At 45.0% G+C, this 57,671-nt stretch carries 53 protein-coding genes and 1 tRNA gene (1 of these 54 running past the window's edge); 40 read left to right on the forward strand and 14 right to left on the reverse strand.

Going from position 1 to position 57,671, the window contains the following annotated elements:
- Positions 1–534: 534 nt before the first annotated feature.
- Genes AB6D06_RS00005 through AB6D06_RS00015 form a run of 3 tightly spaced genes read left to right on the forward strand, consistent with a single transcriptional unit; the run spans position 535 to position 3,257 of the window.
- A complete protein-coding gene (locus AB6D06_RS00005; protein WP_004734203.1) occupies positions 535–756 on the forward strand; it encodes a FeoA family protein in 222 nt (73 codons plus the stop codon).
- Positions 757–3,030 (forward strand): Fe(2+) transporter permease subunit FeoB, encoded by a 2,274-nt coding sequence (feoB, locus tag AB6D06_RS00010; protein WP_372109803.1) that lies wholly within the window; start codon positions 757–759, stop codon positions 3,028–3,030.
- The gene (locus tag AB6D06_RS00015) at positions 3,027–3,257 is read left to right on the forward strand and encodes a FeoC-like transcriptional regulator (protein ID WP_017061938.1); all 231 of its coding nucleotides are present in this window, start codon (positions 3,027–3,029) and stop codon (positions 3,255–3,257) included. Before feoB ends, AB6D06_RS00015 begins: the two co-directional genes overlap by 4 nt.
- A 132-nt stretch (positions 3,258–3,389) precedes the next feature.
- On the opposite strand, the gene AB6D06_RS00020 is transcribed toward AB6D06_RS00015, so the two are convergent.
- Together AB6D06_RS00020 and argS are read right to left on the reverse strand one after the other, a co-directional pair.
- The gene (locus AB6D06_RS00020; RefSeq protein WP_017061937.1) at positions 3,390–3,818 is read right to left on the reverse strand and encodes an HIT domain-containing protein; all 429 of its coding nucleotides are present in this window, start codon (positions 3,816–3,818) and stop codon (positions 3,390–3,392) included.
- Positions 3,819–4,202: 384 nt separating this feature from the next.
- Entirely contained in the window at positions 4,203–5,936 is a 1,734-nt protein-coding gene (gene argS / locus AB6D06_RS00025; protein ID WP_017070297.1) for an arginine--tRNA ligase, read from the reverse strand.
- Positions 5,937–6,283: 347 nt separating this feature from the next.
- Here argS and AB6D06_RS00030 point away from each other — a divergent pair, with 347 nt between their 5' ends.
- Positions 6,284–6,880 (forward strand): VOC family protein, encoded by a 597-nt coding sequence (locus AB6D06_RS00030; protein ID WP_017070298.1) that lies wholly within the window; start codon positions 6,284–6,286, stop codon positions 6,878–6,880.
- Between the two features lie 315 nt (positions 6,881–7,195).
- Here the strand turns inward: AB6D06_RS00030 and purU are convergent, their stop codons facing one another.
- Positions 7,196–8,029, reverse strand: a complete 834-nt coding sequence (gene purU / locus AB6D06_RS00035) for a formyltetrahydrofolate deformylase (protein WP_029235131.1) — start codon at positions 8,027–8,029, stop codon at positions 7,196–7,198.
- 283 nt (positions 8,030–8,312) lie between these two features.
- Between purU and AB6D06_RS00040 the strand changes: the two genes are divergently transcribed.
- The 8 genes from AB6D06_RS00040 (at position 8,313) to rnd (ending at position 16,405) form a co-directional block, all read left to right on the forward strand.
- Entirely contained in the window at positions 8,313–8,513 is a 201-nt protein-coding gene (locus tag AB6D06_RS00040; RefSeq protein WP_372058226.1) for a hypothetical protein, read from the forward strand.
- Positions 8,514–8,673: 160 nt separating this feature from the next.
- Positions 8,674–10,602, forward strand: coding sequence for an ATP-dependent DNA helicase (locus AB6D06_RS00045; protein ID WP_372099964.1), 1,929 nt, complete (start codon positions 8,674–8,676; stop codon positions 10,600–10,602).
- 59 nt (positions 10,603–10,661) lie between these two features.
- Positions 10,662–11,363 (forward strand): tRNA (adenosine(37)-N6)-threonylcarbamoyltransferase complex dimerization subunit type 1 TsaB, encoded by a 702-nt coding sequence (gene tsaB, locus AB6D06_RS00050; protein ID WP_372099962.1) that lies wholly within the window; start codon positions 10,662–10,664, stop codon positions 11,361–11,363.
- A 72-nt stretch (positions 11,364–11,435) separates the two neighbouring features.
- Entirely contained in the window at positions 11,436–11,741 is a 306-nt protein-coding gene (locus tag AB6D06_RS00055; RefSeq protein WP_017062378.1) for a hypothetical protein, read from the forward strand.
- A 35-nt stretch (positions 11,742–11,776) separates the two neighbouring features.
- Positions 11,777–12,337: a Slp family lipoprotein gene (locus tag AB6D06_RS00060; RefSeq protein ID WP_017067373.1), complete on the forward strand. Its 561-nt coding sequence runs from the start codon at positions 11,777–11,779 to the stop codon at positions 12,335–12,337.
- Positions 12,338–12,385: 48 nt separating this feature from the next.
- On the forward strand, positions 12,386–13,342 hold the full coding sequence (locus AB6D06_RS00065) for an alpha/beta fold hydrolase (protein WP_372099972.1): 957 nt from the start codon (positions 12,386–12,388) through the stop codon (positions 13,340–13,342).
- A 106-nt stretch (positions 13,343–13,448) separates the two neighbouring features.
- Positions 13,449–15,143, forward strand: coding sequence for a long-chain-fatty-acid--CoA ligase FadD (fadD, locus tag AB6D06_RS00070; protein ID WP_017062375.1), 1,695 nt, complete (start codon positions 13,449–13,451; stop codon positions 15,141–15,143).
- Between the two features lie 143 nt (positions 15,144–15,286).
- Positions 15,287–16,405, forward strand: coding sequence for a ribonuclease D (gene rnd / locus AB6D06_RS00075; RefSeq protein WP_017062374.1), 1,119 nt, complete (start codon positions 15,287–15,289; stop codon positions 16,403–16,405).
- Positions 16,406–16,534: 129 nt separating this feature from the next.
- Here rnd and minE read toward each other — a convergent pair whose 3' ends face one another.
- Genes minE through minC form a run of 3 tightly spaced genes read right to left on the reverse strand, consistent with a single transcriptional unit; the run spans position 16,535 to position 18,301 of the window.
- The gene (gene minE, locus AB6D06_RS00080) at positions 16,535–16,798 is read right to left on the reverse strand and encodes a cell division topological specificity factor MinE (RefSeq protein WP_010436847.1); all 264 of its coding nucleotides are present in this window, start codon (positions 16,796–16,798) and stop codon (positions 16,535–16,537) included.
- A 6-nt stretch (positions 16,799–16,804) separates the two neighbouring features.
- Positions 16,805–17,617, reverse strand: a complete 813-nt coding sequence (minD, locus tag AB6D06_RS00085) for a septum site-determining protein MinD (RefSeq protein ID WP_009848498.1) — start codon at positions 17,615–17,617, stop codon at positions 16,805–16,807.
- A gap of 21 nt (positions 17,618–17,638) precedes the next feature.
- Positions 17,639–18,301, reverse strand: a complete 663-nt coding sequence (minC, locus tag AB6D06_RS00090; RefSeq protein WP_017063419.1) for a septum site-determining protein MinC — start codon at positions 18,299–18,301, stop codon at positions 17,639–17,641.
- 219 nt (positions 18,302–18,520) lie between these two features.
- Here minC and AB6D06_RS00095 point away from each other — a divergent pair, with 219 nt between their 5' ends.
- From AB6D06_RS00095 to AB6D06_RS00115, 5 genes are all read left to right on the forward strand, one after another.
- Entirely contained in the window at positions 18,521–18,811 is a 291-nt protein-coding gene (locus AB6D06_RS00095) for a YcgL domain-containing protein (RefSeq protein WP_017062372.1), read from the forward strand.
- A 30-nt stretch (positions 18,812–18,841) separates the two neighbouring features.
- A complete protein-coding gene (locus tag AB6D06_RS00100; protein ID WP_017062371.1) occupies positions 18,842–19,840 on the forward strand; it encodes a lytic transglycosylase domain-containing protein in 999 nt (332 codons plus the stop codon).
- Positions 19,841–19,975: 135 nt separating this feature from the next.
- Complete coding sequence (locus tag AB6D06_RS00105) at positions 19,976–20,896, forward strand: LysR family transcriptional regulator (protein WP_372099970.1); 921 nt, start codon at positions 19,976–19,978, stop codon at positions 20,894–20,896.
- A gap of 205 nt (positions 20,897–21,101) precedes the next feature.
- Complete coding sequence (locus tag AB6D06_RS00110; protein ID WP_017070302.1) at positions 21,102–22,301, forward strand: NupC/NupG family nucleoside CNT transporter; 1,200 nt, start codon at positions 21,102–21,104, stop codon at positions 22,299–22,301.
- Positions 22,302–22,465: 164 nt separating this feature from the next.
- Entirely contained in the window at positions 22,466–24,280 is a 1,815-nt protein-coding gene (locus AB6D06_RS00115; protein ID WP_372099960.1) for a cation:proton antiporter, read from the forward strand.
- Between the two features lie 125 nt (positions 24,281–24,405).
- Here the strand turns inward: AB6D06_RS00115 and folD are convergent, their stop codons facing one another.
- Positions 24,406–25,263: a bifunctional methylenetetrahydrofolate dehydrogenase/methenyltetrahydrofolate cyclohydrolase FolD gene (gene folD, locus AB6D06_RS00120; protein ID WP_017062367.1), complete on the reverse strand. Its 858-nt coding sequence runs from the start codon at positions 25,261–25,263 to the stop codon at positions 24,406–24,408.
- Positions 25,264–25,474: 211 nt separating this feature from the next.
- Between folD and AB6D06_RS00125 the strand changes: the two genes are divergently transcribed.
- Together AB6D06_RS00125 and aroC are read left to right on the forward strand one after the other, a co-directional pair.
- Positions 25,475–25,551: transfer RNA gene (locus tag AB6D06_RS00125), tRNA-Arg, on the forward strand.
- Positions 25,552–25,820: 269 nt separating this feature from the next.
- Positions 25,821–26,906 (forward strand): chorismate synthase, encoded by a 1,086-nt coding sequence (gene aroC / locus AB6D06_RS00130; RefSeq protein ID WP_017062360.1) that lies wholly within the window; start codon positions 25,821–25,823, stop codon positions 26,904–26,906.
- A gap of 150 nt (positions 26,907–27,056) precedes the next feature.
- On the opposite strand, the gene AB6D06_RS00135 is transcribed toward aroC, so the two are convergent.
- A complete protein-coding gene (locus tag AB6D06_RS00135; RefSeq protein ID WP_017062358.1) occupies positions 27,057–27,680 on the reverse strand; it encodes a trimeric intracellular cation channel family protein in 624 nt (207 codons plus the stop codon).
- A 299-nt stretch (positions 27,681–27,979) separates the two neighbouring features.
- Here AB6D06_RS00135 and AB6D06_RS00140 point away from each other — a divergent pair, with 299 nt between their 5' ends.
- From AB6D06_RS00140 to AB6D06_RS00150, 3 genes are all read left to right on the forward strand, one after another.
- Positions 27,980–28,510: an elongation factor P hydroxylase gene (locus AB6D06_RS00140; RefSeq protein ID WP_372099968.1), complete on the forward strand. Its 531-nt coding sequence runs from the start codon at positions 27,980–27,982 to the stop codon at positions 28,508–28,510.
- 9 nt (positions 28,511–28,519) lie between these two features.
- Complete coding sequence (locus tag AB6D06_RS00145; protein ID WP_372099958.1) at positions 28,520–28,783, forward strand: YfcL family protein; 264 nt, start codon at positions 28,520–28,522, stop codon at positions 28,781–28,783.
- Positions 28,784–28,959: 176 nt separating this feature from the next.
- A complete protein-coding gene (locus AB6D06_RS00150) occupies positions 28,960–29,481 on the forward strand; it encodes an NADPH-dependent FMN reductase (protein WP_372109804.1) in 522 nt (173 codons plus the stop codon).
- A gap of 145 nt (positions 29,482–29,626) precedes the next feature.
- On the opposite strand, the gene mnmC is transcribed toward AB6D06_RS00150, so the two are convergent.
- Positions 29,627–31,777 (reverse strand): bifunctional tRNA (5-methylaminomethyl-2-thiouridine)(34)-methyltransferase MnmD/FAD-dependent 5-carboxymethylaminomethyl-2-thiouridine(34) oxidoreductase MnmC, encoded by a 2,151-nt coding sequence (gene mnmC, locus AB6D06_RS00155; protein WP_080582254.1) that lies wholly within the window; start codon positions 31,775–31,777, stop codon positions 29,627–29,629.
- Between the two features lie 56 nt (positions 31,778–31,833).
- Between mnmC and fabB the strand changes: the two genes are divergently transcribed.
- From fabB to purF, 10 genes are all read left to right on the forward strand, one after another.
- The gene (fabB, locus tag AB6D06_RS00160) at positions 31,834–33,045 is read left to right on the forward strand and encodes a beta-ketoacyl-ACP synthase I (RefSeq protein WP_017062353.1); all 1,212 of its coding nucleotides are present in this window, start codon (positions 31,834–31,836) and stop codon (positions 33,043–33,045) included.
- A 485-nt stretch (positions 33,046–33,530) separates the two neighbouring features.
- Positions 33,531–34,664, forward strand: a complete 1,134-nt coding sequence (locus AB6D06_RS00165; RefSeq protein WP_017066628.1) for a 4-phosphoerythronate dehydrogenase — start codon at positions 33,531–33,533, stop codon at positions 34,662–34,664.
- A gap of 12 nt (positions 34,665–34,676) precedes the next feature.
- Positions 34,677–35,690, forward strand: coding sequence for an aspartate-semialdehyde dehydrogenase (locus tag AB6D06_RS00170; protein WP_372109805.1), 1,014 nt, complete (start codon positions 34,677–34,679; stop codon positions 35,688–35,690).
- A gap of 207 nt (positions 35,691–35,897) precedes the next feature.
- Positions 35,898–40,688: a FimV/HubP family polar landmark protein gene (locus AB6D06_RS00175; RefSeq protein ID WP_372109806.1), complete on the forward strand. Its 4,791-nt coding sequence runs from the start codon at positions 35,898–35,900 to the stop codon at positions 40,686–40,688.
- A gap of 194 nt (positions 40,689–40,882) precedes the next feature.
- Positions 40,883–41,677, forward strand: a complete 795-nt coding sequence (gene truA, locus AB6D06_RS00180) for a tRNA pseudouridine(38-40) synthase TruA (protein WP_004734161.1) — start codon at positions 40,883–40,885, stop codon at positions 41,675–41,677.
- A gap of 176 nt (positions 41,678–41,853) precedes the next feature.
- The gene (accD, locus tag AB6D06_RS00185) at positions 41,854–42,780 is read left to right on the forward strand and encodes an acetyl-CoA carboxylase, carboxyltransferase subunit beta (RefSeq protein ID WP_017062348.1); all 927 of its coding nucleotides are present in this window, start codon (positions 41,854–41,856) and stop codon (positions 42,778–42,780) included.
- Positions 42,781–42,822: 42 nt separating this feature from the next.
- Positions 42,823–44,085 (forward strand): bifunctional tetrahydrofolate synthase/dihydrofolate synthase, encoded by a 1,263-nt coding sequence (gene folC / locus AB6D06_RS00190; RefSeq protein ID WP_017062347.1) that lies wholly within the window; start codon positions 42,823–42,825, stop codon positions 44,083–44,085.
- Positions 44,086–44,661 (forward strand): SPOR domain-containing protein, encoded by a 576-nt coding sequence (locus AB6D06_RS00195; RefSeq protein WP_372109807.1) that lies wholly within the window; start codon positions 44,086–44,088, stop codon positions 44,659–44,661.
- Between the two features lie 61 nt (positions 44,662–44,722).
- The gene (locus AB6D06_RS00200) at positions 44,723–45,214 is read left to right on the forward strand and encodes a CvpA family protein (RefSeq protein ID WP_009848678.1); all 492 of its coding nucleotides are present in this window, start codon (positions 44,723–44,725) and stop codon (positions 45,212–45,214) included.
- Positions 45,215–45,248: 34 nt separating this feature from the next.
- Positions 45,249–46,763: an amidophosphoribosyltransferase gene (purF, locus tag AB6D06_RS00205; RefSeq protein ID WP_017066676.1), complete on the forward strand. Its 1,515-nt coding sequence runs from the start codon at positions 45,249–45,251 to the stop codon at positions 46,761–46,763.
- A 122-nt stretch (positions 46,764–46,885) separates the two neighbouring features.
- Here the strand turns inward: purF and AB6D06_RS00210 are convergent, their stop codons facing one another.
- Complete coding sequence (locus AB6D06_RS00210; RefSeq protein ID WP_017067604.1) at positions 46,886–47,761, reverse strand: LysR family transcriptional regulator; 876 nt, start codon at positions 47,759–47,761, stop codon at positions 46,886–46,888.
- Positions 47,762–47,989: 228 nt separating this feature from the next.
- On the opposite strand from AB6D06_RS00210, the gene AB6D06_RS00215 reads away from it, so the two are divergent.
- The 7 genes from AB6D06_RS00215 to recR all read left to right on the forward strand — a co-directional run bounded on the left by AB6D06_RS00215 (position 47,990) and on the right by recR (position 53,939).
- Complete coding sequence (locus AB6D06_RS00215; protein WP_372099950.1) at positions 47,990–49,093, forward strand: response regulator; 1,104 nt, start codon at positions 47,990–47,992, stop codon at positions 49,091–49,093.
- Between the two features lie 148 nt (positions 49,094–49,241).
- Complete coding sequence (locus AB6D06_RS00220) at positions 49,242–49,379, forward strand: hypothetical protein (RefSeq protein WP_017067606.1); 138 nt, start codon at positions 49,242–49,244, stop codon at positions 49,377–49,379.
- Between the two features lie 74 nt (positions 49,380–49,453).
- Positions 49,454–49,825, forward strand: a complete 372-nt coding sequence (locus AB6D06_RS00225; protein WP_029225617.1) for a YbaN family protein — start codon at positions 49,454–49,456, stop codon at positions 49,823–49,825.
- 161 nt (positions 49,826–49,986) lie between these two features.
- Positions 49,987–50,532 (forward strand): adenine phosphoribosyltransferase, encoded by a 546-nt coding sequence (gene apt, locus AB6D06_RS00230; protein ID WP_017062340.1) that lies wholly within the window; start codon positions 49,987–49,989, stop codon positions 50,530–50,532.
- Positions 50,533–50,550: 18 nt separating this feature from the next.
- Positions 50,551–52,779 carry a DNA polymerase III subunit gamma/tau gene (gene dnaX / locus AB6D06_RS00235; RefSeq protein ID WP_372109808.1) on the forward strand — a complete coding sequence of 743 codons (2,229 nt, stop codon included), beginning with the start codon at positions 50,551–50,553 and terminating at the stop codon, positions 52,777–52,779.
- Positions 52,780–52,931: 152 nt separating this feature from the next.
- Entirely contained in the window at positions 52,932–53,261 is a 330-nt protein-coding gene (locus AB6D06_RS00240; protein WP_017062338.1) for a YbaB/EbfC family nucleoid-associated protein, read from the forward strand.
- Between the two features lie 78 nt (positions 53,262–53,339).
- Entirely contained in the window at positions 53,340–53,939 is a 600-nt protein-coding gene (gene recR, locus AB6D06_RS00245; RefSeq protein WP_019823189.1) for a recombination mediator RecR, read from the forward strand.
- Between the two features lie 66 nt (positions 53,940–54,005).
- On the opposite strand, the gene aqpZ is transcribed toward recR, so the two are convergent.
- Both aqpZ and AB6D06_RS00255 read right to left on the reverse strand, forming a co-directional pair.
- Complete coding sequence (aqpZ, locus tag AB6D06_RS00250) at positions 54,006–54,695, reverse strand: aquaporin Z (protein ID WP_372109809.1); 690 nt, start codon at positions 54,693–54,695, stop codon at positions 54,006–54,008.
- A gap of 100 nt (positions 54,696–54,795) precedes the next feature.
- A complete protein-coding gene (locus AB6D06_RS00255; RefSeq protein WP_017059389.1) occupies positions 54,796–55,044 on the reverse strand; it encodes a YkgJ family cysteine cluster protein in 249 nt (82 codons plus the stop codon).
- 159 nt (positions 55,045–55,203) lie between these two features.
- On the opposite strand from AB6D06_RS00255, the gene AB6D06_RS00260 reads away from it, so the two are divergent.
- A complete protein-coding gene (locus AB6D06_RS00260) occupies positions 55,204–55,641 on the forward strand; it encodes a YcgN family cysteine cluster protein (protein ID WP_017067609.1) in 438 nt (145 codons plus the stop codon).
- A 154-nt stretch (positions 55,642–55,795) separates the two neighbouring features.
- On the opposite strand, the gene AB6D06_RS00265 is transcribed toward AB6D06_RS00260, so the two are convergent.
- The gene (locus AB6D06_RS00265; protein WP_017067179.1) at positions 55,796–57,373 is read right to left on the reverse strand and encodes an alkaline phosphatase; all 1,578 of its coding nucleotides are present in this window, start codon (positions 57,371–57,373) and stop codon (positions 55,796–55,798) included.
- A 193-nt stretch (positions 57,374–57,566) separates the two neighbouring features.
- Positions 57,567–57,671 carry the 3' end of a BCCT family transporter gene (locus AB6D06_RS00270; protein ID WP_017063436.1) on the reverse strand. It continues 1,782 nt past the right edge of the window, so 105 of the gene's 1,887 nt are visible here — the last part of the coding sequence; its start codon lies beyond the right edge, outside the window; it ends in the stop codon at positions 57,567–57,569.

Here is a 57,671-nt window from a genome sequence, read left to right on the forward strand (position 1 = left end):
GAGATACGAGATACGAGATACGAGATACGAGATACGAGATACGAGATACGAGATAAATGGGGAGTTTAAAAAGGTTGTTGGGATAAAACAAAGGGAAGAAAAAAAATATCGTGGCATAGCCGGGGGGACTATACCACGGGTGCCAACGACACCTTCGCTTGCTGCCGGAGTGATATAGCAAAGCCATATCACCTCTGGAATAAAATTAAAGAGAAGTAGTTTCTCTTAGATGGAGTAACTATACGTCCAGCTACTTATTTTACTTATAAAATTAACGACAGATACCTATGATAAAACCGACATTTTCTCAAGTGGTTGATAATTAATGATTTGTTTTTGTTTGGGAGGGTTTGTACTAGTGAGGTAGTTCTCGCTAGTTGTTGAAAGTAACGTTTTTGACGTAAACGTTTTTAACGAAACTTACGAGTATGTATTTTCGAAAACATTGATTTCACACAATAGAATTGTGGGCATGTATGTGTATCATGGCGTTAATAACAATCTTTCTCATTATCAGTCACGAATTGGGTACTTATGAAACTCTCACAACTAGAGCAAGGAAAGGCGGCTTCTATTGTTGCACTAACAGGTTTAACACCAGACGTAAGGAAGAAACTTATGGTCATGGGTATGTTGCCAAAAACCGAGGTGACGCTTATCCGCCGTGCACCTATGGGTGATCCGCTTCAAGTTGAAGTGAGAGGTGTTTCTATCGCCATTCGTGAAAGCATTGCAGAACAAATCGAGGTTATCTAAATGGATTATCAAGTTCTTACCGTTGGTAACCCGAATAGTGGTAAAACAACACTGTTCAACGCACTGACTGGTGCTAAGCAGCACGTTGGTAACTGGGTTGGTGTCACTGTTGAAAAGAAGACGGGTTTATACTCGCACGCTGGTGATCAGTTTCAACTAACGGATTTACCGGGTATCTACGCACTAGACAGTGGTAATGATGCGAACAGCATCGATGAGTCTATCGCGTCTCGCGCTGTTTTAACTCACCCAGCAGATGTGATCATCAATGTTGTCGACGCTAACTGTCTAGAACGAAGCTTATATATGACATTACAGCTGCGTGAGTTGGGTCGCCCAATGATCGTTGTGTTGAACAAAATGGATGTATTAAAGCGCGAACGTCAGGTGATTAACCTTAAAGCACTAGAGAAAGAGCTAGGTTGCCCAGTTCTAAGCTTGTCTGCAAACGATAAAGGTCAAGTGGTTCGCTTTAAAGAGCGTCTGCATAAACTGCTTGTTCAAGGTGTGAGCCTTGACCCTATCTCTATTGATTACGATGCCGCGTTAGAAGCTCTTATCCCTTCTGTTGAGTCACAATTTGATGATGCTGACGTATCTCACCGAGCGCTAGCGATTCGTGCTTTAGAAAATGATTACTTGGTATTGAATGGTTTAGCCCCACAAACTCGCACTCAAATTGATAGCGTGCGTCTTGGTGCCGATTTCGATATTGACCTTGCTGTTGCTGACGCTAAATACACTTTCTTACATGACCTTTGTAAACGTGTTCGTCGCAGCGAAGGCAAACTAAGCCGTAACTTTACAGAGAAAGCAGACCAATTCATTTTGAACAAATGGGTCGGTATTCCTTTCTTCTTCGTTATCATGTACCTAATGTTCATGTTCTCTATCAATATCGGTAGTGCGTTTATCGACTTCTTCGATATTGGTGTTGGAGCAATATTAGTTGATGGTGGACACCACTTATTAGATGGCCATTTACCAGTTTGGTTAGTCACTGTACTTGCTGATGGTATTGGCGGCGGTATCCAAACGGTTGCGACCTTTATTCCTGTTATCGCAGCGCTTTACCTATTCTTAGCGGTACTAGAAAGCTCAGGCTACATGGCTCGTGCTGCATTTGTACTTGATAAAGTGATGCAGAAGATTGGTTTACCGGGTAAAGCATTTGTCCCACTTGTACTGGGCTTTGGTTGTAACGTGCCTTCAATCATGGCAACTCGTACTCTTGACCAAGAGCGCGAACGTAAACTAGCAGCATCAATGGCGCCGTTTATGTCATGTGGTGCTCGTTTACCGGTATACGCACTGTTCGCGGCGGCGTTCTTCCCAGGTGCAGGACAAAACGTAGTATTCGCTCTGTACATCATGGGTATCGTTGCTTCTGTATTTACGGGTTTGTTCCTGAAAAACACGATCTACCCAGGTAGCAGTGGTAGCTTAGTGATGGAAATGCCAGATTACGAATTGCCGACAGTGCAAAACGTAATGTTGAAAACTTGGCAGAAGCTGAAGCGTTTCGTACTTGGTGCAGGTAAAACAATCGTGATGGTTGTGGCTATTCTTAGCTTCCTAAACTCTCTAGGTATGGACGGCAGCTTTGGTAACGAAGATAGCGAAAACTCAGTACTGTCTAGAGCAGCTCAAGTTGTAACACCTGTATTCCAACCAATTGGTATTACTGAAGAGAACTGGCCTGCAACGGTTGGTATCATCACAGGTATTTTCGCTAAAGAAGCCGTTGTTGGTACATTAAATAGCCTATATACAACGCCTTCTGATGAAGAAGCAGCTGAGTTTGACTTAGCAGCAAGCCTGCAAGAAGCGGTAATGACGATCCCTGAAAACCTAGCCGGATTGAGCTACTCAGATCCATTAGGTATTGAAGTTGGCGACTTGTCTGACTCTAATTCTGTAGCAGCTGACCAAGAAGTCGATACCTCTATCTTTGGTAACTTGAAAGACAAGTTTGTATCTGGTCATGCGGCATTCGCTTACTTGATTCTTATCCTGCTTTACACGCCTTGTGTGGCCGCGATGGGTGCTTATGTTCGTGAATTTGGTCAGACGTTTGCACGCTTCATCGCGGTTTGGACGATGGCTCTTGGTTACTTTGGTGCGACTTTCTACTACCAAGCGGCAAACTTTGCTGCGCATCCTGTGACAAGTGCAGTATGGATGGTGGCGATTGCTGGTGGTTTTGTGGTGACGTATCGCGTCTTCAAGAAAGTGGGCAGTAAGCAGAAAGCACTAGAGGTGCAAGTAGTATGATTTTAACTGAACTTCATCAATACATTGATAGCCACGGCGTTGCGGCTCGTAAAGAGCTCGCTGCAAAGTTTGGCATGAGTGAAGATGGCGTCGATGCGATGCTGAGTGTTTGGGTCAAGAAAGGGAAAGTTTCTCGCTTGGTCGATACGAATAAGCATGGTCATACAACGCGTATTCGCTACACCATCAGCAAACAAGATGGTTTGTCGCTTAACGTGATGATGTAGTTCGGTCTTCAGACTCTCGTTGAAAAAGGCGAGATTAGAAAATGACAAAGCCGCTTATCTAAGATGAGCGGCTTTTTGTTATGTGTCTTTTCTGAAGTGTTTTGCTTTAAAGCTCAATGAGATGAACTCGAATTATGCTTTCTTGAAGATAGAGCTCAGTGACAGAACGTTTTGGATACGAGTCAGGATAGCGGCTTGATCTTCTTCACTGCGCTGTTCGCCTTTTGTATTACCCCATACTGGGCCGGGCCAAGCAATGTCGTCTTTGAAGCGTGCAATATGGTGGATGTGCAGTTGTGGCACCATATTACCCAGCGCACCAAGGTTCAATTTGTCTGGTTGGAACGTTGCTTCTAATGCTTGGCTTACCGCCTGAGATTCATGTAGGAACTGCTGTTGCTCTTTCATTGGTAAGTGGTGCAACTCTTTTAGGTTGGCACGTTTTGGTACCAAGATAACCCAAGGCACTGCGTTATCTTTGTGTAGCAGGGCTAAGCTCAGTGGAAATTCGCCGATAAGTGTGGTGTCTTTCGCAAGTTGCGGGTGAAGTTCGAAGCTCATGATCTTTCCAATTAATTGTTTTACATGAGTATAAGGTCGGAGTTTGAATGTGGCTAGGGCTTACGTTCTCAATAAGCAGATTCCCTATCACGTTCGTCCCTCACTGTAGGGAATGATGGTGAGAAGAGGGATAACGATTTGGTGTGGTTTGATGGCGCATCATTGATGTTGTCTTGGATTCACTACACCTATTCTCGTCATCTCCTAGAGCGACGAATGAGCGTAATAGGAGATCTCTTGCTGTGTAGGTTAGCTAATCGCTTAAATAATCGAGTAAACAAACCTCCAGACAAAAAAAAGGTTGACGCTTTCACGTCAACCTTTCTAATTTTCTCGAATCTCGAATCTCGAATCTCGAATCTCGAATCTCGAATCTCGAATCGCTTACATGCGCTCTAGAGTGTCGATACCTAGAAGCGATAGACCTTGCTTGATCGTCTTCGCTGTTAGTGCAGCAAGCTTCAGACGGCTCTGCTTAACAGCTTTGTCTTCAGCAACTAGGATAGGGCAAGCTTCGTAGAAGCTAGAGAATTGACCAGCTAGTTCGAATAGGTAGCTACACATGATGTGTGGTTGACCTTCACGAGCAACAGACTGTACTGCTTCTTCAAACTGTAGAAGTTTCGCGATAAGCGCTTTCTCTTTCTCTTCAGTGATTTTGATTTCACCTTCAAGCGAGTCCATAGAAATGCCAGCTTTAGCAAATACAGAAGCAACACGAGTGTATGCGTACTGCATGTATGGTGCTGTGTTGCCTTCGAATGCAAGCATGTTGTCCCAATCGAACACGTAGTCAGTAGTGCGGTGCTTAGAAAGGTCTGCGTACTTAACCGCTGCCATAGCAACAGTGTTCGCGATCGCTTTCTTCTCGTCTTCTGCTAGTTCTGGGTTCTTAGATTCGATTAGCTGCGCTGCACGAACTTCGGCTTCATCAAGAAGATCAGCAAGACGAACAGTACCGCCTGCACGAGTCTTGAATGGTTTACCGTCTTTACCTAGCATCATGCCGAATGCGTGGTGCTCAAGAGAAACAGATTCTGGGATGTAACCTGCTTTACGAACGATAGTCCAAGCTTGCATTAGGTGCTGGTGTTGACGTGAGTCGATGAAGTAAAGAACGCGGTCTGCGCCTAGTTCTTCAAAACGGTATTTTGCACAAGCAATGTCGGTTGTTGTGTAAAGGAAGCCGCCGTCGCGTTTCTGGATGATAACGCCCATTGGGTCACCATCTTTGTTTTTGTATTCGTCTAGGAATACAACTTGTGCGCCGTCATCTTCTTTAGCAAGACCTTGCTCTTTCAGATCCGCAACAATAGTTGGAAGCATGTGGTTGTACATGCTTTCGCCCATTACGTCATCACGTGTTAGAGACACGTTTAGACGATCGTAGTTGCGTTGGTTTTGAATCATTGTTACGTCAACAAGCTTCTTCCACATCTCTGCGCAGAACTCGTCGCCGCTTTGCAGTTTAACAACGTAGCCACGTGCTTTAACTGCGAACTCTTCGTCTTCATCGTAGAGCTTTTTAGATTCACGGTAGAAGCCTTCAAGGTCAGCAAGTTCCATTGAAACTTCACCAGACTCAGCCTGAACGCGCTCAAGGTTTGCGATAAGCATACCGAATTGAGTACCCCAGTCACCGATGTGGTTAGCGCGGATAACGTTGTGGCCTAGAAATTCTAGAGTACGAACTACTGCATCACCGATGATAGTTGAACGTAGGTGACCAACGTGCATTTCTTTAGCAACGTTTGGCGCAGAGTAATCCGCAACAATAGTTTGCGTTTCAGCAACGGCAACACCAAGGCGAGAGTCAGCCAATGCTGCGTCTGCTTGTTTGGCTAGGAAAGCTTCATCTAGGAAGATGTTTAGGAAACCCGGACCTGCGATTTCAACTTTAGACGCGATACCGTCTAGGTTTAGAACGTCCAATACTTTTTGAGCAAACTCTCGAGGATTAGTGCCTAGTCGCTTAGCAACGCCCATAACGCCGTTTGCTTGGTAGTCACCAAATTGTGGTTTTGCAGATTGGCGAACAGCCGCAGGAGAGCCTGCAGGTGCGCCAGCGGCTTCTAGAGCCTGAGATACTTTGTCATTAATAAGTGCTTGGATATTCACACGCGTTTCCTTCAATTCAAGGATGATAAGAGTGGCCGTTAATTCTTGGTCATTAAATTGGTTAATTATGCTTCTAGTTAACGATTTAATGCCAAAATCAGCAGCAGACTCTGTTTAAGTTCACAGAAATGGCGGTAATCATACCAATTTTGTGCGGTTTCTTATAGGTCGAATTGATAGAAAATTAACATTTCCTGAGTGGTTTTTGACAATCGACTTTTAGCAAGACGCGTTTGCATGTTTAAGGAGCGAAAAGAACATAGTTATTGAGTGTTTTTTGTAAAAGCAACGCTTGTTGCAAAAGGCAAAACTGATAACATGCAGCCATTATTTGGAGAACACAGACAATGATGATGAGCCTGAAGCAAGCTGAACTAGAACCACAACAAATGATCGCCCGCCTTGATACTTTTATGGCAAAAATCGAGAGCCTAGGAAATACATTAGGTTTGGATTTAAGCTTTGCTCAAGCGGATCATATTGCGCTGCGAATCAATGACACTGAGCTAGCGAAATCTGCCCATCAAGCGTGGTCTGAGTACGGCTCTATGATTTCTGAGGCGATGATTAATGGTCGTCCAATTGTGGTGTTGGCTTTCGATGAACCCTTGCAAAGCCTTGGCTGGAAAATTGAATGTTTGGAGCTGCCATATCCAGCAGAAGGTAAGATTTACCCAAGCCAAGATTGGGAACATGTAGAGTTTGTGATTCCTTCTCATGCCCAAACAGCTGATGAGTATCTAGCGGATCTTAAAGAAACTTACCCGCAGTTCGCTGCTAACTTTGAAACGCTGGGTGAGCAAGGCGTTAAGATCAAACTCTCTAGCCCGAAAGGCGAGGGTGAACGCTTGAATAATCCAACAGTGGCTTTTAAACATCAAGGGATTTGCATCAAGCTGCATCCACACTCTTTGAAGAAGATTGTGGAATCAGAACAGGCTTAATTTGAATAGAGAGTTGCTAGGAAAGAGATTCCTGATCTCGCCTTGGCTCGTCGGAATGACGGGGTGTTCGATGAAATTTTCCAGAGTCTATCTTTGGATAGTGACAGACTGAGCGTTCGAGAGCGTATGTTAGAGCCTATAGCTCGAAGGTTCATCACCGAGTTCGTCATTCCCGATAGCGACGAAGGAGCGTAGTCGGGAATCTCTCAAAGCGAGTCTGATCATCAGATACAAAAAACGCGCGATGGGCTTTCCCTATTGCGCGTTTTTTATTGGGTTCTAACTGGAAGTCTTACCGGAAATCGAATATCCGATTTACAGAATTACAGTCTTGTTGCCGTAAACAAACACATGATCATTGATCACCTTGTTTAACGCCTTACTTAATACATTCTTCTCTACGTCACGACCGGCTTGTGCCATGTCTTTCGCGCTGAAGTTGTGATCCACAGGGATAACATCTTGCTTGATGATTGGACCTTCATCCAAATCATTCGTCACAAAGTGTGCCGTTGCGCCAATGATCTTCACGCCGCGCTCATACGCTTGTTGGTATGGCTTCGCGCCAATAAATGCTGGCAAGAAGCTGTGGTGGATATTGATGATCTTGTGGTGGTATTTTTCAACAAAACCTGGTGTCAGCACTCGCATGTACTTAGCCAAAACAAGGTAATCCGCCTCGTACTGGTCAATCACTTCTAGCATCTTCTTCTCATGTTCTTCACGGTTTAGCCCTTCGTGAGAAACATGGTGGTAAGGGATGTCAAAACGCTCGGTTAGGCTTTGTAGAATGTCGTAGTTACCGACAACGGCCGCAATTTCAACGTCTAAGCTGCCATCGAAGTTCTTCATTAGAATGTCGCCAAGGCAGTGTGCTTCCTTGGTCACGAGTATCACAACACGCTTGCGAGACGAATCAACAAGCTTACGTTTCGTATTTGGTGGCAGGGCTTGATCTAAATCGGCAAGTAAGGTTTCGTCATTGAAATACCCTTCAAGCTCGGTGCGCATAAAGAAGTGGCCACTTGTGTTATCTACGAACTCATTGTTGTGAATAATATTGAGTTGGTGCTTATAACAAATATTGGTGATCTTAGAGATGAGGCCGGGGGCATCAGTACAATGTGTTAGTAAAGTTTTTCTTTCCATTTGCATCTTACTTCCATGAAATGTTGCACTTATTATATGAAATCGGGATTCTTCAAATTTAATGCAGGCCGTCGAACGGTGAACTGAGCCGCAATATCACCGTTATAATTAATCTATTATCAATTTGGTTTCAACAAAATCTACCGTTCATTTAGGGGATTAATAAATTGAGAGGCTTAACAAATTCAGGTAGAGGTTAGATTTCTGACGGTTTTAACCGATATTCTCGGTCAAGTTCCACTAGAGCGAGCCAACATTTTCAGCCATGCATAGGTGATCATTTATGGATAAAGAGTTACTAGCGAAAAAGTTATATTGTAAGCGTGTAAATTCATTAGTTGGTGATGTTCAGGTGGACGGCAACGTTCTTGATGAAATGTGGGAAAGCAAAGCTTCTCCGACTGATGCTGCTAAAGCTATGCAACCAAGTGATTCCGGTTTTTCTGGGGCGTCTTGGTTATCTCGTTACTTGAATCGCAAGTAGTTAAACAACCCCTTCATTTGTTTTGGGCTAGGTTGGTTAACAAGACTTAGCCTGCTATGTTCTATTCGATAGACACCTCCGGTGTGCAGTCATTTCTGATTCGCACCGGCTCACTAAACCTGCCATAATTCGCCTTCTATTTTTCTAAACCACGTACTCTATGATATCTAAAACGTTTTCTGCTGATGGTGCTCTGGGTAAAGCGATCCCTGGGTTTCAACCACGACAAGCTCAGTTGGACATGGCTGAGGCGGTCTCACAGGCCATTGAGCAACAAAGCCAATTGGTTGTTGAGGCAGGGACGGGTACCGGTAAGACGTTTGCTTACCTAGTACCGGCACTGCTGAGTGGTAAGAAAACTATTATCAGTACGGGGTCGAAAAACCTTCAAGAGCAGTTGTTTCATCGTGATTTACCATTAATGGTCGATGCGCTTGGTTTTTATGGTCAGGTTGCGTTGCTCAAAGGACGTTCAAACTATTTGTGTTTGGACAGACTCAGCCGCCAAATGATCGAGAGTCATGGTGCTCATACCGATCCAACGCTGCTGGCTCAGTTAGTCAAAGTTCGTAGTTGGTCGTCATCCACTCAAACGGGTGATTTAGGCGATTGTGATGATATCGCTGAAGACAGCCCGGTTATTCCAACCATTACCTCGACCAATGATAATTGCTTGGGTAAAGAGTGCCCAAGCTATACCGATTGCTTTGTGCTTAAAGCGCGTAAAAAAGCGATGGATTCCGATGTGGTGGTCGTAAACCACCACCTTTTCCTAGCTGATTTGGCGATCAAAGAAACCGGATTTGGCGAATTGATACCTGAAGCTGACGTGTTTATTTTCGATGAAGCACATCAACTTCCTGACATCGCCAGCCAGTACTTCGGACAATCGGTTTCCAGTCGACAGATCCAAGAGTTAGCCAAAGACATTGAAATTGCTTACCGAACTGAAGCCAAAGACATGCGTCAGCTACAGAAAGTAGGGGATAGGCTCGTTCAATCGTCAGCCGATCTGCGTATTGTGCTTGGTGATACCGGCTTTCGTGGTAACTGGCGCGAAGCTTTGAAATCCGAGTCGATTGCACGCGAGTTAGTTCGTTTGCAAGATGCTCTGCAACTTGCTGTTGATGTATTGAAGTTAGCACTTGGGCGAAGCCAGCTGTTAGATACCGCTTTCGAACGCGCAAATATGATTAAGTCGCGTATCGAACGTGTGTGCGATGTGTCGATCACTGGCTATTCGTATTGGTATGACACTACACCGCGCCACTTTGCTCTGCATATCACACCGCTTTCTGTCGCCGATAAATTCCACGAACAGATTGAGCTGAAGCCGGGCGCATGGGTGTTTACCTCAGCAACCTTGGCGGTGTCGGATGATTTCGAACACTTTACTTCTCGATTAGGGTTAAAACCGTCGGCACAGTTTTCACTGCCGAGCCCGTTTGATTATCCGAATCAAGCGCGCTTGTGTGTGCCTCGTTATCTTCCAGAACCGAATAGCCCCGGTCTCGCGGATAAGCTAGTAAGAATGCTGACTCCTGTGATTGAGCAAAACCAAGGCCGCTGTTTCTTCTTGTGTACTTCACACAGCATGATGAAAGAGTTGGGGGAGCGATTCCGTGAAACCCTCTCGGTTCCCGTTCTATTGCAAGGTGAGACAAGTAAGCAAAAAACCTTAGCCGAATTCATGGAATTAGGTAACGCATTGCTGGTGGCTACAGGTGCTTTCTGGGAGGGGATAGATGTTAGGGGCGACGCATTAAGCTGTGTTATCATCGATAAATTGCCCTTTACAGCCCCTGATGACCCTTTACTTAAGGCTCGAATCGAGGACTGTAAGCTAAAAGGGGGTGATCCTTTTGCACAAGTACAGTTGCCAGACGCTGTGATTACCTTGAAACAAGGTGTCGGCCGATTGATACGTGACAAGCGCGATAATGGTGCTTTGATTATTTGCGATAACCGATTGGTGACTCGCGATTACGGTGGCATATTTTTGGCGAGTTTACCGCCTATCCCTCGTACACGTGACTTAGGGGTCATTAAGGAATTCTTAGCTAAAGACCATTCAACCGCTGCTGAGTAATTGGCATTGTTGAGTTTAGCCATTATTTTTAGATTAGATAACGAATATTTGAGACACAAATGAGCGCGAAAATTCTTGCAGTAGATACCTCAACTGAAAACTGTTCAGTTGCATTAGTAATTGGTGACCAGGTGTTCGCACGTAGCGAAGAGGCTCCTCGAGACCATACGAAGAAAATTCTACCTATGGTGGATGAAGTACTGAAAGAAGCGAATGTCGCTTTAACCGATATCGATGCTATCGCGTTTGGCCAAGGCCCAGGCAGTTTCACGGGTGTGCGTATTGGTATTGGTATTGCTCAGGGCTTGGCTTTTGGTGCGGATTTACCAATGATTGGTGTCTCTACACTGGCAGCGATGGCGCAAGGCAGCTACCGTAAATTTGGTGAAACTCATGTAGCAACAGCGATTGATGCGCGTATGAGCGAAGTGTACTGGGCTCGTTACAGCCGCGAACAAGATGGTCGTTGGACTGCGGTTGATGCCGAATGTGTAACGCCACCAAGTGAACTGGCTGCGCAGTTAGAAGCAGATTCTGAAATATGGGCGAAAGTCGGTACCGGCTGGGAAGCTTATGCCGAGCATATGGATACACTTGCGATCAACACCAAAGCGTGTGAAGTGCTATTCCCAGAAGCTCAAGATATGGCGTTCCTTGCTCAATTTGCTTACGCAGAAGGTAAAGCGGTTGCAGCAGAAGAATCTGAGCCAGTTTATCTTCGTGACAAAGTGACTTGGAAGAAACTGCCAGGTCGCGAATAATTTTTACAAGGTTCTGATGCAAATTAGGTCTAAATGCGTATTATTTAGATTTGAGAGGGCAGATATTTAGTCATGGTATCAATTAACAACTTACCTCCTTCTTCGATAGGCAGCACGTCTAAGCCGAATCGAATTAAAAAGAAGGAGCAGGCAAAAAAATCTGATGCTAGCACTGCGGTTGGGCAACCGACTAAGGTCGCTAATGCTGTTTCTCACTCTATTCGTCAAGTTAAAGAGTCTGAACTACACAAGGCTCAAATCCAGTATGATCTTCCAGAAGGCCGAGGACGTAAGGCTATGGAAGAGTATATGGATGTAATGAATCAGGCGAAGAAAGAAGAACTTGCAAAGCTTATCGGTGTCGATATCTACATCTAGAGCTTCTTATTAATGCCTGTTTAAGGACCAGAACCATGTCAAATTATCTCTCTAAATTACGCTTAATAGCCCTTTCTCTTGGTGTCTTGGTACTTGCCGGGTGTTCATCACTTCCTAGCGAACTTGAAGCAAAATCAGAGCCTGTAATTAGTGATTACCAACAGTGGGTCGACCAACTACCGGAGGCGAAAAGTGTTCGATTGGGTGGCGTTATCTCTAAAGTAACCAACTTGAAAGATAAGACTCGAATCGAAGTTGCTAATATGCCGATTTCGAGTAGCGGTAAGCCAGACCTAGACGCAGAGCCAAGCGGACGTTTTGTTGGTTATATTGAAGGGTATGTTGAGCCTCTAAGTTTTGCAGAAGGCCGTCTGATTACACTGGTTGGTCAGTCAAGCGGAAGTGAAGATGGAAAAATAGGGGAATACCCTTACATCTTCCCTGTGATGAAAGTGGACAACCAACGACTGTGGAACATCACTGAGCGTGTTGTTGTTAACGATTTTGCACCAACCTACTACTCGTGCAGAAGTTTACATTGTCGCAGTTTTCAAACGATGCCAAGACAAGGTCGAGTGATACAGGACGTAGAGTAATTAACTTTTTAGACGTTGATTGCGCAAACAGATGGAACTAAGTGTTTGATGATTGAAAAGTCATACTCTCTTGCGAGCGGGACGCTTGCAACACAACAGATTGGTAACCCCGAAACGACCGCTACGACGGTCGTTTTTATTCATGGGTGGTTAGATAATTCTGCAAGTTTCACTCAGGTTATGCCGCAAATAGCCAAGCTTTCTCCAGGTACTCATCTGGTTGCTATCGATCTCTTCGGACACGGTTTCTCGTCGCATAAACCGGGGAGTTATTACCCATTTCACGACTATATTGATGATTTGCATCAGTTGGTGACTAAATTATCGCCAAACAGACTGGTACTGGTAGGACATTCACTTGGTGCATTGATCGCAAGTTGCTATAGTGCCGCCTTTCCTGAAAAGGTGTCAGGATTAATTCAAATTGAAGGTCATGGACCTCTTTCAGAAGCTCCCCACGAAACAGTCTCTCGTTTGAGAGATGGGGTACTCAGTCGTCTTCGACAGCGAAGAAAGCCTTCACGTCCTCTGGCAAGTCTTGAGGATGCTATTAAGCTGAGAGCTCACGCCAATCAAATCAAATCAGAACTCATTGCTCCTATTGTTGAACGAGGAATCGTTGAGCTAAGTAATGTTGATCGGACTGTTGTTACTAAAGTTGCTTTTGAGGAAGCGACAGTAGATCAAGCTGCTTTTGATCAAGCAACTGTAGATCAAGGTATTGCCGAGTTCGATAACTGTTGGCAATGGCGATGCGACCCTAACCTAAAATGTGACTCGTTATATCGAATGTCACAAGCGCATGCTGAAGCGATCATGGCGGCTATTGAATGCCCTCAATTAATAGTTTTAGGAAATGATGGATTCCGACATTTGCAGCATAATCGCTACAAATCCGCCCATAGTTCTCTGAATATAGAGACTGTTCCTGGCGGACATCATTGCCATTTAGAGAGCCCAGAGCTAGTTTCAGAGCTAATTCTTGGTGTAGTTAACAAAATTTAAACAAGTGTTTGAGCCTTTTAGTGCTCATGCACTAAAGCTGTGCTGTAATACCGCAATGATAAAAAGCGGCGAAGCAGTCGTCAGCTGATAAACGAGGAGTAACATCGTGGATAAACCTTGGCTTTCACGTTATCCAAGTGACGTACCAGAAACGATCAATCCAGATCAGTACCCATCTCTTGTAGAAATGTTTGAACAGTCGGTACAGAAGTACGCGGACCAACCTGCATTCGAGAACATGGGCTCGATTATGACATTCCGTAAGCTTGAAGAGCGCAGCCGTGCTTTTGCCGCTTACCTACAGAATGACTTGAAACTGAAGAAGGGCGATCGCGTCGCGCTAATGATGCCAAACCTACTGCAATACCCAATTGCACTATTTGGTGTATTGCGTGCAGGTATGATTGCAGTGAACGTCAACCCACTGTACACACCTCGTGAGCTTGAACATCAACTGAACGATTCTGGTGCAAAGGCGATTGTTATCGTATCTAACTTTGCGAGCACGCTAGAGAAAGTCGTTGATAACACGCCGGTTAAACACGTTGTTCTAACTAGCCTAGGGCAAATGCTGCCACGCGCGAAAGGGACAATTGTCGACTTTGTAGTGAAATACGTAAAAGGCATGGTGCCTAAGTATGATCTGCCGGGTGCTATCTCATTCAGAAAAGCGCTGCACAAAGGTCGTCGTCTTCAATATGTGAAACCGTTCATGGCGGGTGATGACATCGCGTTCCTACAGTACACTGGTGGTACAACAGGTGTAGCGAAGGGCGCAATCCTAACGCACCGCAATATGATTGCGAACGTACTTCAAGCGAAAGGGGCTTACGGTCCTGTTCTGCAAGAAGGCCGCGAGTTGGTTGTAACGGCATTACCGCTTTACCACGTATTTGCACTGACGGTGAACTGCTTACTGTTTGTTGAGATGGGTGGTCGTAACCTTCTAATTACTAACCCTCGTGACATTCCTGGCTTTATTAAAGAGCTGCAAAAGGTTCCGTTTACCGCAATTACCGGCGTAAACACCTTGTTTAATGCGCTAGTTAATAACGAAGATTTCCACGAGTTGGATTTCAGTAACCTACGCCTATCTGTTGGCGGCGGCATGGCGGTTCAACGCGCTGTTGCTGAGCAATGGAAGAAAGCGACAGGCATTCACCTATTGGAAGGCTATGGCTTAACTGAGTGTTCACCACTGGTAACGGGTAACCCATACGACCTGAAAGACTACACAGGTGCTATCGGCCTACCAGTACCATCGACAGAAGTTCGTATTGTTGATGATGAAGGTAAGGTTATTGCTAATGACCAAGTAGGCGAGCTACAAGTTCGTGGCCCTCAAGTGATGCAAGGTTACTGGCAGCGCCCTGAAGCGACCAAAGAAGTGATCGATCAAGACGGTTGGTTATCGACAGGTGACATCGTTAAGTTTGATGACGAAGGCTTGTTGTACATCGTTGACCGTAAGAAGGACATGATTCTTGTATCAGGCTTCAACGTCTACCCGAACGAGATTGAAGACGTTGTGGCTCTGCATGGTAAAGTGCTTGAAGTAGCAGCTATCGGTCAGCCTCATGAAGTGTCTGGTGAATTGGTTAAGATCTACGTTGTGAAGCGTGACCCTAGCCTGACCAAAGAAGACATTATCGCGCACTGTCGTGAGCACTTAACGGGTTACAAAATCCCTAAATTAGTCGAGTTCAGAGATGATCTTCCAAAGACTAACGTAGGTAAGATCTTACGCCGCGTACTGCGTGAAGAAAACGATGCAGAACTTGCGAAACGCGCTAGCGAATAATTAGCCCGTTTGCGCGAAAGTACTGCACCAAAACCATTGAGGCGCTTAATCTAAGCGAGCGCTGAAAAATGGTGTTAGAATGCCGACAGTTAATGTCGGCATTTTTGTATCCGGCGATCAAATAGAAACCTGTGAGAGTTTTTGTGGATTATCAAATCATTACCCAATTGAAAGACCTTGAGCGAGTTTGCCAACAAGCACGTGAAGCCGATGTCGTTATGCTTGATACGGAGTTCGTTCGTACTAGAACCTATTACCCTCAATTAGGCTTGATTCAGTTATTTGATGGTGAAACGCTGTCACTGATTGACCCTATTGCTCTTGATGACATGACACCGTTCGTTACCTTGTTGAAAGACGCATCAGTATTGAAAGTGCTGCACGCGTGCGGTGAAGATTTGGAAGTGTTCCAGAACGCATTTGGCTGTACACCAACACCAATGGTTGATACACAGATCATGGCGGCTTTTTTAGGTCATGGTTTATCAACGGGCTTTGCTGCTCTGGTTTCAGAGTTTGTCGGTGTCGATCTCGATAAGAGTGAATCTCGCACAGACTGGCTAGCGCGTCCGCTTTCTCAAAAACAATTGGACTACGCAGCAGCAGACGTGCATTACCTAATGCCAATGTACAACAAGCTTCTAGAAAAAGTGATGGAAGCTGGCTGGTGGGAAGCGGCTCAGCAAGAGTCTGATTTACAAGTTGCCAAGCGCATTCGTAAAGTAAACCCAGATACAGCCTACCTTGATATTAAAGGGGCGTGGCAGCTTAAACCTAAGCAATTAGCGATCTTACGACCTCTAGCAACTTGGCGTCTAAAAGAAGCAATCAAGCGCGATTTAGCGCTGAACTTTGTCTTCAAAGAACAAGACCTATGGGCTGTGGCGCGTTTTGCGATGAAAGATCCCAAGCACATGGAGCAAGAGGGTTTTGATTACCGCTCTGTGCGTCGCCATGGTGCGAAGATCAGCTCAATCGTAAAGTTAGCGGAACATACACCAGAAGAAGAGTACCCAGCACCAGTAGAACGTCTAATGGACTTCCCTGGCTACAAGCAACTCTTCAAAGTGCTGAAAGATGAAGTGAAAACAGCATCACAACACAGTGGTTTGGCGACGGAATTCTTGGCATCGAAGAAGCAACTTAACCAAATGTTAAGCTGGGTGTGGAAGCACGATCGTAACCCAGAAAAGCTGCCTGATGTTATGCAAGGCTGGCGTTTAGATGTGGTTGGCGAAAAGCTGAGTAAAGCGATCAAATAACCGCTTGCTGCTTTAAAGCCTAACTTAGTTACAGTTATAAACTGCACATACAAAAAAGAGAGCCTAGGCTCTCTTTTTTATTCAATCAATACAAGCAAGTGTATTACCTGCCAATCTTGTTCAGAAAGATTATCGATCTTCTTCTGGAAGCTTAACATTCAACTCTAACACTGAGATGTCGTCATCTTTGTGTTCAAAAGTCAGATCAACCATTGATGGATCGACCTCAACGTACTTGGCAATACACTTCAAGATGTCTTCTTTTAGTTGCGGCAGGTAAGACGGCGCTGGGTCGTCATGGCTGCGTCGTTCGGCAACAATGATCTGCAAACGTTCTTTGGCTAGGTTTGCGGTTGTCTTTTTCTGTGGTCTAAAAAACTCTAATAATGACATTGTGCATTAGCCCCCGAACAGTCGTTTGAAGATGCCTTTCTTCTGTTCCGTTAAGAAGCGGAAGTCAACTTGGCTACCCAGTAGTCGCTCTACAGTATCATTGTAAGCCATACCTGCGTCGGTTGCTTCGTCAAAGATAACTGGAACACCCTTGTTCGATGCGTTCAGTACCGCTTGGCTCTCTGGAATTACACCCAGTAGAGAGATGTGCAGGATTTCTTCAACGTCTTCAACACTGAGCATCTCACCTTGAGTTACACGTGCTGGGTTGTAGCGAGTCAATAGAAGGTGTGTTTTCACTGGCTCTAAGCCGTCTTCAGAACGACGAGATTTAGAGTCAAGAATACCTAGAATACGGTCTGAATCGCGTACTGAAGAGACTTCTGGGTTGGTGGTTACAATCGCTTCATCAGCGAAGTACAACGCCATAAGAGCGCCTTGTTCGATACCCGCAGGAGAATCACAGATGATGAAATCAAAGCCCATTTCATCCAGTTCATCAAATACACGACGAACACCATCTTTTGTTAGTGCGTCTTTATCACGAGTTTGAGAAGCAGGAAGAATGAACAGGTTCTCTGTGCGCTTGTCTTTGATCATCGCTTGGTTCAGCGTCGCTTCACCATTGATAACATTAACGAAGTCGTACACAACACGACGCTCACAACCCATGATTAAATCTAGGTTACGCAGACCGATATCAAAGTCGATAACTGCGGTTTTCTTTCCTTTTAAAGCCAGACCCGAGGCAATAGCTGCACTGGAGGTCGTTTTGCCTACCCCGCCTTTACCTGACGTTACAACGATAATGCGTGCCATTCTGTTTTCCTTTTATTTCTCTTATATTGCGAGGACATCAACGTGTAATACATCGTTTGCCATACTGAACATGGTTTTCTTCTGCCAGTACTCGCTTTCAATTTGATCGCTGAGCCAGTAATTTCCAGCAATGGAAACCAGCTCGGCTTGTAAGTCATTACAAATTATTTTTGCTTCAGTTTGACCACTTGCACCTGCAATCGCACGGCCGCGTAAAGTGCCATGAATATGGATGCTGCCATCGGCAATCACTTCCGCGCCTGCACTCACATGGCTGAGTATCAATAGATCGCCATCTTTCGCATAAACCTGCTGACCAGAACGAATAGGGGTTCTAATCACTTTGATTGGTGCCATTTTCGCTGGAGCTTGAGATGGCGACTTGCTTGCCGTCATCACTGCAAAACCGGCTTCTTTAGCGAGGTTTTGCATTCGCTTATCAGAACAGCCTGCCACACCAACCGGGATCATGCCCGCTTGAGATATACCATTTTTAAGTTGCACAAAATCGATATCGCCCGCGACTTTACTGATGTTGATAACAACAGGTGCGGCAGCGAAAAACGTAGGTGCTTGGTCTACTTTCTCTTGAAGAAAAGAGACTGCATTTTCGACTTGATCATCGGATAAGTGCAAAACAGATAGCGTAAAGCTGCTACCTTTTAGATCTGGGTTACTAGACATCGAAAAACTACAGGACCTCAATAGCGGATTGGTACAATTTCTTTATCAATAAAATAAAGGGCATTGCCTGAAACTAGGTTTATCATGTTATATTCCCAAACCAAGCACAGCAAGTAATCTTGTTGTCAAATGGACGTTTTGTTCCCAATATTTCCCTAACATAAACTATTGATCTCGCAAGTGAGAGTTTTGTAGTCATAATCAATTAAAAGGTTTGTCATGCTGTGTTCTATATATAAAAGCTCAAAGAAAGAAGGAACATACCTTTATATCCCTAAGAAGGATGATTTTTCACAAGTTCCTGACGCATTGATGCAAATGTTTGGTAAACCTAGTTTTGTAATGGTAATTAAAATGGATGGCCGTAAACTGGCTCAAGTAAACATCGAAAAAGTGAAAGAATCACTGAATACCGATGGTTTCTTTTTACAGGTTCCGCCACCACCAGTTAACGAACTTGAGCTTCATAAAGAGCGTAAAGCTCAACAGAAATCTCAAGACGAAGAGTGATAGCCACCTCAATTCAAGGAGGAGTGATCGTTGAGTAAATTTTCGAAAACCATATTGGCTGTGTCGGCATTACTATTGGGTAATAGCCTGACCATAAGTTCAGTACAAGCTGAAGAACTGAGCTTCGAGCAATATGTAGAAAAACTAAAACAACAAGGCCGTGAAGAAGGCATCTCTGAAGCGATCATTGATGAAGCCTTTGATGGTGTAACGTTTAAGCCAAGAGCGGTAAAAGCCGACAAAAACCAACCTGAGAAAAAACTGACTCTGGATGAATACATTCCACGAGCGGTTCCAGATTGGAAAGTGAAGCAAGCAAGGTCACTCTACAAGGAGCATTACACCGCGTTAAAGCGTATTGGTGATGAATATGGTGTTCAACCAAGATTCATTGTCGCGCTATGGGGCGTTGAGAGTAATTTTGGTAAGTTCACGGGCAATTACAGCGTTATCGACGCCCTAACGACCATGGCTTATGAAGGACGCCGAGAAGCTTTCTTCCGTAGCGAAGCGATGGCGGCATTGAAGATTCTTGATCAAGGCCATATTGCACCAAAAGAGATGAAAGGCTCTTGGGCTGGTGCGATGGGTCAACCTCAGTTTATGCCAAGCTCATTCTTAGCTTACGCCGCTGATGGCAGTGGTGATGGCAAGAAAGACATTTGGGGCACTGAAGAAGACGTATTTGCTTCGGCGGCCAATTATCTCAGCCAATCAGGGTGGGATGACAAATATACTTGGGGTCGTCAGGTTCATGTTCCGTCAACTGTGTCGATCGATTTACAAGGTCGAGACGAAGACAAAGCGAAATACTTAAAAGAGTGGTCTGAACTCGGTATTAAACGCTATGACGATCGCCCACTGCCAACACTTGATGAAGACATTAAAGCTTGGTTAATCATGCCGGATGATGAAACCGGACGTTCGTACCTCATTTATAACAACTACAATGTGTTAATGAAGTGGAATCGTTCTTACTACTTTGCTTTGGCAGTAAGCCACCTAGCCGACAGAATTAAGTTTGATTAACAGACCTAAGTCGCTTTGAATAGCATTTGGCCTATCATAGGCAGAACGAACTAAAGGACTCTTCGGAGTCCTTTTTGATTTTATATTTCAGAGATTTAATAAGGTGATCTTGTGCTAACAGATAGAGCTGCACAGATGGTGATATTCCATGCGCTGATCAAGCACGAAGGCTTTACCAGTGCTGCAAAAAGCTTGAACGTTTCGGTGTCTCATATCAGTAAGCAAGTCGCTTTGCTTGAAGACTCAATCGGCATCAAGTTGGTACAACGAACCACACGAAGCCTCACGCTGACTGAAGCGGGAGACGTGTTCTATCAACATTGTGAGCAGCTGTTTAACACGCTGAAAGCAGCTCAGATGGATATGGATAGCCAGCGCGATGATATCTCTGGAATACTACGCGTCGGTTTGTCGCAGTCATTTGGCACACTCCATATCATTCCGGCGATTGATCAACTCAGACAGCTTTATCCTCAGTTGAGAATCGAGGTCCACTTGTTCGACTATAAGGTGGACATGATTGAAGAGCGCTTGGATCTCTGGATCACCAACAATGAAGATTTGCCTGAAGGTTACATTGCGCAGCGATTAGCCGACAGTCAGTTTGTGGTGGCTGCGTCACCGGATTATCTGATTAAGGCTGGGACGCCACATGTACCTTCCGATTTGATTGACCATAACTGTCTTATCTATCGCAGCCGTGAACGAGATTACACATCGTGGGCGTTTGACAACGGGCAAGAAAACCTCAGCGTCAAAGTCGCGGGCGATTACTCAGTCGATTTGGCTGAGGCAGTACGAGACGCGGCAGTATCAGGGTGGGGCGTTGCTTATTTGGCGACTTACTTAGTGAAAGAAGAGTTTAGAACGGGCAAGCTCATTCAAGTATTGCCAGAGTGGAGAGCCAGTCAGCTGATGCCATTCTATGCCGTTTACCCGAGCCGAAAGAATATGCCGAAGAAGCTTTCGGCAGTGATTGAGTTCATTAAAGATCATACCGGGTCGCCGACGTATTGGGACAAAAACCTCAAAACTTGCGTTGAACTGCATCGCTAACTGTTTCCTAATCTATAAATATAATTTCCATATGGAAAAAGTACGCTTTTTAATCAAAGTTAATTATTAAAATTCAATAACTTAATTATACTCATAGTTAAATCGTGATTACCCCAACATCACATTAACAACCTCAGCTTGCCGCAAACGATTTCCTCTATAGAATGCGTCGCCTTTCCTACCTACAACTTTTAGGTTGACGCACATGGCTTCCCTACTTGGAATTATCACTATTTTAGTTGCCGCTTGGTTACTATCTACGGACAGAAAAAATATTCCACTAAGAACAGTCTCTTTGGCTTTCTTATTACAAATCTCATTCGCGCTATTGGTTCTGTATGTACCAATGGGTAAAGAAGCGTTGAATGCAGCCACGGGTGCGGTATCTAGCTTGATCAACTACGGTCAAGAGGGGATTAACTTCCTATTTGGTGGCCTAACTAATAACGGATTTGTTTTCGCGATTAATGTTCTTGGCATCATTATCTTTTTCTCTGCACTGATTTCAGGCTTGTACCACATCGGCTTTATGCCAAAGGTGATCAACCTTATTGGTGGTGCGCTACAGAAGTTCTTGGGCACAGGTCGTGCGGAATCATTGTCTGCGACTGCCAATATCTTTGTCGGCATGATTGAAGCGCCATTGGTGGTTAAGCCTTACTTGAAGCACATGACGGATTCACAACTGTTTGCTGTGATGGTGTGTGGTTTGGCGTCTGTAGCTGGTGGTACGCTAGTGGGTTACGCATCGCTTGGCGTTGATCTAAATTACCTGATCGCAGCTGCATTTATGTCTGCACCTGCTGGCCTATTGATGGCTAAGATCTTAGTACCAGGTAGCGCAGATGACGCTCAAGAAAATATTGAGTCTGACGTTGAAATTCCACGAGCAACAAACGTAGTTGAGGCAATGGCAGATGGGGCTATGTCTGGACTTCGTATTGCCGTTGCGGTGGGTGCAACACTTCTTGCCTTTATCAGTGTGATTGCAATGCTGAATGGCTTGCTAGGTATCGTTGGCGGCTGGTTTGGCGTAAACCTAAGCTTCGAACTTATCCTAGGTTATGTGTTTGCACCCGTTGCATGGCTGATCGGTGTACCGTGGTCTGAGGCTGTGGTTGCGGGCTCATTGATCGGTAACAAGATTGTCGTGAACGAGTTCGTGGCTTTCATCCAACTAATGGATGCTAAAGAGGCACTAAGTGAGCACTCGCAAGCGATCGTAACTTTCGCTCTATGTGGCTTTGCTAACATCTCTACCATGGCGATTCTTATCGGTGGTTTGGGCAGCTTAGTTCCAGAGCGTCGTTCTTTCATCTCACAATATGGCTTCAAAGCAATTTGTGCAGGTGTGTTTGCTAACCTAATGAGTGCTGCTATTGCTGGTGTTGTACTTTCTCTATAGTTAACTGATCATGACTTTACTCCCCCTATAGTAAAGTGACTGATTAATCACAATAATATTCGGTTAGCGTGAAAAAGAGAGCCTATAGTGTAAGAACGTAGGCTTTCTTATTTCATTGAATAGTTTGTACCACAGGGTGTGGTGCAAACCTTTTAGGGGCACAAATGGATTTGTCGATTACTTCTTCTTTGGCGTTAATTGGACTCTTGTCTTTAGCTTGTCAGCAGCTCGGCTGGCGTTTACGTCTTCCCGCCATTCTCCCTCTCCTTATCGTTGGCCTATTGTTAGGTCCCGGCCTGAATATTCTAAATCCCGATGCCATTTTCGGTGATGTGCTGTTTCCTATGATCTCCTTAGGGGTTGCCATCATCTTGTTTGAAGGAGCATTGACCCTAAATTTCAAAGAAATCAGAGGCCATGGCCGGATGGTGACTCACCTCGTGAGTTTCGGCATGTTGATTACATGGGCGTGTATCGTGGTGGGGGCATACTACTTTGTGGACTTCAGTTGGCCGTTAGCCGCACTGTTTGGTGCATTAGTTGTGGTAACTGGCCCTACGGTAATCGTGCCCATGCTTCGCAGTATTCAGCCTAAATCTTCGTTAGGCAGTATCTTGCGATGGGAAGGGATAGTAATTGATCCGATTGGCGCTCTGTTTGCGGTTCTCGTCTACGAGTACATTGTTTCTTCTGCCGACCCTACCGGACATGTTCTGTCAGCTCTGGGCCTGACGTTAGTCATAGGTTTAGGCTTAGGGATCATCGGTGGCCATTTGATTGCCAAGATGCTGCAAGGGCATTGGGTACCGCACTATTTACGTAATGTGGCTGTGCTGACGCTAATGTTGGCGGCGTTCTCGTTTTCTAATGATCTGAGTGAAGAATCGGGTTTATTAACCGTGACCATCATGGGGATCTGGCTTGCCAACGTGAAGGGCTTGGACATCGAAGACATCATCGAATTCAAAGAAACCCTGACCGTGTTACTTATTTCTGCGTTGTTTATTCTGTTAGCCAGTCGACTCGATTCGGGGGCTTTCCTTTCGATAGGTTGGGGCGGTATTGGGTTGCTAGCGGTGGTTATGTTGGTGGCTCGCCCGTTAAGCGTGTGGATCAGCGGGATCGGTACGGTTCTTAATTCGGCGGATAAATGGTTTTTGAGTTGGATGGCACCTCGCGGGATCGTAGCAGCCGCGGTTTCTTCTCTGTTTGCGATAAAACTGCAAGAGAAGCAATTGATTGAAGGCGCAGATCTGCTCGTGCCCATGGTGTTCTTAGTCATTATTGGTACGGTTGTGATTCAGAGCTTAACCGCGAGCTGGTGGGCGAGAAGGCTAGGGGTCACTCAAGAGAAAGCGCAAGGGGTTATCTTCTTTGGCGCCACTCACTTTGCAAGACAATTTGCCAAGGTGCTAGCCACACACAACATCAACAGTGTGCTTGCTGATACTAACTGGGAAAGCATTCGCTTAGCTCGTATGGATAACTTGAATGTTTACTTTGGTAACCCAGCTTCAAGCCACGCGGAAAACAATTTGGAACTCGATGGGATAGGGCGTGCGATGATCGTCTCGCCTTATCGTCAAACCAACCCGTTAGTCAGCATGCATTACCAAGACGAGTTTGGTGCCAATAAGGTGTTTGAGCTTGAATCCTCAGAGAATAAACATGAAAGGCACCAAGTGAGCCGCGATGGCAATAGAAGTCTGTTTTCGGAAGGGATCACCTATTCTAAGCTTAACTCGTTGATGGCTCAGGGTAGCCAAATTAAAAGTACAGGTTTGACCGAGGCATTTGATTTAAAAGAGTTTAACGCTTTGTATCCTAAAGCCATTCCTCTTGGGGTGATTAATGGCGGTGATTTCCGTTTAATTACACAAGGATCTGAGTTGGAAAAACTCATATCAACGGAGTGTGAGCTTATTAGTTTATTACCGCCTTCTGAACAGACGGAAAAAGTTGAGAGTCCAGATAAGTAGCAACGAGCGCTTCATCAAAAGCGAGTCACCCCGTTTTAAAAACGAATAGCTAAGTACCAAAGCATCAAAAAAGCCGCAACGTTCATCACGTTGCGGCTTTCTAATTTATTTATATGCGCTGCGGACTATTTCGAGTGAAATTGCTCGCAAGCGATCATGGTGTTCTCGATTAGGCTCGCCACCGTCATTGGGCCAACACCACCCGGCACAGGTGTGATGAAGCTTGCGCTTTCTTTCGCTACGTCGTATTCAACGTCACCCACTAGTTTGCCAGATTCCAAACGGTTGATACCCACATCGACCACAACAGCGCCTTTCTTAATCCAAGCGCCAGGAATGAAGTTAGGTTTACCAACGGCAACTACAACAACGTCTGCTTGACGCACGTGACCTTCAAGGTCTTTGGTGAAGCGGTGACATGTTGTCGTCGTACAACCTGCTAGAAGAAGCTCTAGCGTCATTGGGCGACCTACGATGTTTGATGCGCCAACCACAACCGCGTGCTTACCACGTAAGTCGATGTTGTAACGGTCAAGCAGCGTGATGATGCCTTTTGGCGTGCAAGAGCGAAGCTTAGGCATGCGCTGAGCCAAACGGCCGACATTGTAGGGGTGGAAGCCATCAACGTCTTTTTCTGGCGTGATACGCTCAAGAACGTGAGTGCTATCAATGCCTGCTGGTAGAGGCAGTTGAACAAGAATACCGTCGATCTCTGGATCGTCGTTCAGTTGGTCTACAAGTGTTAACAATTCGTCTTCTGTCGCAGTGGCTGGCAAGTCGTAAGATTTAGATACGAAGCCAACTTCTTCACACGCTTTACGCTTACTTCCAACGTAAACCTGAGAAGCAGGGTCTTCACCCACTAAAACAACCGCTAGGCCCGGAGCGCGTAATCCAGCTTCAGTACGAGCTTTTACACGTGCAGCAACTTCGGAGCGAACCGTTTGAGAAATTAGCTTTCCATCAATATTTTGAGCAGTCATGAATTTCCTTAGTATTGATATTCAAGTTAGTGGCTGATGTTTTTGGCGCATTATTCCAGAAAATCTTTTTGATTACCATCAAGCAAACGTTTGCTTTGCTCTATTTTCCAACACTTATATGTTTGTTGGCCTTTTTTTACCCACTTAGATCAGAATGTTACATAAAGCCGTTGCTTTACTGATTCGAATTCGTATAATTCGTTCCTGTAGCGCGCCCTTAGCTCAGCTGGATAGAGCACCTCCCTTCTAAGGAGGTGGTCGAAGGTTCGAATCCTTCAGGGCGTGCCATTATTTAAAGAAACCCGATAACTCTCCGAGTTGTCGGGTTTTTTGCATTTTACACATCATAAAACACTTCTTTTCAAGCGCGACTCATTTTCTTCTGTTATTCGTTTCATTCGGCTTATGTAATAGAAAGTTAAAATTGTTCGTTTTTTGGGGTTTACATCATTTGGTAATAAAGCCACTATGAATTCACGAAGAATAGACAAGTAAAGCTATTAGCCAGTCGGTTTAGGAATCAAACCTTCTGCTCAATAGCTGATTTAGAGGAAGTAATGGCAGGAAACAGTATCGGACAACATTTCCGCGTGACCACGTTCGGAGAAAGTCACGGTATCGCACTAGGATGTATCGTAGATGGGTGCCCACCAGGATTAGAAATTACCGAAGCAGACCTTCAAAGAGATTTGGATCGTCGTCGCCCTGGTACTTCTCGCTATACAACGGCTCGTCGTGAAGCGGATGAAGTGAAAATCTTATCAGGTGTATTTGAAGGCCAAACTACGGGTACTTCTATTGGTCTATTGATTGAAAATACAGACCAACGCTCTAAAGACTATTCCGAAATTAAAGACAAGTTCCGCCCTGGCCACGCTGACTATACGTACCATCAAAAGTACGGTGTGCGTGATTACCGAGGTGGTGGTCGTTCTTCAGCTCGTGAAACTGCAATGCGTGTTGCTGCAGGTGCAATTGCGAAGAAATACCTAAAACAAGAATTTGGTGTTGAAATCCAAGCTTACCTTTCTCAAATGGGTGATATCTCAATTGATAAAGTGGATTGGAACGAGATTGAAAACAACGCTTTCTTCTGTCCAGATGCCGACAAAGTACCAGAATTTGATCAACTGATTCGTGACTTGCTAAAAGAAGGCAACTCGATCGGTGCGAAGATTCAAGTGGTTGCGACTAAAGTGCCAGTAGGCCTTGGTGAGCCAATCTTTGATCGTCTAGATGCTGACATCGCGCACGCTCTAATGAGCATTAACGCTGTGAAAGGTGTTGAGATTGGTGATGGCTTCGATGTTGTTAATCAACGCGGTAGTGAACACCGTGACCCATTAACTCCAGAAGGTTTCAGCAGCAATCATGCTGGCGGTATCTTAGGTGGTATCTCTACTGGTCAAGATATTGTGGCAAGCATTGCGCTTAAACCAACATCAAGCATCACTGTACCTGGTGACACAATCACGAAAGATGGTGAAGCAACGCAGCTAATCACGAAAGGTCGTCACGATCCATGTGTTGGCATCCGTGCGGTACCTATTGCAGAAGCAATGCTGGCTATCGTGCTGCTTGACCACTTGCTACGTCATCGTGGTCAAAACTTTGGTGTGACAACTGAAACACCACAAATCTAATTCTGCTTCTTTTTATTTAGAATAGAATTGGTAGAAACAAAAAAGGGTTGCTTCGTAATGAAGTAACCCTTTTTCACATTAGCAGGATTATTCGTCCGGTTAGCGACTATCGTCATTAAAGACAGCTAGCAGCTTAAGGCTCTTAATCCATTAATGCACTGAACTTTCAGGATCAAGCTGGAACGAAGGCAAACTCCATTTGAATCTTACAGCCGCCATGCGCAGCAAGTAACCAACTACAAGCGTCACAATTGTCGCCGTGACGTCGTTGATGCCAAGCTCAAGCAAACCTAGGTACAAACCTGAAGCGACAAGTGCGACAGAGGCATACAGCTCTTCATGTAACACCAATGGTGTTTGACGACAGATAAGGTCACGTAACAAACCACCAAAGACACCTGTCACTAATGCCGATACCATGCAAATCATCGGGTGCAGACCCATGGTCATCGCTACTTTGGTACCAATGATACTGAATACGATTAGGCCTAAGGCATCCAAGCGAATAAACAAACCTTTTAGCTTGATAACCCATTTCGCCAACCCGGTTGTAATAACACCTGCTATACAGGTGATGGCCAGATACTGAGGGTTTTCAACCCAACCTAAAGGGTAATGGCCAAGTAAGATATCGCGTACTGTACCGCCGCCAATTGCCGTTGCGCTCGCAACCAACATTACACCAAACCAATCCATTTTTTGTTTGCCTGCACTGAGAGCGCCGGTCATGGCTTCTGCCGTGATGCCAATGATATACAAAACACTTAGTAGCATTGCTGTAGCTCTATTATTTAGGTCTATAAATTGGAGTCTTATAGGCCTTGGAGATATAAAAATGAAGCGCGAGTGTAGTAGTAAAACAGGCGATTGACGAATGAATATTTGTACCGTGAATGAGCATTTCAGATTAGCTAAACTAATCATTCACCTAAAAGTGGTGTAATCTGGGATCAGCAATCGATTGTCACGGTAAAGTATTGGGGGCAACCAAATGCCATTGCTCGTGATAGGGCTTTACCGAGCGCTGAAAAAAACGCAAAATGTCCCCGTTCTTTTCACTTAAATTTGATTTTATGACGCACCAATACCCAGACATCATCGATATTTTCAATCAAACCTTTTTCGATAGCTACAATACCAAGCTCGAACTGGGTGCAGACGAGCCTATTTACCTGCCAGCCGATGAACAGATTTCTCATCACCGTATCGTATTTGCTCGCGGCTTTTACGCGTCTGCACTTCATGAAATAGCACACTGGTGTGTCGCTGGTCCTGAGCGTCGTTTGTTGGAAGATTTTGGCTATTGGTATGAGCCTGATGGTCGAACTGAGGCGGTTCAAGCTGAGTTTGAAAAAGTAGAAATTCGCCCACAAGCGTATGAATGGATAATTGCGATGAGTGCGGGCTTTCCTTTTAATGTCAGCTGTGACAATCTACACGGCGATTTTGAGCCAGATCGTTTGGCCTTTATGAATAAAGTACACAGTGAAGTCATGGGTATCTTTGACGCTGGTCTTCCGCCTCGAGTAAAAATGCTCTCTGAAGCATTGCGCAGCTTCTACGATGTAGAACCTTTATGTACTAGCCAATTTATTGTGAAATAAGAGAATATTATGATTATCGAATTTGAAGAAAAACTACTTGAAGTAATTGATGCTCGCATTGAAAACGCATCAGACGATGAACTGTTTGCTGGTGGTTACTTACGTGGTCATATTTCTCTTTCAGTGGCTTCATGTGAAGACGAAGGCATTGAAGATGTGGCTGAAGTAAAAGCTCGTATTGAACAGAGCCTAGACGACGCTCGCTCTGAACTAACACCAGCAGACCGCACCATCGTTAATGACCTTTGGGTTGAGCTACAAAACCAAGCTTAATCTCGATGTATTAATACTATCCGCTCAGTCCCTTCCTTTCCCATTTTGCTGAGCGAACTGGTTTATTTGAGACTCGTTCGAAATTTTTGAATGAGTCCGTTCATTTCTTGTGATGGTTACATTTTCTTACTACGTTATTCTAATCCCACTTAACGGAATTACAGAAAGGTCACATCATGAAAGTTATCGCATTTGGCGCAAGCACAAGTTCTACCTCAATCAACAAAACACTAGCAACTTACGCAGCAAACTTGATTGAAGGTGCTGAAGTTAAAGTCCTAGACATCAACGATTACAATGTTCCTATGTTCAGTGAAGACACTGAAAAAGAGATTGGCCAAGCGGAAGGCGCTCAAGCATTCTTGCGCGACCTAGCTGAAGCTGATGCGTTTGTTATCTCGTTCGCAGAACACAATGGTCACTACCCAGCTGCGTATAAAAACCTATTTGATTGGGCGACACGCATTGAGCGTTCAGTATTTGGCGAGAAGCCGGCGGTTTACCTAGCGACTTCACCAGGCCCTGGCGGCGCACAAACGGTACTTGGCGCAGCGACAGGTTCTGCACCTTACTTCGGTGGAAACATGCAAGCGTCAGTTTCAGTACCAAGCTTCTACGATAACTTTGATTTTGAATCTGGTTCTATCAGCAACGAAGAGATCGTTCTACAGATTAAAGACGCGGTTGCTAAGCTGTAAATACAGCTTCGTTTAGAACATCAGTTTAGAGCAACACGAATAACAAAAAGCCCGAGCGACACAATGAACTCGGGCTTTTTAGCTTTTAACTTATTAGTTTCAGATATTCAGAAATTTCAGATGTTCAAAATAGCTGAACTAGAAACTACGGCTTTGATTTAGAATGCTTGTCAGCAACCCATCCAGCCGTTAATGCCTTACCTTTACGCAGTCTGCGTACCCACATTCGACTTGGGTGAATCGCCTCAAGCACATCAACAGGCAAGGGCAGCGGATCGCCACAGATCTGTGATGCTAATACTTCAGCCAATAATGGTGCAGAGCTCAAACCACGTGAACCCAGTCCGATAAAGCAATAAAGGTTAGGGAAGCTTGTTACCGTTTCTACATCCTCAACCGAGTCACGCTGCGGGTTGAAGTTGTGGAGATCTTGGTACTGCTCCTTAATGGCTTCAAAGTCACCAACGTTTCCGACAAACGGAAGGTGGTCACGGCTTACGCTTCGGATACCTTGGCGCGCTAAGTTGTCACTGGTATCGACATCTTTTGTCCATGCTTGGTCTGGTAGTGACCCATGTAGGCGCTCGCCATTGTGCTGCTGAACCTCAATATCAAATTCTTGGTCGATATTGGTTTTGTCGTAGTTCGCACCAATACAGTGATGACCATTGTTGGGGTTCTGTGGCGTCAAATAGCCATCAAAGCACAACACGGTTTTTAGCTGGCTGAGATTTTCCGTGGTCGGAATATGGCTCACTTGGCCTTTAACCGGAGTCAGTGGTACTGGCTGAGTTTGTTCAAACTGAGTGAACTTGTGTCCGTTTGCGACAACTACTTGGTCGTGCTTAGTTTGAATCTCACCTTGAGGTGCCTCAATCGTCAGTAACCATTGTTTTTCAGCTTCGAGCCACTCAAGTTGCGTTACTTGATGTTGATAGTGTGCGCTCACTTGGTTGCTCTCTTCTAGCTTGCCAATCAAGCCTTGAGTCAGTTGAAGAGGGCTTAACCAACCACCCAGCGGAAAGTAAACACTCTCTTTATCGACAGGTAAGCCAATCTTTTCGTTGGCTTGCTCTGGCGATAAACGCTGAATCAGGTCGGTGTGGAAGTTGCCTTCCAACATGCGGTTGAGCTTTTTAGTGGAGCCTTGATCCCACATCAAGATGTTCACGCCACACAAGCTGTGATCAAATTGAATAGACTGAGCCGCTTGATTAATAAATTGACGAGCAAACAGTAATCCCGGGCCAAACACGCGAGACACGTTCGAGGTCGCTTCGCTTAATAGCGGGTAAATCGCACCTTGGTTGTTACCTGAGGCATTGCCCGCAGCTTGTGGATGTTCACAATAAAGGGTGATGTTTTTACCACGACGGCTTAGCGTTTTGGCTAATGCAGCACTGGCGACACCACCACCAATGATCGCAATGTCTTGGGATTCAGTGTGTTGAGCGAGGCCATACCAAGGTTTGATGTTGGTGTGAGCGTGCTTTTCGCCAAGTCGGCCGGCGATCATCTCTCGCTTAGTACCAAAGCCTTTGACCTTTTTCATTTCAAAGCCAGCTTCAATTAAGCCACGGCGAACAAAGCCAGCAGCGGTGAAGGTGGCGCAGCTACAATCTTGCTTAGCGAGCTTAGCCATGCCGTTGAATAGGTTTTGATTCCACATCTCTGGGTTCTTGCTCGGAGCAAAACCGTCTAAGAACCAAGCATCAACCAAACCTTCACGCGGGGTTGGTACGTTGGGCATGCAATCTTTAATATCGCCAAACCACAAATCAAGCGTGATTGCACCGTCGCCCAGCACAATGCGGTGACATTCAGGTAGAGCAATAGGGTAGTGTTCTTGGAGTTGCGTCGCATACTCGGCTAATTCTGGCCACGATTGGTGTGCTTTGATGAGATCCTCTTTATTTAAAGGATATTTTTCAAAACTGATGAAATGTAACTCTTTGGTCATCGCTTGTGGGTTATCTTTAAGAAAAGCATCGAACCATTGCCAAACTGCAAGAAAGTTCAAACCTGTGCCAAAGCCGGTTTCAGCAATCACAAAGCGGCGTTGTTCATGTTCAAGCCAACGCTCTGGAAGGTGGTTTTGCTTTAAAAAGACGTAGCGAGTTTCTTCTAAACCGTTAACATTGGAGAAGTAAACGTCGTCAAATTGGTCTGAAACTGGCGTGCCAGACTCATTCCATTCCAGTTCTGCATTAGTAATTGAAGTCATAAAATCTATCATTTTGTGATTTGAAGCGATATGTTGGTAGGGATTGTACGAATTTCTAGGAAAGCTGACCACTTTTGTTAGGCTTCTTAGTTATCATCTAGCTGAATTTAGAATTATAGGAATGTCACATGAAACGAGTCGTAATCACCGGTATGGGTATTGTTTCAAGTATCGGTAACAACGTCGAAGAAGTTTTAGCATCACTGAAAGAGGGTAAATCTGGTATTACCGCTTCAGAGCAGTTCAAGGAAAATGGCTTGCGCTCTCAAGTATGGGGTAACCTAAAAATGAACCCTGCTGACCATATCGATCGCAAAAAAATGCGCTTTATGGGTGATGCAGCGGCATTCGCTTATCTTTCAATGGAGCAAGCAATTGCTGATTCTGGCTTAACTGAAGATCAAGTATCTAATGACCGCACGGGTATCGTTGCGGGTTCAGGTGGTGCTTCATCTCTAAACCAAGTAAACGCGGTAGACATCATCCGTGAGAAAGGCGTGAAGCGCGTTGGTCCATACATGGTTCCACGTACAATGGCTTCTACGGTTTCTGCTTGTCTAGCAACTCCTTTCAAAATCCGTGGTGTGAACTACTCTATGAGCTCTGCATGTGCGACATCTGCACACTGTATTGGTCACGCAATGGAGCTTATCCAACTTGGTAAGCAAGACGTTGTATTCGCTGGTGGCGGTGAAGAACTGGATTGGTCTCTGACTATGATGTTCGACGCAATGGGCGCACTTTCTACTAAGTACAACGACACGCCAGAGCTGGCTTCTCGTACCTACGATGCAGACCGTGATGGTTTCGTTATCTCTGGTGGCGGCGGCATGTTAGTTATCGAAGAGCTTGAGCACGCTGTTGCTCGTGGCGCAAAAATCTACGGTGAAATCGTAGGCTACGGCGCAACTTCAGATGGCTACGACATGGTTGCTCCTTCTGGTGAAGGTGCGGTTCGTTGTATGAAGATGGCGATGCAAAACGTTGATGGCGTTGATTACGTGAACACTCACGGTACTTCAACTCCAGTTGGCGACGTTAAAGAGCTAGGCGCTATCCAAGAAGTATTTGGTGGCAACAGCCCAGCAATTTCTGCAACTAAAGCGATGACAGGTCACGCTCTAGGTGCTGCTGGCGTACACGAAGCTATTTACTCAACGCTAATGCTAGATAACGGCTTTATCGCTCCAAGCATTAACGTTTCGAACCTAGACGAAGCTGCTGCTGGCCTAGACATCGTAACTGAAGCTCGTGATCAAGAGCTAACTACAGTTATGTCTAACAGTTTTGGTTTCGGCGGTACGAACGCAACGCTAGTAATCAAAAAGTACCAAGCTTAACTTAAGCTTGAGTTACAGAGACAAGGTTAATCGTTAAAGGGTTGCGCTAGTGCCGATTCAACACGCACAGGTCACCCAGTAATAATGACCATCAGAACAAAGTTTTTAGACGCAGGTTGGTAAACGTGTTTTTTGAACATAGTTTTTAAATCTGGGTTTAGAGATTGAAAGGTTTCCAGAGCTTGACCAGTACTGACTTTGGTTAGTACTGGTTGAACAGACGCAAGACTCTGTCTCCTGGAGAGCGAGATAGGATCCTTTTGTTCTGGATGTTTGCCCGATTGTTTATTCAATCGGGCATTTTTCGTTTTAGCCGTTTGATCTTGGGTGTTCACTCTGGTTTCGGTTCTTGTCTGCCAAGGTTAGGTGATTCAGTCCTTTATTTATAATGTATTCCAATTGCTACTCGACACCGTGTGTGGAATTTTGCACAATCATTTCAATTCACATTTAGGTCGATAGACCCCAACAAAAGTACTCGCCAAATGAAAATCTTAATCGACGAAAATATGCCTTACGCTGAAGCGCTTTTTAGCCAGCTAGGGGAAGTGACAATGAAGTCTGGTCGCACATTAACAGCTGACGACCTAGTTGACGTAGACGCATTGATGATTCGCTCTGTTACCAAGGTAAACGAGTCATTGATCAGCAAAGCCAATAAGCTGAAGTTTGTTGGTACTGCGACGGCTGGCATGGATCACGTTGACCAAGAGTTGATGAAAGAGCGTGGCATTTTCTTTACTGCGGCACCTGGTTGTAACAAGGTGGGTGTTGCTGAGTACGCGTTCAGTGCGATGATGGTGCTTGCGCAGCAACAAGGCTTTTCTGTTTTTGATAAAACGGTTGGTATTATCGGCTGTGGTCAAGTGGGCAGTTACTTAGCGAAGTGCCTTGAAGGTATTGGTATCAAAGTTCTGCTGAACGACCCTCTAAAACAGCAAGAGGGTGATACTCGCGAATTTACTGAGTTAGAGACTTTGCTTGAACAATCAGACGTTATTACATTACACACGCCAATCACTAAGACGGGTCAGTATCCAACGCATCACTTGATCAGTGAGCAAGTGCTGAACAACTTACGTGCTGATCAAATCCTGATTAATGCAGCTCGCGGTCCTGTGGTTGATAACCAAGCGCTAAAAGCTCGCCTGCAAAAAGCCGATGGTTTCACTGCAGTGCTTGATGTGTTTGAGTTTGAACCTGAAGTCGACTTTGAGCTTCTTCCGTTACTCGCTTTTGCAACGCCTCACGTAGCGGGCTACGGTTTAGAAGGTAAAGCGCGTGGTACCACGATGATCTTCAACAGTTATTGTGAATTTTTAGGTACTGAACAGCGTGCGTATGCAAGCGACTTATTGCCGACAGCGCCTGTACCTCAAATGAAATTAGATAGAGCTTGGGATGAAGCAACACTGCACAATTTGACTCAGTTGATCTATGATGTGCGCAAAGACGACGCCTTATTCCGTCGCAATATCGTTACGCCGGGTTCTTTTGACAAGATGCGTAAAGAATATTGGGACCGCAGAGAGTACAGTGCAGTCGAGTTAACGGGCGACGAATCTTGTAATTTAACGCCGTTATCTAAACTCGGTTTTATGGTAAAGCCAACTTTATAAAAGAGAGAAACAATGAGCCAAGAATTTAATATTGCTATTTTAGGTGCGACTGGTGCGGTTGGTGAAACCATTCTTGAAGTACTTAAAGAGCGTAAATTCCCTGTCGGTGAAATGCACTTACTAGCAAGTGAACGTAGTGAAGGCAAAACTTCCCGTTTTAACGGCAAAACAATACAAGTACAAAACGTAGAAGACTTCGATTGGTCTCAAGTACATATTGCGTTTTTCTCTGCAGGTAGCGAGCTTTCAGAGCGTTGGGCTCCAATTGCGGCTGATGAAGGTGTGATTGTCATCGATAACACATCACGCTTCCGTTACGAATACGATGTTCCTCTGGTTGTGCCTGAAGTTAACCCTGAAGCGATTGCTGAGTTCCGTAACCGTAACATCATCGCGAACCCTAACTGCTCGACTATCCAAATGGTAGTAGCGCTAAAACCAATTCACGATGAAGTGGGCCTTGAGCGTATTAACGTTTCAACTTACCAATCTGTGTCTGGTGCAGGTAAGCCAGGTATCGATGAGCTAGCGGGTCAAACGGCTAAGCTTCTTAACGGTATGCCAGCTGAAAACTCAGCGTTCTCACAACAAATCGCTTTCAACTGTATTCCTCAAATCGATGAATTTACAGAGAACGGCTACACGCGTGAAGAGATGAAGATGGTTTGGGAAACTCAAAAAATCTTTGCTGACTCTTCAATCACAGTGAACCCGACTTGTGTCCGCGTACCAGTATTTTACGGTCACGCAGAATCTCTACACATTGAAACTCGCGCACCAATCGGTGCAGAGCAAGTGGTTCAGCTTCTAGAGAACACAGAAGGTGTTGAAGTATTCCAAGCGCTAGACTTCCCAACTCAAGTTCGTGATGCAGGTGGTAAAGACCACGTAATGGTTGGTCGTATTCGTAACGACATCAGCCATCACAGTGGCGTAAACATGTGGGTTGTCGCTGATAACGTTCGTAAAGGCGCAGCAACAAACGCAGTTCAAATCGCTGAAGTTCTGATTCGCGATTACTTCTAAGCTTTATTGCTTTGATAAAAAAGCCTCACTCTTTAGTGGGGCTTTTTTAATCGATTAAAAATATTGTTAGTCAAATTGTGTGAAATTGCTGCGAATATTGTTGCTGCAACACATTTTTTGTTTTCATCTCTATAGTTTTACGTCATTTATCCGATATATTTAATAGATCATCACTTTTCCGAATTTAAGCACCTAGCTGAGCCTTTTATGTTTCAAATTTTCAAGCCGTGGTTAATGCCTTTTGCCTTTATCATTGCGACTCAGATTTCCGTTGTTCGTGCAGATTCCATTCGAGTTGTAGGGCCTAATGGCCAGATACAATCAGCGCCTACGTTTTCAGAACCACTTCAAAGAGCGCAATCAAATAGCGCTGAGCCTTCACGTTTCTATGGTCCAACTCGCGGCTCAGAAACATTGTGGTCTATTGCCTCAAAGTTACGCCCTGATAACTCCGTTTCAGTCCAACAAACTCTGTTGGCTATTTATCGCTTAAACCCACAAGCGTTTGAAAACCAGAATATCCATAGCCTGCTGCCTGCGAGCAATCTACGCGTGCCTTCTTTAGAGCAAGCACGTGCAAGCTCGACGCAGCAAGCTATCAACATCATGAACTCACATCTTGCTAAGCTTGATGCTCCTGCAAGTAAGCCTGTCGCTTCAAAACCCAAAGCGCCGAGTTCTGATGCAAAAAATGTTACTCCTGCTAAGCAAGTAAGCACTACTGAAACTGCTAAAAAGCCATTGTCTCCAACTCAATCATCTCTAGCTCAATCTGCACCAACCCAAGAGATGAACAAGTTAGAGAAGCAGCTAGAGCTTTCAGAAACTGAACTGCTGTCACTTGAAGAGAAAAATCACCAACTTCGTTTGATGTTATCGAATGTTCAATCGGAAGTGGATGAGCTAAAAACAGAGCTCAGTGATGAAGACCGCATTCGTAGCGAAGTGGAAAAGCTGCTTGATGAAGAGCGCAGAAAGAACGCCGAAATTGAAAAGATGGCACCAAGTGTCATGGACGAACTGTTATCGAATGGTTGGTTAGTGGCGGCTCTTGCGATTATTCCAGGTCTGCTCATTGGTTTGATCGTTGTGATGCTGTTAGGCCGTCGTTCTAAAAATGATGAGCAACAGCAGACGACTCAAGAACAACCGCTCCAGCCAGAACCAAGTACCGTTGCACCTATTACATTGGGCGACGAGATGGACGACCTTAACGAGCTGTCTTTAGATGATGACTTGTTTGGTACGGAAGATGACGCCAACAAGCTGTTTGACGATCAAGCGCTAGCCGAAGAGGATGATGTCTTTGCTGGTTTAGATGAATCTGATCTCGATTTCAATCTAGATGGTGAAGACGATGACCCATTTGCTAGCATTGGCGAAAACGGTGATTTAGACACCAACTTCGACGATCTAGATTTAGACAGCAGCAACGGCATTAGTGTTAATGGCGAAGAGAAAGCGCTTGGCCTTGAAGAGATGGAACGTGCGCTAGACAAAACAGCGGAAAGCGCCGTCGATACTGATGATGTCGACTTTGATCTTTCTGATGATAACGCAATGTCTGCTGATGACATTGAAGCTTTACTATCTCAAGAGTCTGAAACTGAAGATCTCGGTTCCAACGAGCTAGACCAATCTTTATTAGATGATCTGTTTGCTCTTGATGACGAAGATGACGACAGCTTCGATATTGATGCTCTGATTTCGGAAGAGCAAAGTGATTCGCCTTCTAGCACTGAAACACCAGCAAGCGATGATTTTGACATCGATGCGCTTATCTCTGAGCAACAAAGTGAGACTAAGCCTGTTGATTTGAGCAATGACGATTTTGATATTGATGCTCTAATCTCTGAACAACAGTCCCCTGAGCCAGCTTCACCGACAGCGAATGATGATATTGATGACATCTTTGCCCAAGTTGCTGCTCAGAACGATCAAGCGAATGACCCTTTCAACCTCGATAGCGACGATGAGATTGCCACTAACCTAAACAGTGGTTTGGCGTCTGATGATGATATCGAAAACATTCTGTCTCAGTTCGATAAGCCCATCGTAAATGAAGAACCTCAAGACAGCGTTGATCTGCTTGATGAGCAACTGGCAGGCGATGACGTAGACCTAAGTAACTCGACAGACCTTCTTGATGAGATGCTAGGGGACGATTCGGATGATGAGTCTGAAAGCGAACCTCTTGGCTTTGATTCTCTGTCTGAGCTTGAAGAGCTTTCTGGTTTATCGACCGATGATGACCTCAACATCGCAGAAGACAGCACGGAAACCTTGGATGAATTAATAGGTGACTCTGACGAGGATGATTTCGAACTCGACGCCGAAAGTACCGACTTATTGGATGATTTCCTTGATAGTGAATTGTCAGATGATGAGCTTTTAGCGGATGCATCAAAATCAGAATCTCTAGACCCATTTGATGACTTACTGACAAGTGGCATTGAAGACGAGCTTGAATCTGAAGATAAGACGTTTGATAAAGAGTTAGACGCAGCCTTTGGTTTGGACAACGCCAATGAGGAGCCTGAAAAGGACTCAGACGTTGAGCTTACTCCGTTAACCTCTGAAGGTGAGCCTGAGCAAGATCTGGACATTAGTGAAACACCACAACCTGAAGTCGTTACTGATGAATCGTTAGATTCTGAAATGACTCAAGAAAGTTCTGACATTAAGCCAGAAAATGATGAAGCCTTTAATCGTGATGGTTTTATCGATGATTTGTTCGGTGTCGCACCGGCAACGGATGCTTTGCTTGATGACTCGCTAGAAACAACAGACGAAGCGTTGATTGATGAGTTAATGACTTCTGATGACAATGATTTGTTGCCAGCAATAGAAGAGCCTGTTGAACCATCAATTGACAATACGGTTGAACCAGAGCAAGCGTCTCTTTTAGACAGCGACGAAGTATCAGCGCAAGAAACCGCATCATCGGTTGAAGATGATGAACTGGATATCGACTCGCTGTTATCTGAGAATTCTGATTTTGACAAACCAGATTTTGAAGAGCGAGTTAAAGAAGAAACCGCACAACAAGAACCAGAGCCGAAAGAAGCCGACGTACAAGAGCAAGCTTCGCCATCGTCTTTGAACGATATCTCTGAAGATGAAGAAGAAACGGTTGAAGACTGGTTAGCTGAAGCCATCGACGATGTAGAGTCGCCAGCGAACATTGACTCTGATTTTGACTTTGAACCGAAAATCCAAGGTAGCGATCAGCTTGAAGATGTCGTTGAATCCTTGCCAGAGCCAGTTCGTGCTGCAAACATGCCAGAGATCATTCCAAATGAATTTGGTGTGCCAGAAGACGATGATTGGCTGATTGAAGATGAGGCGTCTGAACCAGAAGCATTAGCGGAAACTGACGTAACACCAGAGCTAGTGACACCTGTCGCTGAACCGAAAGTTGAAGCTACACCACAAGCGGAAGTAGCAGAACAAGCTGAAGTTCTAGGACAAGAAGGCGAAGAAGAATTCTCGTTTGATGACTTCGAATTGCCAGAGTTTAATGAAGAAGATGCACTAGCGGAAGCTGATGCTGAATCAACACCAGAACCAGTAACGCCAGCTATTGATGCTCAACCAAGTGTTGAGCCTCAAACTGAAGCCCAAGTTATAGCTCAGGCGCAAGACGACGAAGAGTTTTCGTTTGATGATTTCGACTTACCAGAGTTTAGTGAAGAAGACGCACTAGCGGAAGCTGATGCTGAATCAACAACAGAGCCAGCAACGCCTGCTATAGACTCTCAATCAAGTGTTGAATCGCAACCTACCGCTGAGCCTCAGTTAGATGCTGCACCACAAGTTGAAACTGCGAAACCAGAAAGCGAAGAAGAATTCTCGCTTGATGACTTCGAACTACCAGAGTTTGGTGAAGACGATGCGTTAGCGGAAGTGGTGAGTGAACCAGATGAAGCACAGTTAGAGCAAGACTTAGCGCCTGACACAGAGAAGTTCGAGTTCGATGACCTTGATCTTCCGGAGTACGATGAAGAAAGCGCAAAAGCAGACTCTGTTTTAGATGATATTGAGCAAAGCAATGCTGAGCCGGTGGCGGAAGCCCAAGGCGTAGAGTTCGATGAGTTTGATTTACCGGAATATGGTGAAGATGAAGCCATCTCTGATGCGTTTGCTGATAAGCCAACACCACTGACTTCTTTCAGCCCACAAGGCGAAGAGCAAGATGCGTTGTATGATCTGTTCTCAAATCCGCAGAGCTATAGTCAGGCTGATGATTTCTCGAATGCTGAAGACTCTGAACCGGCTGGTTTTGCACAGCCAGAACAATCACTGAGCGCGGCTTCAGAGCCAAACTCAACGCCTGCAGCGGTTCAAGACGAGCCACTAGAAGGCTTTGATGACTTTGATGAGACAGCATTAGCTGAGTTGCTTTCTGAAGATGTTCAAGACTCTGTCGACAACATGTTCGATAAACCATTGGACGCAACTTCGATTGATAGCGCAGGGTTAGATATTGACGCCATGCTTGAAGTCGGCGGCGAAGACTGGAAAGGCTTTAACCTAGCGCCAGAACAACAATCGAGCATGCATAATGATGTGCCTGATGACCAACAAGAGATTTGGGCATCGGCTGAACAGCAAGCTGAACCGAAAATCAAAGAAGAGAATTGGGCTGAACAAGACAATCTAACCGAATCAGGCAACAGTCGTGATAAGCAGTACATGACGATTGATGAGCTAATGGCTCAAGTCGAGCAAGAAGGTGAAGAAGTCATTAATCCAGACGATGAAGAGCTTAAACTGGATGTGGGTCTTAACGAATTCCCTGATGTTATCGGTGATATTGGCAATTATGATGTCGACAGCAATGCAGAAGCTGCGGGTAAGCTTGATTTGGCCAAAATCTACATCGAGATGAGTGACTCGCAAGGGGCAATTAAGCTTCTAGAAGAGGCAATCGTTGACGGCAGCGATGATATTCGTCGAGAGGCAAAAAATCTTATCGATACGTTAAACGGTCGATAAATTTACAAATCAGAAAGGGTAGCGTTGGCTACCCTTTATTTTAAGGCGATACAGAGCGCTATCGTTTCATTTGGTTTTTCAACAGCATCGTCTCGGTCGATGCTGATTGTTTATTGAAGTTTTAGCCCCATCCTATTTGGGCTAGCACTGATTTCCGTATATACTTCTCGCCCATTTTCAAAGAGAACAAGAACATGAAAATTGCTTTAGGTATTGAATATAACGGTACCCACTACTTTGGTTGGCAGCGCCAACGAGACGTGAAAAGTGTCCAAGAAGAATTGGAAAAGGCTCTTTCAGTTGTCGCGAATCACCCTGTAGAAGTTATGTGCGCAGGTCGTACAGATGCCGGTGTTCACGGTACGGGACAAGTCGTTCACTTTGAAACTAATGTCGATCGTAAAATGGTGGCATGGACAATGGGCGCGAATGCCAACATGCCAAAAGATATTGCGGTTCGTTGGGCGACAGAAGTGAATGAGGATTTCCATGCTCGTTTCTCGGCTACTGCCCGCCGTTATCGCTACATTATCTTTAACCATGCACTACGCCCAGGCATTTTGAATTCAGGTGTGAGCCATTATCATGGTCATCTTGATGAGAAAAAAATGCATGAAGCGGGTCAGTACTTACTTGGTGAGAATGACTTCACTTCGTTCAGGGCAACACACTGTCAATCTCGTAGCCCATGGAGAAACATGATTCACTTGAACGTGACTCGTCATGGACACTACATTGTGATCGATATTAAAGCGAATGCGTTTGTTCACCACATGGTGAGGAATATTACGGGTAGCCTTATTGCCGTAGGTAAAGGTGAGCAGAAACCAGAGTGGATCCAGTGGCTTTTAGAAGCTAAAGATCGAAAAGTAGCCGGCGCAACTGCAAAAGCGGAAGGTTTGTATCTGGTGGATGTTGATTATCCTGAACATTTTGAGCTACCACGAGAGCCAATTGGTCCTCTATTTTTACCGGATAATTTGAACTAAATGTGAGACTTAGGTTCAAAAATTATTACGGTTTAGTGCGTAAGATAGTCCCAGAAAATAGGTACAACCAGTTTTTTATCTACAGTCGCTGTTTTATGTGCTTTAATTCCCACGCATAATTCCCAAATTTATTTCTTTCGCAATCAAGCGGAAGAATCGAAACAAAAAGGTCTTCCATGAGTTGGCTTGAAAAGATTTTAGAAAAAAGCAACATCGTAACATCTCGTAAAGCGTCTATCCCTGAGGGTGTTTGGACGAAATGTACTTCTTGTGAGCAGGTTCTGTACCATGCTGAACTAGAGCGTAACCTAGAAGTATGTCCAAAATGTGACCATCACATGCGCATGAAAGCACGTCGTCGTCTGGATACATTCCTAGACAAAGGTGAGCGTGTTGAACTAGGTGCTGATCTTGAGCCACAAGACAAGCTGAAGTTTAAAGACTCTAAGCGTTACAAAGAACGTATCTCTGCTGCTCAAAAGAACAGTGGTGAAACAGACGCATTAGTTGCAATGAAAGGCGAACTATTGGGTTTACCTATCGTAGCGTGTGCTTTTGAATTCTCATTCATGGGCGGCTCAATGGGTTCTGTTGTTGGTGCTCGTTTCGTGAAAGCGGTAGATGCTGCTATCGAGAACAACTGTGGTTTAGTGTGTTTCTCTGCAAGTGGTGGTGCTCGTATGCAAGAGGCATTGATGTCTCTAATGCAAATGGCGAAAACCAGTGCTGCGCTTGAGCGTTTATCTGCGAAAGGCCTACCGTTTGTTTCAGTTATGACTGATCCAACAATGGGTGGTGTTTCTGCAAGTTTGGCAATGCTTGGCGATATCAATATTGGTGAACCAAAAGCACTGATCGGTTTTGCTGGACGTCGTGTAATCGAACAAACGGTACGTGAAGACCTTCCTGAAGGTTTCCAACGCAGTGAGTTCCTACTAGACCACGGTGCTATCGACATGATTGTTGACCGTCGTGAGATGCGTCAGCGCGTTGCAAGCCTTGTTGCTAAAATGACCAACCAGCCTTCACCATTAGTAGTTTCTGTGAACGATTCACCGAATGAAGCTACTTATGAAGTACCAGAAGCGCCAGAAAAAGGGTAAAGTACCTTCTAACAAACCAACTTAATTATGGTTATGAGTTAGATGAGTCAACAACCTATTCCTCAAGCCACATCCTCTTTGGAGATGTGGCTTGATTATTTATCAAACATCCACACAAGCGCTATTGATCTTGGATTAGACCGAGTTCAGGCCGTCGCCTCTAAGGCAAACCTCACCAAACCTGCTCAACATGTTATTACTGTTGCCGGAACCAATGGCAAAGGCTCAACATGTGCACTGATGGAAGCGATTCTATTGGACGCTGGTTACTCAGTTGGTGTCTACAGCTCTCCTCACTTAATTCGCTATAACGAACGTGTTCGTATCAACGGCCAAGATCTATCTGATGAAAAGATGGTTCAGTCTTTCGATTTCATTGAGAAAGAGCGTGGCGAAATCAGCCTGAGTTTTTTCGAATATGGCACTTTAGCGGCGTTACGTGCATTTCAAACTGAAGCGGTTGATGTTGTGCTTTTAGAAGTGGGTTTAGGCGGGCGTTTAGACGCGACCAATATCGTTGAGCATGATGTTTCTGTGATTACCAGTTTGGCTGTCGACCATGTTGACTGGCTAGGTGATGACATCAATGTGATTGGTTTTGAGAAAGCGGGCATTTATCGTAGCGGTAAACCCGCTATCTGTGGTCAACCCAAGCCACCGGCTACGGTTGCAGCGCACGCTGATGACATTAAGGCTGAGTTCTACCAAGTCGGTATTCAATACACTTATGATGTTGACGGTGATACGTGGAACTGGCGCAGTGGTGCATTCCAACTAGAATCGCTACCTATTCCAAGCCTGCCGTTACCTAACGCTGCAACAGCGTTGATGGCATTGGGCACATCAGAGCTTAGTATTAGCGACGTGAACGTGGTTAACGGCATGAAGAATGCGCAGCTTCCTGGGCGTATGCAGCAAATTAGCGAACAACCGGTGATTGTGCTTGATGTAGCACACAACCCGCATTCTGCTGAGTACTTTGCGCAGCAAGTCGCGAAGAAGTATGCAGGCAAAAATTTACACGTTGTAGTCGCCATGCTTCATGACAAAGATATCCCCGCGACATTGGAAGTATTAGCTCCAATAACAACACATTGGTACCCAGCTTCGCTGAACGGCCCACGAGCCGCAACAGCCGCTGAATTGTGTCAAAGCTTACCTGAAGGTGTAGAGCGGTATTCAAACCCTGTTGTAGCGTTTGAAGCGGCTTTAGCTTCTGTTAAAGGTGACGATGTTGTGTTGGTTGTCGGTTCTTTCCATACAGTGGGTGAAGTGTTGGAGCATTGGCAGAAAAAAGGAAACTAAATGGCAAGTAAATTCCAAAGCCGGTTAGTCGGCACCATCATTTTAGTGGCCATTGGCGTGATTGTATTGCCCGATGTACTAGATGGTAAGAAGCTCCACTACAAAGAAGAGTTTGCAAGCATTCCAATTAAGCCTGAGCTTGATAGTAATGTTGAAGTGTTTGAAGTACTCGATCCCGTTGAAGATAAGATAGCGCTACCGGATTCTCCGGTTGAGCAAGTGGTTGAAAGTGGTCGTACTGATAATTCAAACACGCAAACCGCGTCTTCTTCTAATGATAAAGAAGCAGACAAAGTGGCAGTTGTGGTTAAGCCGGTACCTGAAAAAAATGAATACCAAGACAGTGCTTGGATTATTCAATTGATGGCTTTGAAGAATGCTGACAACGCAAAAAACGTTGTTAAGGATCTGCAAAAGCGCGGTTATCAGGCTCACACCAAGCAAGAAAAAACTTTTACGCGAGTAATTATTGGCCCGGATGTCTCTAAATCCAAACTTGAGCGACAAATTAAGGAATTAGAAAAAATTACGGGTTCAAAAGGCCAGTTGCTCAAATTTAAACCGTTAAATCCATAAGAAAACGTTTGCGTCAGCATTTTTTCTGTTAAAATGCGCGCCAACTTAAGATGAAGAATTCATGAATTGGTTAGATTTTGTCATTTTAGGCGTGATCGGCTTCTCTGCCGTGATCAGTTTAGTTCGTGGTTTCGCTAAAGAAGCCTTGTCACTCGTTATTTGGTTTGGAGCATTTTTTATTGCTAGCCAGTACTACGCTAAATTAGCGATGTACTTCACCAATATCGAAGATGAGATGTTTCGAAACGGAACTGCGATAGCAGCATTGTTTGTTGCAACGTTAGTTGTGGGTGCCTTAGTTAACTATGTCATCGGTCAACTAGTTCAGAAAACAGGCCTGTCAGGTACAGACAGAATCCTCGGTGTCGTCTTTGGTGGCTTACGTGGTGTTTTGATTGTTTCTGCAGTGTTGTTTTTCATGGATGCGTTTACTGCATTCCCAAGTTCTGAGTGGTGGAAGAATTCGCAATTGGTTCCAGAATTTAGTCGAATCATTGCGCCGTTCTTCGAGCATTTACAAGCAACATCTAGTTTCTTATCTGGCGCGCTCTAGCGCCAGTTAATGTCGAAAAATCGAGGATTAGGACATGTGTGGTATTGTTGGAATCGTGGGTTCAACACCTGTAAACCAGTCTATTTATGACGCTTTAACGGTATTGCAGCATCGTGGCCAAGATGCCGCTGGTATTTGTACCATAGAAAGCAATCGTTTCCGTCTGCGTAAGGCGAACGGTTTAGTAAAAGATGTTTTTGAAGCAAAACACATGCAGCGCCTACAAGGTGAAGTTGGTATTGGCCATGTTCGTTATCCTACTGCGGGTAGTTCAAGTGCGTCTGAAGCTCAGCCTTTCTACGTAAACTCTCCTTTTGGCATTACGTTGGCGCACAACGGTAACCTGACGAACGCAAACGAAGTTCGTGAGAAGTTGTTCGAAAAAGACCGTCGTCATGTAAACACAACCTCTGACTCTGAAGTTCTACTGAACGTATTAGCTCATGAGATCGATACCGTTAAAGGTAACGTAACTTCAGATGACGTTTTCCGCGCTGTGGCAAATGTGCACCGTACAATTCGTGGTGCTTACGCCGTAACGGCGATGATCATCGGCCACGGTATGATCGCATTCCGTGACCCACATGGTATTCGTCCACTGTGTCTTGGTAAGCGTGAAGTTCAAGGTAAAACAGAGTACATGGTTGCGTCTGAATCGGTAGCACTCGATGCTGTTGGTTTCGACTTCATGCGCGACGTAGCGCCAGGTGAAGCTATCTACGCAACGTTCGACGGTGAGCTTTTCACTAAGCAATGTGCAGACAACCCACAACTGAACCCATGTATCTTTGAGTTTGTATACTTTGCACGCCCAGATTCATTCATCGACAAAATCTCGGTTTACAGCGCACGCGTTGAGATGGGTGAGATGCTTGGTAAGCGTATTAAAGAAGAGTACGCAGACTTAGATATTGATGTGGTTATTCCAATCCCTGAAACATCAAACGATATTGCGCTACGAATCGCTCAAGCGATCAATAAGCCATACCGTCAAGGTTTCGTGAAAAACCGCTATGTTGGTCGCACGTTCATCATGCCAGGTCAGCAACAGCGTAAGAAGTCGGTTCGCCGTAAGCTCAACGCAATTCGCTCTGAGTTTAAAGGTAAGAACGTTCTACTGGTTGACGATTCTATCGTTCGCGGCACAACATCAGAGCAGATCATTGAGATGGCTCGTGATTCTGGCGCAAACAAGGTCTTCATGGTTTCAGCGGCTCCAGAGGTTCGCTTCCCTAACGTTTACGGCATTGATATGCCGAGCGCGACAGAGCTGATTGCTCATGGTCGTGATAACGAAACGATTTGTAAGCAGATTGGCGCAGACGCATTGATTTTCCAAACACTACCAGATCTGATTTCTGCAGTAGGTATGGGCAATCAAGACATTTCTCGTTTCGATACTTCTGTATTTAACGGCGAGTATGTAACGGGCGATATCGACCAAGCGTACCTAGATTTCCTAGACTCTTTGCGTAATGACGACTCAAAGGTTCAACGTGAGATTCAACAAGATCTTGCGAACTTAGAGTTACACAACGAAGGCGCTTAATTAGCGTTTCGTTAGTGATAAAGAGTTTTTCCTAGCAATGATTCCGTATTGCTAGCGATACAGAAAATAAAAAACCAGAGCTTCGGCTCTGGTTTTTTTGTTTATAGAGAAGGGGATTGACCTTAATGAATGTGGTACGCGATCACAAAATCAATAAACAATCTCACTTTCTCTGGTAGATGATCTTTGTGGTTATAAAGCATGTAGATATCACGAGGGTTAGCGCTCCAGTCTTCTAAGACTTGCACTAAGCTGCCATCTTCAATGTATTCACGAATCATCACGTCAGGCATTAGGGTGATACCTAGGCCTTCTGAGCACGCTTGTCTCACGACATTAAGCGCGTTAGCGTTGAAACGGCCTTTCTCGCTATTTACCACCGTCTCTTCATTCGAATTACTCAGCTGCCACTTAATTAGCGGGTAGCCTTTGAGTAGCGAATGGTTCGCTAGCTCTTCAGCATGGCTTGGAGCTGGGTTCTTCGCTAAGTATTCAGGGCTCGCGATAAGAATATCTTTGACTTCACTGATTTTTCGAGCGATTAGGCTTGAATCACGCTGCGGGCCGACACGGAAAATTACGTCCCACTCCGTTGGATCCAGCTGATCCGCTTGGTTGTTCATCATCAGCTCAATATTGATATCAGGGTATTGAGTCATGAATTCACTGAACATTGGCATCATCATGCGCTTGGTCAGGTTTGAGGGTGCCGTAATACGAATCTTACCGGAAGCGCCTTTGCACACGTCAGTTAACTCTTCTGCAGTAGAAGAGAGACGTTGCAATAGCGGAGAGCATTCATTGAAGAAACGTTCGCCTGCCTCTGTTAAAGAAAGTTTACGCGCGTGTCTATTGAGAAGCCTAAGGTTCAAAGAATCTTCTAAGGCTTGGATGCGTCGTGTGATGGTCGCAACCGGAATCATAGTCTTGCGCGATGTTGCGGTGTAGCTCCCATTTTCAACGACGAGTCGAAAGAGGTTTAAATCATCTAATTTCATAAATCCAGACACATTTGTTTACAATCTCATCTAATTTATACGTAACAGTGAGATCAATGTTTGCGTTACGTCAACTCGTTGCACTATTTACAAGTATTCCAACCCTCGTCACGAATTACCAGCAAAGAGTGCAAATTTGTGTATTTAGCATTTTATTACTAAGTTTTATATTAGTTCTTAGAACAGATAACAATAATAATTCGACTTAGTTTTGTGAGGTTATAGATTATGTACAAAACTCACAGTCAGCCAGTAATGACCTCGGCTCAGGAAGTAATTAACCAAAAATGCGTGATGTTGGTTGATGATGATCCTATTTTTCGCCGTATAACCAGCGCGTACCTAGACAAGGTCGGTTATAAAGTGGTTGAGGCTGAAAATGGACTGGACGCTTTGCAGAAACTTAGAGACTCAGCGCCAGATTTAATTGTGTGTGACTTATCAATGCCAATACTTGATGGCATAGAGCTTGTGGAAGAGATCAGTTTAGAGTACCCGTCACTGCCTATGATCGTTGTGTCTGGCACTGATGATATGTCTGACGTGGCGAAAGCCTTGCGATTTGGTATTAAAGACTTCTTGGCGAAGCCGTTAGAGGATCACCGTCACCTAGGAAGTGCGATTGCGAATACATTGACAGATTCGTTCGATAACATTTCAGACCAACGAGATTTTTCGAGCCAATGGTTCTGTGTGGATGATGGGGGAGAGATCCCTGAAGACCAAGAACTGCATTGGCACCTGAATTACCTTCAAGATAACCCAAGCGCAGCAAAAGACTTACTGCATGCGCTGCTTCCAGAGAAAGATTCGCGACAAGGCTCATGGCGTTGCAGTTACCGGTTACTGCAATCAACAGAGATGATGCCACTTGTGTTTGACTATGCGTGGATGATGAACGGGCAGTTTGCTTTTTACCTCGTCGATTCATCGTCGTCTGATAATGGCGGCTCCGCGACAACATTGTTAGTGAGAGCGCTGTTCCACGATTACATAAGAAACAGAAAAGATTTTAATGTTGATCTCAAAGATATTGCTGAAATCTTAGAGAAGGGGATTCGTTGCTCTAAATGCTCCACCCCAGTGAATGCCTTGTTTGGTGTTGCTGACCTTGCCGAGGGAACCATCTCCATTTTGCCTGCGGGTCTAGACGGGCAATGGTCGAATGGTGAATTGAATCAATATATTGCAGCAGGTGAGCGCTTGGGTGAGAACTGCAAGAAGAACTTTATTACGCGGGACCTTCCGATCGAACAGGGCTGCCAACTGTCGTTGAGCCTACTTGGAGCGGCAAGTTTTAGTTTAGACATACACCAAGGGTCTACTGATTAACCCTATATTTCCTCGGTTTTTGTGAATAATTGATTAAGGTATAGTTGCGCAAATGGTGTGGCTATGCCTTTTTTGTTAAATGTCGATTTAGCAAAGCGGGTTTGGTTCGCCGGATACTTACCTTTACTAACAAAAACAAGAAGCAATCATGGCAGATAACAAAGACTTTCAAGACCCGTTTAATGTATTCTACTTTTTAGGATTTTTAGCCGCATTTTTAATGATTCCATTGCTACCAGCAACACTTACGTTGATCCGTGTATTCAATGGTTACGCAACATTCTAGTTAAGCTGTCGTCGCCGATTGGTGATAGCTAACTCAAGGAGGCCACAATTAGCGTTCGAGTTTTAAGCCTCAATATTGCTGGTGGCCTTTGTATATTTCTCGCAGTTCTAGGGATAGTTTTGCCCGTTCTGCCAACCACTCCTTTTCTCCTTCTTGCCAGCGCATGCTTCATGCGAAGCAATCCGAAAGTTCATAAATGGATGCATGAGCACAAAACGCTGGGTCCTTTGCTGAACAATTGGTATCAACACGGTGCCGTCACCAAACAAGTTAAAACGCGTGGCGTATTCTTTATCTTGTTGAGTTTTGCGTTATCCATCTACTTTGCCCCTATCATTTGGGTCAAGGCTTTCCTAATTTGTGTACTTGTTATTCTTCTCACATGGTTTATGCGACTTCCAACCCATGAGTTGGTTGCTGACAGCAAAGAAAATCACTACCATTAAGCCAGTGTGCCTGCTTGTATAGCGGGCGTTTATTATTTCAGCAATCAGAGTTATGACTCTCGTTGCAATGAATACCAATCGTACCTTTCCTTAATTCCGAGCGTTGATGTTTGATTCGTTAACGAGAGTTTGGAAAGCGGCCTAATGAAGTGCATAAGATTATGAACACAGAAAAAATCTCTCTGATCAAAGCAAGCATCAAAAGCATTCCTGATTACCCTAAAGCGGGTATTTTGTTCCGTGACGTAACAAGCTTGATGGAAGATCCAGTAGCTTACAAAGCGACTATCGACCTGCTAGCGGAAACATACAAGGACATGGGCTTTACTAAGATCGTTGGTACTGAAGCTCGTGGTTTCCTATTTGGTGCGCCTTTGGCACTTGAGCTAGGTGTTGGCTTCATTCCTGTTCGTAAGCCGGGCAAGCTGCCTCGTCAAACTGTGGCACAATCTTATGAGCTTGAGTACGGCACCGACACTCTAGAAATCCATACTGATGCTATCGTTGAAGGCGATAAAGTGTTGATGGTTGATGATTTGCTAGCAACGGGCGGTACGATTGAAGCAACAACAAAGTTGATTCGTCAGCTTGGTGGTGTGGTAGAACACGCTGCATTTGTTATTAACCTTCCAGAAATCGGTGGTGACAAGCGCTTACAAGGCTTAGGTCTAGAAGTGTTTAGCATCTGCGAATTCGACGGTCACTAATCCTTTTCGGAATTATTCATGAGCTATCTTGCGTTAGCGCGAAAATGGCGACCAACCAAATTCAAAGAAGTGGTTGGTCAAGCCCATGTTTTAACAGCATTAGAGAATGCCCTTAGCCAGAACAGGTTGCACCATGCATACCTGTTCAGCGGTACACGAGGTGTCGGTAAAACGACCATCGGCCGTTTGTTTGCTAAAGGGCTCAACTGTGAAACAGGCATTACCTCAACACCTTGTGGTGAATGTGCAACCTGTAAAGAAATCGATGAAGGTCGCTTTGTTGACCTACTTGAGATTGATGCGGCATCACGTACTAAGGTAGAAGATACCCGCGAGCTTCTGGACAATGTTCAGTACAAGCCTGCACGTGGTCGCTTCAAGGTTTACCTAATCGATGAAGTCCACATGCTTTCTAGGCACAGCTTTAATGCGCTTCTAAAGACCTTAGAAGAGCCGCCTGAGTATGTGAAATTCTTGCTCGCAACAACGGATCCACAGAAGCTTCCAGTGACTATCTTGTCGCGTTGTTTGCAGTTCCACCTTAAGCCGATCAGCGTTGATAATATTCACGAGCAGCTCGATCATATTCTTGAACAAGAAGATGTGACGTCTGAGTCTCGTGCGCTTGGAATGATTGCTCATGCTGCTGATGGCAGTATGCGTGATGCACTAAGCCTTACAGACCAAGCTATCGCATTAGGTAACGGCAATGTCGTAACAGATACTGTTGCTCATATGCTTGGGACACTGGATACCGACCAAGCTATCCACTTGCTTGAAGCGATTAGCAGTAAGCAGCCGCAACAAGCGATGGCGTGTATCCAAAGCCTTGCTGAGAACGGTGTTGAGTGGGACGGTTTGCTGAATCAGCTTGCGACTCAACTGCATCGTCTTGCGATGTTCCAAGCTTTGCCATCTACACTAGATAAGGCACAGCCTGACGCTGAGAAGCTTGAACTACTGAGCAAAGCGCTTAGCCCACAAGACATTCAGCTTTACTACCAGATCGTATTGAAAGGTCGTGAAGACTTACCGTTATCGCCAACTGCTCGTGTTGGTATTGAGATGGTAGTTTTACGCATGTTGGCCTTTAGACCTGCTGAACAAGCGGTTGCTACTGCAATCTCGACTCAGTCGGCAAGCCCAGCGCCAGTTCCAGCAGCTCAAGCTCAGAACGTTGCTCAGTCAGTGAGTCAACCTGCGCCAATGGCAGCTCCGAGACAGCCTCAGATGCAACAACAGGCGCCTCAACAGCAAGCTATGCAGCAGCAACCGGTGCAACAGGCTCCGCAGCAGAATCCAGCACAGTATTCAGATTCGCAAGGTTACGCTGATCATTCAGGTAACCAAGGTTATCCAGAACAGGATTACCCGCATAGCCAGTATGACGCGCCTCCTGCTTATGATGAGCGTCCAAGCTACGGTGCAGATCAGCCTCAGCAGCAACAAACGAATTATCAAAACCAGAGCCCGGTTCAACAGCCAAGTGTTGCACCTTCTGCTCCGCAAGAGCAGCCGGCGCGTGCAACTTCGCCTGTGAGTGGTTTACGCCACCAATTACGTTCTCAACGTAGAGGCAGCGCGGCAACAGAAAACAAAGGCTCGGCGCCAAAAAAGGCTAAAGCGACACCAGCTAAAACTTCAGTTCTTGATCGAGTTGCTCAGCAACACGGTGGTTCTGAGCGGGTGTCGCCAGCTTCTTTATCAGCCTCTTCGACAGAAAATGTGACCAGCGATAATGAACCTTATCGCTGGAAACCGTCTAAACCTGTAGTGAAAGAGGTGAGCAAAGAGCTTACACCTACTCAGATCAAGCGTGCGTTAGAGCATATTAAGACACCAGAAATGGTCGACAAATTGCTTCAAGAGTCGATTGCTCAAGATGAATGGTCCGCCACGATTCAAAAGCTAGAGACAGCCAAGCTTGTTGAACAGTTAGCATTGAACTCAGTGTTTGCTAAAAACGACACATCAATCACTTTAACGTTAAGAGCGAGCCAAGCTCACTTGAATACGGACCGTGCACAGAGTGAATTATTGCAGTCTCTCAATACGGTGCTTGGAGAAGAGTGTCATTTGAGTGTTGAAATCGGTGATGGTGGAGAAACGCCGCTAGAATTACGAGAAAGGTTGTACCAAGGTAAGTTGAAAGACGCGTTTACCGCTTTAGAAAACGATGCCAACGTACAGTTCATTGAAAGACGTTTTGCCGCTGAACTCGACAGAGACAGCGTTCGTCCTATCTAGAACGTTTTCTTGTTTAGTGACCGGCATATCATCCCAGATAAGCAAATCTGAGAACTGAACATCGAGGGGTTGAATCACACTGTTTTAACCCCCATTTAAGCTCGTATAGCTTAATTAATTTTAATAAACCAATTAGACCAGAGAGTATTAACATGTTTGGTAAAGGCGGTATGGGCAACATGATGAAGCAAGCCCAGCAAATGCAAGAGCGCATGCAAAAGCTTCAAGAAGAAATCGCAAATATGGAAGTTACAGGTGAGTCAGGTGCTGGCCTTGTAAAAGTAACGATCACTGGTAGCCACAGCGTTCGCCGTGTTGATATCGATGAAAGCCTAATGGAAGACGATAAAGAGATGCTTGAAGATCTTATCGCTGCTGCTTTCAACGATGCGGCTCGTCGCGTTGAAGAAACTCAAAAAGAGAAAATGGCTAGCGTAACTGGCGGAATGCAACTTCCACCAGGTATGAAGATGCCTTTCTAAGTAACTTATTCTTAAAGGTTAATTCAGGTGGTGGTTTGTGTTGAACAGGCTATTACTTGAACATTAGAACGGTTAAATATGCGTACCAGTCATATGCTGGAGCATTTGATGGAGGCCTTACGTTGTCTACCTGGGGTTGGCCCCAAGTCGGCGCAGCGTATGGCCTTTCATTTGTTACAGCGCGATAGAAAAGGCGGCCTACAATTGGCTGAAGCTCTTAGCCAAGCAATGACCGAAATTGGTCACTGTAATGAGTGCCGTACTTTTACTGAAGAAGATACTTGCCACATTTGTACCAATCCTAAACGTCAGGAAAATGGTCAAATCTGTGTAGTAGAAAGCCCTGCAGACATTGCAGCAATAGAAGCGACTGGCCAATATTCAGGCCGTTACTTTGTATTGATGGGCCACCTTTCACCACTTGATGGTATTGGTCCAAGTGACATCGGTCTCGATGTTTTGGACTACCGCCTGCGTCGTGGTGATATCTCTGAAGTAATCCTAGCGACTAACCCAACAGTTGAAGGGGAAGCGACAGCGCACTACATTGCTGAGCTATGTAATGCCCATGAAGTGAACGCTAGCCGTATCGCTCATGGTGTTCCCGTTGGTGGTGAGCTAGAGCTGGTGGATGGCACCACGCTTTCGCACTCCTTACTCGGTCGTCATAAGATCTAAAAAAGCCGCTTGGTGAAGCATCACTAAGCGGCTTTTTCTTTTATTGCTTTAGACGTTTTTCAGCGCTTAATCTGAACCTCTCACCGCTTTGTATATCATCGCGCCAATTACAGCACCAATAATCGGTGCAACCCAGAATAGCCACAATTGCGAAACGGCCCAATCACCGACAAATACAGCCACGCCGGTACTTCGAGCAGGGTTCACAGAAGTATTGGTTACGGGAATACTGATAAGGTGAATCAAGGTCAAACAGAGACCAATTGCGATCGGTGCAAACCCAGCAGGGGCTTTCGAATCAGTCGCGCCCATGATCACGAACAGGAACACCATGGTCATGACCACTTCACAGACCAGTGCAGCGGTAAGTGAATAGCCGCCCGGTGAGTGTTCACCGTAACCATTTGAAGCAAAACCAGATGCCGCAGCGTCAAAGCCTGCTTGGCCTGAAGCAATCACGAATAACACACCACCCGCGATAATACCGCCAATGACCTGGGCAATAATGTAAGGTGCGACGTCTTTGGCATCAAAGCGACCACCGCTCCAAAGACCTATTGTCACAGCAGGGTTGAGATGACAGCCGGATATATGGCCAATAGCAAAAGCCATGGTGAGTACGGTTAAACCAAACGCGAGGGAAACCCCGAGTAAGCCGATACCTATATCGGGAAAAGCAGCGGCCAAGACGGCACTACCACAACCCCCTAACACCAACCAAAATGTACCGAACATTTCTGCGATATACCTATTCATAACGATCCTTATTAATCTGTACCAGTATCAACAAGATAGTTTAGATTTCGAAGAATTGTGAAATCTTAGATATATAGGAGGAAGAAAAGGTCAGATAATCTTAGGTAATGGCTTCTAACTCGATCAGGTTATCAAGGGCTTCTTGGTCGGTTTTACCACAAATGACAGGGCAAGCTTTGAATTGGTGACATACCTTCGGGCGTGAAGGTTGACCAAATAATTTGCAGAGATCTTGCTCATTTAATTGGATGCAGCGTACCCCAGCAGGCTTACCATTAGGCATTCCAGGAATAGCAGATGTAATACTTGGAGCGATACAGCATGCTCCACAACCTAGGCGACATTCCATCAAATTAAACTCACTAAATAACAGGGTGCGCGATAGTAGCAAAAAATGATGAGAGTGACAGCTGTTGATTGAATCAAAGAATGAACAATTATTATCCTTGAACTTTTTATGGGCTAGCGGTATAACACGCACCCCAGTAAAAGAGTAAGAAGTAATCCTATGACGAATCCATTTTGGCAAGAAAAGACACTAGAGCAAATGACCGAGAACGAGTGGGAATCACTGTGTGACGGTTGTGGTAAGTGTTGCCTGCATAAACTAATGGATGAAGATAGCGATGAAGTTTACTACACCAACGTGGCGTGCAGCTGGTTAAACGACAAAACATGTTCTTGTAAAGACTACCCGAACCGCTTCACTTCAGGTGAAGAGTGTTTGAAGCTGACTCGTGACAAGATTCATGAATTCCATTGGCTACCAGATACTTGTGCTTACCGTCTTCTATCTGAATCTAAGCCGATTCCTGAGTGGCACCCATTGATTACGGGTTCTAAATCAGAGATGCATGCTGCAGGTGAAAGTGTTCGTAACAAAGTGGTATACGAAATCGATGTTGTCGATTGGGAAGATCACATTTTGAATCACCCAAATCGCTAAGTATTATAAAAACAGCCGCTCTTTAGCGGCTGTTTTACTATTTGGCGTCGCCTAAATTTAAAACTCAATTACTCAATTACTCACTTAGCTCAAAAGCTTAAAACAAAAAACGCCCCGAAGGGCGCTAAATTTAAACGAACAAAAAAGATTCAGGCTAGTTTACTTGTTGTTTAATGTACTCACCCAGTTCTGAGTGGTGCATGATTTTCGAAACTGGCAGTATCTTTTCAGCAGGACCCCAAGCAAACACGTTCACTGGTGTGTGAGTGTGTGTACCTGTACCCCAAACGATGTTTTGGCCTGTTGCTTGTTCACGAGCAAGCAGGTTGCCACGGTCGTTATAAGGGAAGAATGCATCAAAATCGTTGATAGCAGGCACTTCTTCTGCCGACAAGTATTTGTGCTGAGCCAATCGGTATGGATTCGGCTTACTGGCTAACACGTTTTTTGCTTGTTCAGCAGTGATAGGGAACTCACTATTCTTGTTGACGATCTCAGCCAGTTTTTCAGGTGTTTGCAGCGCTTTATCTAGCTTCTGAAATTCGCTGATCATACCGTAGTAGCTTTGCTTTTGATTGTATAAACCATCAAGAATATCGAATGCACCAAAGTTAAAGTTGGGTGCATAGTCGCGATCAGCAAAGGCTTCGCCAGAACGTTTCTGTGGTTTTGGTAGGTTGTTAGAAGAGTAGCTGAAACCGAAAGAGCCTGTTTCGTGGTCTGCGGTAACAATCACGATCGTATCTTCACGATCTTTTGCCCATTCATACACCGTTTGGATCGCTTCATCAAACTTGAGCAGTTCATGCAGCATGGTACCTGCATCGTTACTGTGTCCCGCCCAGTCGATTTGGCCACCTTCGACCATTAGGAAAAAGCCATCTTCATCTTTGGATAGGATGTTGAGCGCTTTTTGTGTCATCTCTTTCAGGCTTGGCTGAGTTCGTTCGCCACTCTTTTTCTTGTTGCTGTAAGCGATGCCATCATCCATGCCAGAGTAGGCGAATAGGCCAAGTAGTTTATCGCCCTTAGCATCGTCTAGCATATTGCGATTAAACGCCAGCTGGTAGCCGTCTGTCTCTGCTTCAGTCAGCAGGTTACGGTCGTCTTTACGCTTCGATTTGAGGTAAACATCACCTTGAGTCAGTTTCTCAAGTTGCTTATAGGTTTCACCTTTGTCGTTGGTCGATTTAGGAATCCAATGACGCAGTCCTCCAGAGAGCATCACATCAGCGCCCGTTGCTAACATGTCAGATGCAATTTGATTCTCTAAAGAACGGTGAGGTTGGTGAGCGGCGAAAGAAGCAGGGGTCGCGTGAGTTAAGCGTGTGTCGGAAACTAAGCCGGTCGCTTTGCCTGCTTTTTTTGCTTTCTCAAGTACTGTCTCAACATGGTTACCCTGGGAATCGATACCGATCACTTCTGAACCGCTGTAAATACCCGTTGCAAGCATGGTCGCAGAGCAAGCTGAATCCACTACGATTGCGTCTTCCGGATGCGTTAGGGATGAACCAATAACCCCTTCTTGGGCAAGTTGATAAATGGCCGTTTTGTTCCCTTTATAGATGGAATTTGGCGCTTGGTTTGCGTAGGTTTCCAATAAGCCAACTTGCTGAGGTCCCATGCCGTCGCCGATCATCAGAATGACATTTTTGATTTCTGCTGAAAGTACGTTGAATGAGAGTGTAGAGGTTACCACTGCGGTAACAATTGGTTTCATAAAGTGCTTCATTAGTTATCCCTTTTTATATAAGCGGGATGATTAGAACACCGATTTGTGTCAAAGTCGTTTCATATTTGTTTCATCAATATGAAATTGAGCAATAACTCAAATTTTCAGAAAAACATAAAAAAAGGCTCACATTTCTGTGAGCCTTTGTCGTATTTAGGAGAGTCCAAATCAATGGACTGTGTCATGGCTAATGTCAAGCAAGCGGTAAGTCTGCAACCACCTGATTGAACGTGATACGAGCATTCTGAGCTTGCTCAGATAACTCGATCTTTTTCGCTTGTGCGGCACTAAGATTACT

It is taken from the genome of Vibrio sp. 10N.239.311.G01, from assembly GCF_041465805.1.
Taxonomy (GTDB): domain Bacteria; phylum Pseudomonadota; class Gammaproteobacteria; order Enterobacterales; family Vibrionaceae; genus Vibrio; species Vibrio crassostreae_C.

Excerpts from the sequence above, each read along its gene's own strand:
- AB6D06_RS00045 (WP_372099964.1), top strand. The coding sequence starts at position 8,674 with ATGATATCTAAAACGTTTTCTGCTGATGGTGCTCTGGGTAAAGCGATC.
- aroC (WP_017062360.1), top strand. The coding sequence starts at position 25,821 with ATGGCAGGAAACAGTATCGGACAACATTTCCGCGTGACCACGTTCGGA.
- truA (WP_004734161.1), top strand. The coding sequence starts at position 40,883 with ATGAAAATTGCTTTAGGTATTGAATATAACGGTACCCACTACTTTGGT.
- AB6D06_RS00240 (WP_017062338.1), top strand. The coding sequence starts at position 52,932 with ATGTTTGGTAAAGGCGGTATGGGCAACATGATGAAGCAAGCCCAGCAA.
- AB6D06_RS00145 (WP_372099958.1), top strand. The coding sequence starts at position 28,520 with ATGATTATCGAATTTGAAGAAAAACTACTTGAAGTAATTGATGCTCGC.
- fabB (WP_017062353.1), top strand. The coding sequence starts at position 31,834 with ATGAAACGAGTCGTAATCACCGGTATGGGTATTGTTTCAAGTATCGGT.
- AB6D06_RS00165 (WP_017066628.1), top strand. The coding sequence starts at position 33,531 with ATGAAAATCTTAATCGACGAAAATATGCCTTACGCTGAAGCGCTTTTT.
- AB6D06_RS00095 (WP_017062372.1), top strand. The coding sequence starts at position 18,521 with ATGCTGTGTTCTATATATAAAAGCTCAAAGAAAGAAGGAACATACCTT.
- recR (WP_019823189.1), top strand. The coding sequence starts at position 53,340 with ATGCGTACCAGTCATATGCTGGAGCATTTGATGGAGGCCTTACGTTGT.
- AB6D06_RS00140 (WP_372099968.1), top strand. The coding sequence starts at position 27,980 with ATGACGCACCAATACCCAGACATCATCGATATTTTCAATCAAACCTTT.
- AB6D06_RS00110 (WP_017070302.1), top strand. The coding sequence starts at position 21,102 with ATGGCTTCCCTACTTGGAATTATCACTATTTTAGTTGCCGCTTGGTTA.
- AB6D06_RS00210 (WP_017067604.1), bottom strand. The coding sequence starts at position 47,761 with ATGAAATTAGATGATTTAAACCTCTTTCGACTCGTCGTTGAAAATGGG.
- AB6D06_RS00065 (WP_372099972.1), top strand. The coding sequence starts at position 12,386 with ATGATTGAAAAGTCATACTCTCTTGCGAGCGGGACGCTTGCAACACAA.
- apt (WP_017062340.1), top strand. The coding sequence starts at position 49,987 with ATGAACACAGAAAAAATCTCTCTGATCAAAGCAAGCATCAAAAGCATT.
- minD (WP_009848498.1), bottom strand. The coding sequence starts at position 17,617 with ATGGCACGCATTATCGTTGTAACGTCAGGTAAAGGCGGGGTAGGCAAA.
- purU (WP_029235131.1), bottom strand. The coding sequence starts at position 8,029 with ATGGAAAGAAAAACTTTACTAACACATTGTACTGATGCCCCCGGCCTC.
- AB6D06_RS00170 (WP_372109805.1), top strand. The coding sequence starts at position 34,677 with ATGAGCCAAGAATTTAATATTGCTATTTTAGGTGCGACTGGTGCGGTT.
- minC (WP_017063419.1), bottom strand. The coding sequence starts at position 18,301 with ATGTCTAGTAACCCAGATCTAAAAGGTAGCAGCTTTACGCTATCTGTT.
- feoB (WP_372109803.1), top strand. The coding sequence starts at position 757 with ATGGATTATCAAGTTCTTACCGTTGGTAACCCGAATAGTGGTAAAACA.
- folD (WP_017062367.1), bottom strand. The coding sequence starts at position 25,263 with ATGACTGCTCAAAATATTGATGGAAAGCTAATTTCTCAAACGGTTCGC.
- AB6D06_RS00015 (WP_017061938.1), top strand. The coding sequence starts at position 3,027 with ATGATTTTAACTGAACTTCATCAATACATTGATAGCCACGGCGTTGCG.
- AB6D06_RS00220 (WP_017067606.1), top strand. The coding sequence starts at position 49,242 with ATGGCAGATAACAAAGACTTTCAAGACCCGTTTAATGTATTCTACTTT.
- AB6D06_RS00175 (WP_372109806.1), top strand. The coding sequence starts at position 35,898 with ATGTTTCAAATTTTCAAGCCGTGGTTAATGCCTTTTGCCTTTATCATT.
- AB6D06_RS00260 (WP_017067609.1), top strand. The coding sequence starts at position 55,204 with ATGACGAATCCATTTTGGCAAGAAAAGACACTAGAGCAAATGACCGAG.
- tsaB (WP_372099962.1), top strand. The coding sequence starts at position 10,662 with ATGAGCGCGAAAATTCTTGCAGTAGATACCTCAACTGAAAACTGTTCA.
- AB6D06_RS00005 (WP_004734203.1), top strand. The coding sequence starts at position 535 with ATGAAACTCTCACAACTAGAGCAAGGAAAGGCGGCTTCTATTGTTGCA.
- aqpZ (WP_372109809.1), bottom strand. The coding sequence starts at position 54,695 with ATGAATAGGTATATCGCAGAAATGTTCGGTACATTTTGGTTGGTGTTA.
- AB6D06_RS00150 (WP_372109804.1), top strand. The coding sequence starts at position 28,960 with ATGAAAGTTATCGCATTTGGCGCAAGCACAAGTTCTACCTCAATCAAC.
- AB6D06_RS00195 (WP_372109807.1), top strand. The coding sequence starts at position 44,086 with ATGGCAAGTAAATTCCAAAGCCGGTTAGTCGGCACCATCATTTTAGTG.
- purF (WP_017066676.1), top strand. The coding sequence starts at position 45,249 with ATGTGTGGTATTGTTGGAATCGTGGGTTCAACACCTGTAAACCAGTCT.
- AB6D06_RS00255 (WP_017059389.1), bottom strand. The coding sequence starts at position 55,044 with ATGGAATGTCGCCTAGGTTGTGGAGCATGCTGTATCGCTCCAAGTATT.
- AB6D06_RS00060 (WP_017067373.1), top strand. The coding sequence starts at position 11,777 with ATGTCAAATTATCTCTCTAAATTACGCTTAATAGCCCTTTCTCTTGGT.
- AB6D06_RS00105 (WP_372099970.1), top strand. The coding sequence starts at position 19,976 with ATGGTGATATTCCATGCGCTGATCAAGCACGAAGGCTTTACCAGTGCT.
- minE (WP_010436847.1), bottom strand. The coding sequence starts at position 16,798 with ATGTCATTATTAGAGTTTTTTAGACCACAGAAAAAGACAACCGCAAAC.
- AB6D06_RS00135 (WP_017062358.1), bottom strand. The coding sequence starts at position 27,680 with ATGCTACTAAGTGTTTTGTATATCATTGGCATCACGGCAGAAGCCATG.
- dnaX (WP_372109808.1), top strand. The coding sequence starts at position 50,551 with ATGAGCTATCTTGCGTTAGCGCGAAAATGGCGACCAACCAAATTCAAA.
- AB6D06_RS00020 (WP_017061937.1), bottom strand. The coding sequence starts at position 3,818 with ATGAGCTTCGAACTTCACCCGCAACTTGCGAAAGACACCACACTTATC.
- AB6D06_RS00215 (WP_372099950.1), top strand. The coding sequence starts at position 47,990 with ATGTACAAAACTCACAGTCAGCCAGTAATGACCTCGGCTCAGGAAGTA.
- AB6D06_RS00040 (WP_372058226.1), top strand. The coding sequence starts at position 8,313 with ATGGATAAAGAGTTACTAGCGAAAAAGTTATATTGTAAGCGTGTAAAT.
- AB6D06_RS00265 (WP_017067179.1), bottom strand. The coding sequence starts at position 57,373 with ATGAAGCACTTTATGAAACCAATTGTTACCGCAGTGGTAACCTCTACA.
- AB6D06_RS00055 (WP_017062378.1), top strand. The coding sequence starts at position 11,436 with ATGGTATCAATTAACAACTTACCTCCTTCTTCGATAGGCAGCACGTCT.
- AB6D06_RS00030 (WP_017070298.1), top strand. The coding sequence starts at position 6,284 with ATGATGATGAGCCTGAAGCAAGCTGAACTAGAACCACAACAAATGATC.
- AB6D06_RS00115 (WP_372099960.1), top strand. The coding sequence starts at position 22,466 with ATGGATTTGTCGATTACTTCTTCTTTGGCGTTAATTGGACTCTTGTCT.
- folC (WP_017062347.1), top strand. The coding sequence starts at position 42,823 with ATGAGTCAACAACCTATTCCTCAAGCCACATCCTCTTTGGAGATGTGG.
- accD (WP_017062348.1), top strand. The coding sequence starts at position 41,854 with ATGAGTTGGCTTGAAAAGATTTTAGAAAAAAGCAACATCGTAACATCT.
- AB6D06_RS00200 (WP_009848678.1), top strand. The coding sequence starts at position 44,723 with ATGAATTGGTTAGATTTTGTCATTTTAGGCGTGATCGGCTTCTCTGCC.